Here is a 57,671-nt window from a genome sequence, read left to right as displayed (position 1 = left end):
AATGTTGGGGTCCTGGGTTCGAGCCCCAGGCGGATCACATAAGAACAAAGCCAAACGGCGACAAAAAAGAGACAAGTCCTACAATATCAACGTATTGTAGGACTTTTTTTATTGTTTCAGTCTTGCTTAAAAGACAAAAAAGGGGCACGAAAAGACACGGTTGAGTATCCAAATCGTACCCCCTTCCCCAAAAAACGATTAGGGGGTACGATTGTCGGAAAATGGCTTACTTTTGACGTGATTTGTCCATACTCTATTTATCTCATTTACAGTGATTAAAATTAGTTTTGCAATCTAAAAAAAGTGAGATTATGAAGAATGAAAAAAGTACTTTCAGCGTATTGTTTTACCTGAAAAAAGACAAGATGAAAAAGAATGGTTTAGTACCCATTCATGCCCGTATCACAATCAACGGCAAACAGACCCAATTCAATACCAAGTTAGAGGTCTTAGAAACTAACTGGAAATCCGGCAGAGCCATAGGTAAAGCAATGGAGATACAAAGGCTTAATTCCATGCTGGACGACATCAAAGCAAATATCCGTTCCCACTTTCACAATCAATTAATGCGGGATAGCTATGTTACACCCGAAAGCGTGAAAAATGCACTATTGGGAAAAGAGGAAGAAGCAAATACCATTATTTCTTTTTTCACCCAGCACAACGACCAATACAAGAAAAAGGTCGAAGCAGGAGAAGCCACACCCAAAACGTACAGCCGATACGAACTGACAAAGTTACGCTTAACCCAATACATGAAAGATGAATATCGTGTATCGGATTTGCCGATACGCCAAATCAACAAAGTATTTATTGAGAATTTCTACCTGTATATAATAAAAAACCACGATTGTTCACCCAATACGGCAATGAAGTTTATCCAGCGTTTCCGCACGGTGGTAAACTTTGCAGGATTGATAACAGCCGCCCCGTTTGCCAATTATAAACTGAAATTCGAGTATATAGAAAGAGGGTATCTTGACAAAGACGAGATAAGCAAGATATGCAATAAGGATTTTGCTTCAAAGCGATTGGAGCAGGTACGGGATATTTTCATTTTTAGCTGCTATACTGGACTTTCATACGTGGATATATGCGAATTAACCAGTAACGACATACATTTGGCATTTGATGATAATCTGTGGATTATAAAGAAACGTCACAAGACTAAAGTAACATCAAACATCCGCTTGCTGGATATTCCTAAAGCAATCCTGAACAAATACGAGGGGAAACTGAAAAACGGTCAGTTGTTACCTACAGTCAGCCATGCGGGGCAGGAACAGTATATCGCCCCCGTGCAACGTTTCTTCGCGGAACAGGCTGCTTGTTCTTGGCAGAATACAATATAATTCACACCCTTGTTCTTATTGCTAAATGTTTCACCGATTGAATAACATGCTAATAAAAAGTTGCAATTATTCGGTGTCTCATCACATGGTAGTAATAATTTGTTGTTTTTGCTCATGGTCACTCATTTATTTCTTTTTATTCCCGGTTTCAAATGCGCCCCCAGACTATTAAGGCAGAACCTTAGATAATACTGGATGGCACATATCTGAATGTTTGGTAACCGAAATACACCGAAAGAGGGTTAGTTCTCACTTCCAGAGACATCAGGTTCCAGATGGTGTATGGATATTTTCCTTTCAAATTCAGCTAACAAGTCATTGACTTTTTTTATTAGTTCTGTTTTATCATCATCGACAAGAAAAGCATAAGTAATACTGTTCAGAACAAATGATTTTATTTCTTCATACGAGAATCCATAACGTAAAACTGCCAAGGTATATTGCTCCGTGAGCGAGGTGCGCAGAATGCCGGGGTCGTCCGTGCAGAGAATCACGGGCACTCCCGCCTTATGATAGAGTGCGACGGGATGTTCCGAGTCCTTCACGCCGAGGATGAACTCATTGCTCGTCAGGTTTATTTCTACCGGAACCGGGCTCTCTGCCATCGTCTACAACAACGCGTCGCTGTCCTGCTCGAACGGCAGGTCTACGCCATGACCGATGCGCCGCACCCGGGCCGTGTTCACCGCCTGGCCGATGTGATAGGTCAGGTGTTCGGGGCGTCCCAGCCCCAAGGTCAGCTCTCCGGCATGCAGCGAAGTGTTCACCGTGGGGAACTCCCGGGCAAGCCGGGCAAATATCTCCATGTGCAGCCGATAGTAGAGCATGGACTTCTCTCCGTTTTCCGCCGCCACAATGTTGCAACCGGTCAGCAGCTTGCCCTCGTCTTGCACGCATGCTTTGTGCACCACGTAGAGTTGGGCAAACACCTTGAGGGGCTCGCTGCCGCACGAACTGTATCCCTGATAGCGGCACACTACCTTATTCGTATCCACATCACGGAGGTGGCTCTCCAACTCATTGCTCAGCTCGTCCAGTTTGTGTATAAAGTCGATATAAGTGCCTACAACCGTGTCTGCGTTTTTGTAGAACAAGTCGAGGATTTCGTTAAACACTTTCTGCAAATCCTCGCCATACGTTCCGCTTTTCACACAGTCTTTCAGCCGCTTGTCCAGCTTCGCGTACTCCGCTCCCAGACAACAGTCCGTGGGCACGCTGGGCGAAGTGGCCATCACTTCCAGATATTGCACATTCTCCTTCACTGCCCGCACTTTCAACTCGTGCATCAGATAGGCAAGGTTTTTCACATCCCCCGTCAGTGCCGAGAGCAAACCGAACGTACCGAAGAAGTATTCGTCCGGGCCCAGCGGATATTTGTAGGGCTGGAAGTTGCGGATGCTCCATTTGTCGATAAGCGCCATGCGGTAGTTGTGCAGGTCGTCCATGTCTTTGGAAAGCCGGATGGTTTCAATATCCACTGGCTTTTTGGCATAGAGACGGCCCGTTTCCGGATTGACGAACATTCCTTTGCTTGCCGCCAGCTCGAAATAGGTTTCGGCATAAGCCGATCCGGTCAGGTGGTTGTGAACGTCGCCTCCTTTGGGCATGGCGGTGAAGAACTGGCGGAGTGCCGCATGGTTGCCTTTGATACTTTCAAAGTATTCCTGCACCTCTTTCGGAGCATTAATCCTATTCTATTTTCGTCATAATTGTTTCTTTTTTAAAGTTTATAACCTTTTTCGAGAATTGTTGTTCGTCCTGTAGCTGTGTGTCCTCCTTTCTTTGGCGGGACGGGGGTTAATAAATCGTTTTATCTCGCAGCTTCCGCACGCAGGCCGCTAAAAGGCCAGCACGGCACGGACTTTATAGGTATCGGTTTTGGGCTTCGTGTCATAGTAGGGAGAGGCAAGATTTACAAACCAGACAACAGTACTCGATTCGTAGCTGCTCCAATACTCCCCGGTAAGCTCATCCCCGGCTGCCTTATCAATCTGGGGATTGATTTCTTTGAGCATCTTCAGATCCTTGTAACAGTCAACAAAACCAGTAGGCATACCGAAACACAGCGTGGCAAGCTCATATATGCCCGGTAAGAACCACCCGCTGCTGCCTGCGGGCGCGGGGTGCTCGCCAGCATAAGTGGCTATCGCATTGCGGGCCGGAAAGGTGGTGTCGCTGTGCCGAGAGCCGTACAGTGCCATTAAACGGGATCTGCAATAACCGAAACCTGTATCGGATTTCTGTATTTCTTCCCAATCGGCCTGCTCTCCGGTTGTGAATTCGTTGAATGAATCGGCCCAAGCATAAGTAGACTTAGTCGCCCCCTGTTCGGTGGCCCACACCGCCCTCTGAGAGGCATCGTGCATCGCAACGACCATGCCGTGCACACACTCTGGATGGTCGTGCATCAGCAGGTGGTCGCCTGCTTTGTCGCCGGTCGGCGTCCAGTGTATCCCCTTGTTTTCACCCACCCAGAAGACTACGCCGAGACAACTCTTCCGTAGTTCATCACGGGACAGGTTGCTAACTTCATCCCCGGGCAGGATGCTGCCGTCCTGCATATAGTAGTCACCCGCCTTTAACGACCGGGACTCTTCTGTCACCTTACTGTCGCCAAGCGTGTGAACGGTGTATTTTCCGGGCTGAAGATTTAATTGGGAATAGTAAAAAATGAAAGTCTCCTTAGCTCCGTTGTAGTAATACTTATACGATCCCTGAACCGAGCCCGCGGTTTCTTTAGTGTTCACCAGCAGGCGGGCCGTACAGGGGTTCTCCTGCCAATATGAATTTTCACTGATCACCGCCGTGTAGCGGTAATAACTCTTAGAAATCTCTCGGCCGTCTATCTTTTCGGTATAGTTATATTTCGTAGCAGGCACCTGAAGGATGAGCAGGGACATGCGGTGTTCCATCGCGAAGCTGAGCGTGTGGTTGTTATACACGCCACGGGCCGTCATCAGGTCGGAGGCGGTGTATTGGGCGTAGGTACTCTGGTTGTCTTTAACAGACCAAGCCTCGACTAAAAGCTTAAAGAAGTCTTTGTCGCCGGGCGATACCTTGCCGTTCATATCGCTATCGTTCCGGTAGGGATAATAGGCATGATAACTCTTATCGGGTGAGTAGAAAAGCTGAGAAGCGCCGGCAGGCAGCGTCCACTTGCCTCCCTGTAGGGTAAGGCAGAGGTTTTTCACCTCCAGGGTTCCGTCCTTCACCACGTAGAGGCCGATGCAGTCGCCTTCGGTGAAGACAGTGCTGTAACCGCGTTCCTGGGCGCGGGTTTGCCCGGTGGCGTACATGCCGCCGTCGCTCACGGTGATGGTGAGGGGGCGGGCATCGGGATCAGTGCCGGCAGGGGGCAGTTCGTCCAATGCGTCGGACGTGCATGCCGCCAGCATCAGGATGAGGGCGCAGGCCAGGGATGCTGCCGGGGGAAATATGGAATGATGTTGTTTCATACGGTTTCTTTTTTATTGATGAATTTAGTTGCTACTGTTCTACTCGACCGGCTGCCACGTACCTCCTCCTTCTTCCATGTCGATATTTTCGATACCTTCCGAGGTCACGGTGAGGCGGTACTCGTACATCTTGCCACTGAAGAAGTTCGCTTCGCCTGCGGCGGGGGTGTAGTAGAAGGTCTTTCCTCCGATGACTATTTTCACGAACTTCCGTCCCGACATATTTTGGGGAGGAAGCAGGGCGCGCACGGTGCGTACGTAGTCGGCGGCGGCAGGGGTCACTTCGTTGGGGGTGATGTGGTCGGTGCCGGGGCGCACTTGCCCTGCGGTTCCATTGCTGGTATTGACGCTCCCTCCCGTGCACGTGAGGTTTTCAAAGGTTACAGTGGCGCGCTGCAGTTCATCGTCGGTCACGCCGTTGCCCACTTTGAGGTGTACCACCACTTTAGCCGTGACGTGGCGGAAGACGAGGGTCTTATCGGGGGACGTTACGGTGATGCGGATTTTGGGAGCAACCATGTAGTCGCTATCCTGATATCCTTCATTGCTCTGGTCGGCCAGTACAGAGAATAAAGAAGAAGCTGTCGGCGAACGATATATTCCATAAATCTCCTTTTCTTCATCCGGGCTTTTCCAAGTGCAGCCGACATCATTTGTAATCAGCTTTCCATCGGAATCGACGTCGAGGGATGATGCCAAAGTCATATCCCCGAACTTAATCCGCAGATCCACCACTTCTCCCCCTTCCCACCTATTTTCAGTGGTAACCCGTGTCTGGGCGTTGGCGGAGGAATATCCCTCTACGGCGGCGTAGAGTTCCAGCGGCACGCCGCCTTCGGGCCATGCCGCGTCGTCATCGCCTGTGCAGGCAGCCAAAACCAAGGCTGCCCACAGGTACATTATATATATTGGTATGTTCGTCTTCTTCATTTTTTTCTTTATATTTATTGTTTATGGGTTACTCCTGAAATGCAGAGCCTTCTACGGGTGCGCCTATGGTTTCCCAGTCCTCGATTTCGGTTTCCAGCCTCAGTTCCTTATAGTCCACGGTTATCTTATAGATGTACCGCTTGCCGCTTTGCAGCTCCAAGGCATCTCCGGCGGGGATTTTGTAGACGAAATTCGTGTTGTCTGCCAGCTTCACGCGGATGAAGACGGTGCCTGCGGTTAGTTCCTGGGGCACCACGATGGCTTCGGCGTACTGGAGATTGGTGGCGTTAAAGTCTGTCGTCACCACCGTGGGGATGGTAATCGGAGCGGCGGGGTTGGGGTCGGCAGCAAGGGCTACCATCGCCTGGCGTTCGGCCTCGTTACTCATGTCGGCGGCTTTCTTGGGGGTGAAGGTGGCCTTCAGGGCGGTGTTCTCCAGGGTCACGGTGGCACCGGTGAGGTCGGGGGCGCCGTTGCCGCGCTTCAGCACTACTTCTACTTTAGATAGCAAATGGTAGAAAGTGAGAGCCACCTTAGAGGCGGTGGGGGCCACGTTCCGCTTGGTGGAATAGAGCAGGTCGGAAGCGGCGTAGGCGGTTTTCGTGGTCTGGTCGGCCTTCACTTCGTGGGACACCGATGCGGGGAAGCTGTCTCCCACCGGGGCAGGGTTGGCATGGATGGCATAGATGTTCACGGGGTCGGGCGAGATGTAGTACATATCGGTGGCGTAAGTGAAGCCTCCGGTGCCGTCGGCGGTGAGCACGTTGTTCCGGTAGAGGGGGAGGTTTTTGCTGTCGTCCACCCAGGCAGATACTTCCAGTCCTGCGCCAAGCTGTGTGTCGAGGCCGTAGGAACGGGTCTGGGAGGTGATGCCGCTGGTGAGGCGGATTTCGCCGTTCCAGTTGTCGGTGACTGCTTCGTTGTCGTTGTTGCAGGCGGCAAGCGCAAGGGCTGCTGCGGCAATGATTGATAAGTTTCTAAGTTTCATAATCTTACTTTTTTTAGTGTTATTGATTCAATTGTTCGTCTCCATTCCTGCCGAGCCTTCTTCACTGTTGCCCGGTGTCCAGTCGGTAATGATAGCGGAAAAGTCCGCTTCCGTAGGCGTCTCTACTATTTTCCCGCCCAAAGCAAGTGGCTTATGCTTGTCGGCGTTGAAGGCGGCAAGCTCCGTGGTGAGATCACTGTCGAGGGTGACCGGCCCGGGATTTCCTCCTGCAAAGTAGAGTTTGGCGTTCAGCTTCTGCTGCTCACCTGCTACGCCGAGCAGACGCACCGTGGCCGCCCATTTTCCAGCATTGGCACCTTCTGTCACTTTCGCGAACGCCAGTACCACGTTCAGCGGCGTACCGTGCGTACCGTTGTCCATATCCAGCGTCGAGGCAACCCCCGAAAGGTAGCCTTCGATTCGCTCTATCCTATCCGTGGTGTTGCCCGTCGGCTCAATGAAAAGCGTCAGCCGGCGTATTTGCTGCTGCATCGCAACGGTAAGGGTGTGGTCGGTGTCCGCTTCTATCGTAGTTTCCGTCACGCCCGTAAACAACCAGTCCGGCATCTCCTGCACGAAGGGACCCGCTCCGGCTACGTTGCCCGAAGCCCCGGCGACGGTTGCCACGCTGCCGCTCATGGTGATATGCTTCGGCATGTTGTAAACACACAAGTGGCAAACACCCGGCTCAAAAAGGCGGTCGAGCGTGTTGGTGACATCGCTCACGGTAGCCATGTATTCACCGGATGCCACCGTGTAGTTTGCCGGTATATCCACGCCCGTCGTGCGTCGCATCCAGTCTGTTGTCAGGATGATTTGCCCTTTGTCAGGATGCGGAGTGTTGTAAATCGGGTCTTTCACATCACAACCCGCAAGGAGAAGAACTGCCGTCCAGATACAAAGTAATGTAATCGAATTTTTCATATATCGTATTTTTATAGTTCTACTTATTTGCTGCCAATCGTCCACACGAGGCTGATGCCAGCCTGTGTCGGTCCCCATAGGTTCTTTGTTCTGTTCCGTTTCTTATATACACGTATGCCATCGGTCATGCCGAAACTGTCATATTCGGAACGGGTGTAGCCCAGACCGAGGTTGAAGTCGATGGAGAAGCCGCGGGACAGGTAAAGCTGGTAGCCCACGGTCAATCCCGCATTCCACAGCTTGCCCTGATAGCCGGTATCCTTTGAAACGATACCGCCCAACATATACTTATATAGGTTATACTCCCCATAGCTGCCCGATATCCCTGCATAGAAACGCTTTTTATCCCAAAGATACCGGCGCACTTCGGGGTTGACGAGCCACATTTTCTGCACTTTGCCGCTGCTACCGCCCCACCATGTGAGACCACCGTCGAGTTTAATGCCGACATGCTCATTTATCCGCCATTCCACGCCAAGCGTAGGCAGCAGCAGGGCGTCATACAGCAGGTTTGTGCGCACTGCAAAGCGATAAGGTTTTTCCGTTTCCCGGATGCGTTGCTCCGATACGGGGGCAGGCTGTTGTTCCACTGTGGAGGGTTTGGATGGTTTCTCCACGGCAATTTCCGTTTTTTGTTCTACGGTTACTTGTTTTTGTTGGGGTTCTTCCCATTTTACTTTTTCTTGGGCGGGCATCGTCTCCGATGTAGCCTTAGCCGAAGGGATACGGAGTGTCACTACCACCAAGTCTTTATTATTATGATACGCACGCGCGTAATTGGCGGTGATGAAATCCGCTTCTTTCAGCCCTTTCTGCGTGATAAGTTCCGACTTTACCCGGTTGGCGCGGGCGAATGCCGTGTTCAGGTTCTCTTTTGCGGTGGGCAGTGAGGCGCAATAGCCATCTACATAAACGGGCATTCTACCTGCCGTAATCTCCGCCCTGTGTTTGTCAACCAGCATGTAGAGCCGTTCCAATTCCGCCTCGTTACCTTTGAGGGAAAACATTTCCTCACCCGGAAGAAAGCGGAAAACGACCACTTTATCCGGTGTCTCTTGTTTATCCGGTGCCTCTTGCGCGTAAGCTCCTATTCCGGACAATAAAGCCATCAGAAGCAAAGCCAGTAGTTTTTCTTGTAATTGTTTCATAAAGTTCATTTGTTATATGTATATTAAATGAAATAGGTTATCTCTATCCGCGATATCTGTCTCTTACAGTCAGTCGTACAGCCATCGTTTTTTTCCCCTGCCATGGAAGATTTAACAGCTTCCGACAGTTCTGCTTTAATCACCTTTTCCATCATTTCTTTTTCTATGCGTGTTCGTTCCAATTGTTTAGCTAAACAGTCCTGCTCACGGATGCCTTTCGCTATATAATAATTGCACTTCTCAACTATCTTCCGGCAATGCAAAAAGACCAAAGCCACAATTGCCAGCGAGCAGAAAACAAGCCCCAGTGCGATAAGGAAAATGTAATTGTCCATAGATATTTCTTTTTCTTGGTGCAAAGTATGTGAAATACGGGCTGAAAACTATTGCATTTTGTCCCAAGTTTGTGGCGTTTTGTCCTTTTCTGCCGTTTTTCAAGCTTTCGGACATAAAAAAAGCACGGATTCACCGTGCTTTTAAGTTTTGGAGCAGTATTTTTTATTTTTCTTGGGACGTTGCCATTTTCCGGTATTCTGTCGGGCTAATGCCATATTGTTTGCGAAACAGACGATAAAAAGTGCTCGGTATATTAAAACCACAACTGAAAGCTATCGCTTCAATCGTTAATTCGGGATGGCTGTCGAGCTTTCGGCGTGCCTCTTCCACTTTCAGAGTACGCATATACTCCATGGGAGATTTTCCCGTAACGGCTTTGACGGCATCTGTCAATGCATTCTTATTGGTGCCAAGTGCGGAGATTATATCATCGCGGTTAATGTCAGTATTGGACAGGTTATCATCGGAGAGCAGATACTCCTGCAATCGAATAACCAGATTCTGCTGTTCGCCGGAAGGTGCAAATAGTTCCGTAGCTCTGGCTGTTTTGCCGGAATCCTTAAGCGAGGATTCCGATTGGCGGGCATTCTCTAATCGGAATAATTCGTCCGCTAATCGGTCTTGTTCTTTAATTCGTTCATACAACTTACGATTCTTGAGGGCAATAGTCCGGTTGTAATAGAAAGCACCTGCCAAGAGCAAAGCGAGAACCAGACAAATGGCAAGAGCAAAAAGGAGGTAATGGAAATTACGCTCTTTCTCGGCAATATGTTTTTCCACTTCATATTGGGTACGTAATTCGTCGAACCGGGCATTGACCTCCACGTTTTTTATAGTATCATTGGTAGCTATAAACTGATCCAATAGTGCTAACGCTTCGTCAACACGTCCCATCCGGGCAAGTATCTCCATCTTTATTTTTCTGGTATCATTGAGGCTGAAGTCCGATTCATCAATCCCGACCGTTGCACTGTCTATTACGGCAAGTGCTCTGCGGTAGTCTCCCTGTGACTGAAAAATCAGTGCCTTTGCGCGCGCCAACTCATATTTGGAAATATTGTTATTGACAATACTTTCCAATTTGGAGAGATATTCCCCGGCTTTGTCGTAGTCTTTCGTATCTATATATGTATTCATCAATGCTACATAGAGATTTCCCCGCGCTTCGGGCTGTGTTCTTCCGGATGATTTCTCGAATCGCGCAATCGCTTTTTCATAGTCAGGCACAAGTTGCAATAGTTTATCATATTGTGCCTGTGCCCGGAGAGCAGTGCATAAGAACGCATAGGATTGTGTCAGGATATTGTCGTATCCCGAAACTTCCCATAATAAGCCGGCACACTCTCTGAAACATTCTTCTTCCTCTTTCCACCTATTCTGAACATTATAAGTGATTCCGGTAGCATAGAGCGCCAATGCCATCCCTGCCTTATCCTCCCGCTTCCTGGCACGGTCGAACATGAGTTCCGCCGCTTCGGCTGCCTGTTTATAATCCCCTTTCAGATTATAGGCAGTGATTAGCTGCATATTGATCTGATAATAGAACTTCCACAACTCGTGCCGGATATAAAAGTCAAGATAGCCGGGCGCTTTTTGAATGATTTCGTCATACTCCTTCCGGTTTATATGAGATATGATGGTATTTCCATACACCATTCCCTGCATTTCTACGTTTCCCTGCTTTATGGCTTCGGCTTCAACCCGGCTGAACAGCATCAGCAATGTATCCATCTTTTGGTTGTCGGCAACTTCCGACATATACAAATAGTACAATCTATTGTATGACTTCAGTTTATCAATACCTTCAGAGTGTTCGATCACTTGCCGCAAAGAGTCTTTTTGACGTTGTAGGTTATTTTGTGCTAAAACAGGTAAAGTGAAACATAAAAGGCTTCCCCACAAAATAGCTATCAGACTGGTTTTATATTTCATATTGGTTGTGTGTTTACATAAGTTCTTGATTTATAATTTTTCAAAAATACAAAAAATATCATCAGATGGAACAAACATGAAAGAATTTATAATAAATCACCAAATTATGCCACAAGCAGCCACTTTAGTGCCACTTGGTGCCACGCTATTCAGGTTCCATTGAATTACAAACACTTGCATCTACTTTCGCCCCGCATTACGATAGATGCAAGTCACATAAAGCAAATTACAATGAAAGAAAATCAGAATGAAAAAGAAGTATTACTCGTGGCCGACAAGGACGACGACGGACGTGTTTACCGACATGCTGGGATATCCCGAAAACAACAGGATCTCATCGACCTGTACAAGATCAATCCGAATGATTATCCGATACTGGTGCAGGAGCAGAAATCTCCCACCGCAACGGAATAACAGTCGTTTACCGGTTCCTCCCCCGGACAATCCGAAGCAGGGAAACAAGTCCGCAACCGTTGGGCTTTGAGAACCGCATGGATTGGGAACAACTCGCCCGTCTGGGCTTCACGTCGGATTGTTTAGTGGAATATTCTATTATAACAGTGGCTACAGCCTCGCCTGTTCCGCCTTTGGCGCAGCAGAGCATTTGCTATAGTCTTTACCAACTTCAGGATCAACTGGATTGTGGGCACACAGTCCTGCGAGTTCGGGATGAATCGGAATAGCTTGATTATCTTTTTTTCTGCCACCAGAGTAATTACCGGAACCGGAGCGTAGTGCAGCGATGCAGTCCGTTGAAGGAGGTGGTTTCTTTGATGATGGCATTTATATTGATGGCAGTTCCGGGAAGTGTTGTATTACCGCAGGATCTACGTTATGAAAAAAACTGCTTGAAGGAAGACTACACCGGAATTCAAACCATAAATTTGGTCGGGGTTCCGGTGTTTTGTCTTCTACGGAGAGTTACTATCCTTTCTTATCTTCTGCCCTGTCTTCTGCGGCAGAACCAGGTTCGGAAGCGAATGGAAAATCATCGAAATGGAAACTTTTGTGAGGAGTGAAGTGAAGGATTATATCTTTCATTTATATACCAATTACAAATCATCTTCCAATGCTGTACTTTTTGCATAAGCAGTACTCTTAGCCTCAAAGAAATCAGTCTTTACCATATTGGCATTGGAATATTGTGATACCCAACGCATGCTTTCGGGTTCTTTTAAATTGTCTTCATACAATGGAGTAAATCCAAGACTGGTCCAGCGGAGGTTTCCTAAATAACGAATGTAGTCTTCTATCATTTTCTTATTCAATCCCTGGATCTCGTCACCTATCACATATTGCCCCCATTCTATTTCCTGTTTCACTCCTTCACGCATCATCGCTTCGTATACTTTCACCCTATCAGAAGTAAACAATTCCGGTTCTTCCTTCTTCAATTCCAGAATGATATTACGAAACAGCCAAAGATGGGTATTTTCATCCCGATTGATATAACGGATTTCCTGAGCAGATCCAGACATCTTTCCGTTACGACTCAGGTTATAGAAAAACATGAAGCCACTGTAAAAATAAATACCCTCCAGTATATAATTGGCTATCAATGTTTTCATCAACGTAAAACTGTCCTGGCTTTCCTGAAATTCATTATAGCAATTACCTATAAAAGTGTTTCTTTTTAATAGATGCTCATCTGTTTTCCATTGATACAGAATGTCATTGCGCTCCTCCGGACTACATATAGAGTCCAGCATATAACTGTAACTTTGGCTATGGACGCACTCTTGAAAGGCTTGAATATGCAGGCAGAGATTGACTTCATTTGCTGTAATGTATTCACTGATAGTAGGCAGATTGTTACTTTGCAGGGAGTCAAGGAAAACAAGGAAGCTCAATATTTTGTCATAAGCTGTCCGTTCCGCCTTATCCAGATGTGGATAATCCTTTGTATCCTGAGTAAGATTGATTTCTTCGGGTATCCAGAAATTATTCATGGCCTGACGATACCAGTCACTTACCCATTTGTAGTGCATATTGTTGAAATCATTCAAATTAGTTGTATTCCCGCCAATCATTTTTCTGAGACGGAGTTCGGTATCACCCTCGGGATTGAAGAGGGCATTCTTCTTTAATTTCTTTATTTCCATATTTATTATTTAATGTTAGTCAGGATGCACAACTTTCACATTCTTCCACTTCCAGCGATTTACTGCGTACATAGTACACTGTCTTCACTCCGCATTCCCATGCCAACAGATAAAGGTTTAATACCTGTCTCATGGTAAAATCATTGGTGATATACAAATTCAAGCTTTGTGCCTGATCAATATGCAATTGCCGGATACCCGCAGCACGTATGCTCCATGTCTGGTCTATCCGGTAAGCTCCCTTATACAACCAATACGTCTTATCAGACAATGACGGAGCCACTCGCGGAAGCATGGCACCCTTCTTTTCTTCAAGAAAAAAACGTTTCATGACCGGATCTGTTCCGGCAGTTGTTCCGGCAATGATACTAGTGCTGCTGGTAGGAGCAATAGCCAGAAGATAAGCATTTCTCATGCCATCTGCCGCAACCTTGGCCGCCAAATCTTTCCATTGAAGAGAATCATAACCACGTTTCGCAAAATAAGCTCCGGTTTGCCAGTCACTTCCTTCGAAATAAACATATCTTCCTTTTTCCTTAGCAAGCCCGGCACTTGCTTCGATGGCGGCATAATTGATACACTCAAATACTTTATCAATGAAATTAAGATGCTCCACGCTTTCCCAACGGATACCGCGCAATGCAAGTGCGTGATGGTAACCGCTCACCCCTAAACCGATGCTACGGTACCGATGGTTTGTTATCCGGGCAAAAGGGATAGGATAGAAATTCAAATCAATCACATTGTCAAGCGCACGTACTACAACAGCTATTTTTTCTTTCATCTGCCGTTCATCCTCCAATGGAAGATGTCCAAGCGACAAGCTGGCAAGGTTACAAACGACAAAGTCACCGGGACGGACGGTATTGACTACAACCGTATCACCACCTTCCGTACGGACCTCAGTGGAAACAGTTTCAATGGATGACATATTCTGAGCTATTTCCGTACATAGGTTAGAACAATAAATAATCCCCCGATGCGAATTAGGATTAGCCCTGTTCACTGTATCCCGGTTGAATGTGAAAGGCGTCCCTGTCTCTACGGCAGAGCGTAGTATCAACCGGACAATATCTTTGATGTTCAGAACCCGCTTAGAGAGAAGGGGATCGTTTATACAATCCAAGTATTTTTGCTCCCACTCTTCTCCATAATAATCCTCCAGGCAATACCCTTTGACATTCATAATTTCGTTGGGACAGAACAAGTACCATTGCTGATTCAGGTCTTCCTTTGCCATACGCCAGAACAAATCAGGATAGCATACGGCAGGAAAGATATCATGTGCCTTCATCCGGTCGTCTCCATTATTGGTGCGGAGTTGCAGGAATTCGGGCAAATCTTTGTGCCAGACATCCAGATATACTGCTACAGCTCCCTGACGCATACCCAGTTGGTCGACAGCTACGGCAGTGTCATTTACCAGTTTCATCCAGCGTATCACTCCGCCTGCCACTCCCTTAAACCCTCGTATATTTCCTCCTGCCGCACGCACCTTACCAAAATACATTCCCATTCCTCCGCCAAACTTACTGACCATGGCAAAATTATCGATACTGCGATAAATCCCCTCCAGGCTATCGGGCACTGTATCAATAAAACAACTGGATAACTGGTGATAAGGCTTGCGGGCATTGGACAGTGTAGGGGTTGCCATGGTTACTTCTAACCGACTCAGCATATCATAGAACTTCTTTACCCACTGCAATCTATCACACTTTTCGGACATACCCAAATGAAGCGCAATCCCCAAATACATTTCTTGTACCGATTCCATTGGTTCATGTGAGTGCGTACGGATAAGATAACGTTTCGCGAGAAGATCCAATCCCGAATAATTGAAAAGTTTATCACGTTCGGGACACATAAACCCGGCAGCCACTTCTATTTCTCGTGGAGAATAAGCGCTCAGGATATAGTCACCATACAAACCTTCATCCGTCAAATAGCGCAGCTTGTCATAAAAAGAATAAATACCGGCAATTTCTGCCTGTACCTTTAACTTCTGCGTCAACTGAAAATTAAACAAACGGGCAGCAATAAATTCCCAGTCAGGCGCCTCTTGCGTAGTAAGCTCTACGGCAGCCTTAATAAGAGTCGTCAACCTCTCTTCAGCTGTCATATCGGTTTTGCAGAGGTTTACAAACTTCTCTGCCAGTATCACCAAACTATATTCATTGGCAACAAAATCCTTTTGAATATCTTTCAATGTGTCAGCCAACGCTTCAGAACCTATACTGCTGACAATATGGTTAAAAGCTTTTCTCCGTTCCGTACGTTGCCAACGATAAAGTATATAGTTTTTAGCTTCGGCATAAAAGCCATGTTCCATCAAACCACGTTCTACCTCATCTTGAATCTGTTCCACGCTACGGTGTACTTCATCACACAAAAAGAGTTCTACTTCATCTACAATTGTGTAAACGGTTTCGTCCGGTACTTCTCTTCCGGTACTGGCAAAACTCTTCCGTATCGCAACGGCTATCTTTTCTCTATTATATGGTTCCGTTGCCCCATTCCTCTTGATTATTTGCATGAAATGTTCTTGAAATGAATTATTTTATCGTTTCGCACCGTTTCCCTACCCCCCGAGTAGAAACAGCCTTTGATGAATGGCAGGTCTTCTGACTGACTCCTCCTTTCCGATGCCTTCCCACACTTCTCCTCATCTACTTGGGCAATGCAGTGGCAATAAGTTTAGTATCGGTAAGTCTACCGGAGTTTCACAGCAGCGGGACTGTCCGGGATTTACACCCGATTCCCTTTTAATCACTTATGCAGAAAAGCATAAGTGAACCAATTCGCCACAAAATAACGAAAGACTTCAGTAATATACAAATAATTCCGTAGTTAAAAAAAGTTGCCATAAGATGTATTATGCACAGATTATCCATTCTAACTGAGAAGGCAATTAAAGTTCATCTCAGTAGCCGAGATGTATATCTCAGCAGCCAAGATGCACATCTTAGCACGCAAGATATACATCTTAGTGCGCAAGATGGAAAGAATTACGTATACCGTTAATTTGTTTTAGGCTGATTGTCCCTTTTCTTTGTTACTGACTGACATTTTTTCCACTAACTCTGTTATAAGTTGCCTCCTTATTTAATCTTAAGGGTACAAAAAGCTGTCGGATTACTCTTTTTATTATGAACATTACTTTGTCATACCAACCATAGCAGCCACCATTGCGGCAATAGAGGCGATGGAAGTATTCATCCCTGTAACGTCCGCCGCCACAGTTTTTTTCCTGCCCTTTTTGCTTGGCACTATTATTTCACATCCGGGTTCAATTGCATTGCCCATTCTCCTTTTCAGACGAGAAACCATACCATTCATATATATTACATAAACACGCCGCTTCAGTGCCCGGTTTCCAAATCCACCTGCCTGCTCAATGTAATAACTAAGACTGCTCCCCTTCTGATAAAGTATCGTATTAGGATACATCACAGCTCCATTGATTGTTACCGTGCTGACATATTTAGGAACGAAAAGTACATCTCCTTCGCGCAAAACCATATCTTCGTCAGAGCCTGGATTTACCAATGCTTTCTCAAGTTCTATGCCTACCGGATAAGTGGAAGAGGCTTCCAGAGTAACCGGAGATACAGAAGCCTTTTCACTTCCTCTGACCGACAAACGTAGCACATCCTTTTTCTGACGCATTTCATCCGCCGTCATTCTGCGTATCAGACGCGCTCCTTTTACATAAGCTTCTTTCGATAGTCCGCCGGCTCTTGCTATCAGACTACTCAGCCTCTCATTACTTTGGATTAATGTATAATTACCGGTGAAGGCCACTTCGCCTTTAACTGTTACATTGGCCTGTTTACGATATCCCGGACTTCGGCGAATGAAAACGATATCATAGGGTTCCAGTTCAAATCCTTTATCCTCCCCCATCACCAGCCCGTTTTTAAGTTCAACCGTAAAGCTTTTTCCGATAACAGTGGAAGATGATATACTTTTAGGATCTCTAATCCGCCGCGAGACATCGATCCGGACCATAGAAGCAGATTCCAGCAATCCTCCCGCTTTTACAATCAAATCCTGTATGGACGTATTTTTAACATAAGGGAAATCTCCCGGATTCCTTATATCACCATAGATAGATAAAGTACCTTCTTTCTCAATGTCTTTCACACTCGAGATATAAAGAACATCATTTTTCTGTAAACGTAGGTCGGAGACTGCGCCAGCCATCATTCTTTTCAAATCGACCGGGATCATTTCATGTGTTAGGTCTTCATGCTCACGTCTCAACAAAGCCCTGTTGAGAAAAGCATCTCCCCGAAGTCCTTCTGCTCTGCTGATCAACTGCCTGACAGTTCCCGTGATACTATCGTCCAATTGATATACGCCGGCACGGTACACAGCACCACGAACTTCAACTTTGTTTGAGAAACGTTGCAATACCGCCTCAACAGACAATTCATCACCGTCGGTCAAAACAAAAGATTGGTAATCATCCTGCCCTACATTGTATATCTGTTTCTCTTTCCCATTCAGACGAAACAGACGTATCGCGTCCCGGTAAGCATCTCCCGTGAAACCTCCCGCATAGCTGAGCAGAGTTGTTATGGTTTCTCCTTTTTTCATTTCATACGCCATCGGACGTTTGACTTTTCCGGAAATACTAACCAAATTCTCATAAGGAGGAATCAAAATGACATCGCCTTCCGATAAACGGATGTCGTCCGTCAACTTTCCTTTCATAATGTAATCATATACATCAATGCAAGCGACCTCTTTTCCACCTCTCACAACACGAATATCACGTAAACTTCCAATACCACTGACCCCACCGGCACGATACAAGGCATGGAATACCGATGCAAATGCCGACAAGCGGTAAGTACCCGGTACCTGTACTTCACCCATGACATTGATCATGATGGTACGGATTCCCCCTAATGATAACTTGATATGAACCGATTTTCCGGAAATAGCGGCATAAATCTTACTGAATTCACGTCTTAAGCTCCGTTCGGCATCCTGTATACTCATTCCATCCAGAAAGATGGGACCTATACCTGCCACGTGAATAGTACCTTCAGGAGAAATAATTTCTCTGACTGTATTTTCGGAAGTGCCCCACACATCGATAATCAATTCGTCTCCGGACCCTAACACATAATTTTCAGGGGTAGGGATATCCAGATTAGGTTCAAAAGATAAATTCCGGTCAGTAAATATATTGCGTCCAAAAACTGTAACCTGCTTACCACGGATTATAAAATCCTCTTTTCTATGTTGCCTTGCCCTGCTCCCGCCCGCCAATAGAATGAACAGGGCAAATAACAATGCTCCCTTATCATTCACCCTGCCGGATATCTTATCAATCAGACAGCTTACTTTTTTTGTGACGCAAGAAAGCGACTGACAAGAAAAACCCACAGCAACGGTTTGCAACAATATTTCTATACTCATAAAACACAGTTATTAATTAATCATGTAGATTCTAACACAAATAATGAATCCCATAAATTAACACAATCCACATCCATATTTCACTTCTGATAAGGAAGCAGAAACTTGAAACCTCTCCCCCGCAACATGACTTCAGACTCACGCACTTCTTCTACAAACAACCGATGTATCCCTTCTGTTATTTGCGGTTTTTGGGATTCATAACGAAGAATATTCAGATCAACAGAATCACCCTGTATGGGGTTCACAATGGGAGCTAATTTTATATAAGAACTACTATAAGTCACTCCTCCCCCTCCATAAGGACGGGCGCTGTTTGCAATCCACGTACCTACTCCTTTTCTTTTGACTACCATTTTATTATTCAAAATCAAATAATATGAACTTGCATTGGTACTATACCAACCCGAAGTCTCCAGTTCTCCTTCCGGTCTCACTTTAATATGGATGATTTTCTTCTCTTTTGCATCTTCAGAAATAGCGATAACTTGGGCTTCTCCCTCATATTTGGGATTTATCTCAAGCATCCCGGTAGAGCCGTCCCATTTGATATCCATGATATCCGCCGGGTCGTTCTCTTCCAATTTGGTCAGTTCCCCTCCTCCGAAGATACTTACGTATTTACTTTTAAATCCGGGAAGGAACTGAACCGTTGAATGGCTCACTTCCAAGTCGGGAAAGACCACGCTGATTTTCAGCCTTGCACGCTTGTCATGCGAAATGATAGTGGCAAACGTTTCACCTTCCAACAGACCTTTTACCTTAAGCGTGTCCATACTTATATAGGCAGTAGCTATCTGTGCGTTTTCTACGTTAACTATATATTTCCCGTTTCCGCCTGAGAGAAGGAGTCTTTTTCCCGTTTGTTTATTCAACAACAATTCTTCGACACTCTTCTCTTTTCCTATCCGGATATCGGGAAGTTCTTCTTTTTGTTTTTCACATGCAAAAAAGCAAATAAGGCAAAAAATGATACACAATTGGGTTATTACATTCTTTATCATTGGTTTATTTCCTATTTAATTGTATTTTTATTCTTGAATCTTTTCTACACCCAGTTGGGGATATAAAATCTCCCATTCACGACCTTCTCCCTCATCAATATAGATTTCCAGTCGAAACTGTTTGTAAAATCCTTCAAACTCAGGGAACTCTAAAGTATCATCTTTGGGGTTAACTGTCATTCCGTTCAATTTATAAGAGATTCTCGCATCAGGATTGGCCAGTTCATTATAATAGAGCTTTAGGAAACGCCCCTTGCAACTCCCGTCAGGAGTGATAGTACGCAGGTAAGGAATCCGATCTTCAGAGTTTTCTGCTTTACTCATTCCTTCCGTCACTCCTTTTCGTTCGGCATATGGTGAAAACTCGTTACCCTTTACTGCTCTTACTTTAACGTGGTGCTCACTTCCCGGTTTAAGTTTTGTCTTCATATATGAATTTCCGGATGTGGTTGTTTCGGTTTTGCCATCAAACATAACTTCCCATCGCATTTCTTCATCTATGACTTTATTCCAAGAGATCTCCATTTCGCTCTGATACGCTTTTATACTCAGATTGCGGGGAGCTTTCGGGACGGAAGATATGTCCGGTCCGGTCCCTTTGGGCACCATCGACATATCGTCGAACAGCATATAGCCCTCCTGATAAACCCGAAGTGTTTTTATGCCCATCCCCATACTATAAACATTCTTCGGAATTGTTACGACACCCTCCGCTTTTTTCCATTCATCTTTAACTGTTCTTACCGAAAGTATTTTCTCTCTACTTTTTACCCTTCCATCATCATACCACAATAAAGTTACTGCTATTTCAGTGTTTTTTATATTCGTTTTGTACCAGAAAGAGAATGCATATTGTTTTCCCCCTTCTACCGGTGTAGGTTGAGCCAAATAGATAGATCCTCCGTTGAGCCATATCTTAAGTGCATATGTACCCGGACTCTCGGGACGCCTCTCCTGTACTTGTTCCGGACTAAAGTCGCTTGCTATACGCCAGCCAATGGGCTGTCCCCCATCTCTCCACTCTTCATATCCTCCATTGGGAATGATATTTTCTTTTTGAGCTTTGACTTGGATTGTTGCCGACATGAATATAATTATCGGTAAAAGCAGTTTATGTATCTTTCTCATTTTTCTCCTTATTTTTTAATGTCTTCCAATGAAACTCCAAATATTTTTCCAATGCGAGTTGCCAAATTATATAACGCCCCTTCGGTTTGCTCTCTTCCCAATAAGCGCTCTTTATCCCATAAACCATCATTCTTCTCCAGTTCATGCAATAAGTTTCCGGTTTCTTCGTTTGTAATGAATGGCTTTCCTTGCGTATTACGTGCAAATTGTGCAGCATAGATCAACCCGTAAGCTTGGGAGAGCAGGCGGAATGCACGTCTGGGATTCTCTTTTAGATTGGCAAATGTATTAGGGCCGACAAGCAGATTCATAGCTCTTGCGGCAACCACCCGCGAAAGCTCTTGTCTGATGGTATCGGCCTGTAGCCTCATTTCATCATATCGGGAAGTCTCCATAAAGGTCCGTCCTTTTACAAATGAGCGGAAGATGCGTAAGTGACAGTCTTTTAGGGCAGGTAAGCCATCGGCCTGAGCCAATGTTTTCCAGAAGCTGTAATATCCATAAGCCAGATCCCAATGATGCTCTAACTCTGTATAGTTATGACCGGGTAAGAGTTGTGTCAGGTCGTTTCGGATAAGTATCTCGTTATTTCCCAATATTTCCTCAGCCAGATGTATATTCAATATTTTGTCCAGATATATCGCCCCCATAACAGCATATTTGTAAACCTCGGCCACGGCAATCCCTTTCTCATCTACATAACAGATATCTGAATCGCCTATATTGTTGCCTACATATCCCGTCGAACCTTTCGCAGCTTCCCTGTTCCTATGTTCGTAAGAGGGAATGTTCGCCCCTAAACCCGCAATGCGTGCAGAAGTTTCAAACCAATTGTCGATGTCTCGCAGAATCTTTTCTCTATCGTTCAGATGTACAGGAGAAGTGGAAACTTCTTTCTGGGGTTTCAGTCCGAATGTCCCTTCATGATAGATACGGCGTGCTTCGTCATAATCTCTTTGAGTACTCATACGCGCTTCATTCATATATTCCGAAAAAATTCGGTCAATGGGAGATTTCAGAAATTCACATTCCAGCACATTTACAGAACTCTCCCCGTTTCTTGAGAATTTGTATGAAGGTTCAGGAAATACCGGAAGTTGGTACGCACTTTCCACTGTTTCATTTATCCCTTCGGTACAAGCTGCAACACTCGTCAGCAGACAGAAAGAAAGTATATATTTCAGTAAGTAATTCATCTTTTTGCTATTTTTTCTTAAGGTAAAATCAAATATTCACAATAAGGATACCTCAGTGGGTTGATCCCTTCCTCATTTTGATATTGCTCTGTTTCCAAACCGGGAATTTCAATCAGTCCGTCGATAGAAACGGCCTTGATACTTGCTTTTATGTTGGAAGACCTGGGTCCCTCCCCGGTAACACACAGATATAGAGGAAATCCCGAATGGACATTAAAAGAGATTTCCAATTTCTCTCCATTATACATTACGTTGGGGATTAACCGGCCTGTATCCTCCCGTGCTACTCCCGCATTCTTCTTTCCACAACTGATTGTCACCAACTCTTTCTTCTCATTAATATATTTCACTTTGTACTGGGCAATGACATCATTTGTAAGGTTTCCATCCCAACCTTTTTCCTGAAACGAACATATCAAGGTTATCTTATATTGTTCAGCGTCATCCGGTGTTTCCGTACCGGGGTATTGGTAACTTTCCAATGCCTGATTGGGATCACACAATTGCACGAACAGCTCTCCACGCTTGTTTGCAGGTTTCTCTATCTCTTTAGGTGGAAATAGTTTTTCATAATCTTCATTCACTGCGAAATCTTCTTTTACTGTATTGCAGCTGCATACAACCAGCAGGCAAATTATCCATATATGTTTCATATTCATTCTGGTTTTTAATATTTAAATTTCATCCCGGATTTCAGCTATTACTCCGGTCTTTTCTCCTTCGGGAGCAAGATGTCTGCTTACCCAACGCATTGTTTTACTATAAGGGTCAAACACTTTGACAAGTTCACAGACGAACCGCTCTCCCTCTCTGCGGAAATCATAAAAAGTGTATGTTTCACTATACCGTATACCGGGCCTGAAAGTCAAGCCGTCAGCTGTACCTACATATCCCGATCCCAAGCCTCTCACCTTATTCCCAAGCCATCCCCGAGGAGCAAAGTAATCTATGGCAAGAAACAGACGATAGCGTTGATATACTTCCAGTGGTTGTTTCGTATTTCCATCCGTGCTATAAGTGGCATTCATACGCATGTCGCTTCGAAAATAAACCCGGTCAGCCTTACGGATACTTAGTTGAGGATTTTTCATCTTCTCAAAGAACAGCTTATTGTCATATGACTTTCTAATATCCTCCTGCCAACTTTCATCACTCTTCAGTTTTGTAAATACAATATACTCCCGTGCAGGCTCTGTATATGAAGATGTTTTAAATATCAGATTTCCGTCAATATCTTTTCCTGTATAAAGAAAATCCGAAGAACCGGTGAACCGGTCGTTCACCAAAGAGTGCAGATAGTTATAAGTAGTAAAACTCAGTTGTGTGAATGTATTTTGGCTTACTTCAAACTCACTTTGCCGAACTTCCTGCAAACTCTGCTCGGTATAATCGGCCACAGCCTGTACAACTCCATTGTCAGAGAACCTCATCAGGAAGCAGTGTCCGCCATATCCATATTTATACTTTTCGTCGAATATCCCTTTGGGAAGAGTTATCAATTCGTTCACATTCGTAAACAGCAGAGAGTCTGTTCGGGGGAAGTAGGTGACAGACCATCCGTAAGGGGCGTTTATAAGCTCCTTTCTCAGCTCGCTAATATGTTTCGCGTTCCGTTCAGAAGGAGATAAGTCGAAGATTTCTTCATCCTTACATGAAAAGAAAACCATTATCAGAATCAGTATTCGAAATCCTGTTTTCATGCTTTTTATTTTTGTTTAGTAAATGCTTTTAATTGCTTTATACTTCTCAGTTGAAGATAATTAAGCGAAATCTTAATTTCTTTATTGAAGTAATCTTCTACCAATTTTTGCTTTTCTGTCAACTCTTTGTATGCCTGGACAGCTTGTTCATTATATGCATTTTGGAGGTCCTGATCCGATCCGGCTGTATAAGGAGTTTTTGCTTCAGTCAAGGCTTTAAGTATATCTTTGGGGGTATGTGTCAGCTTTGAACTGATAATTTCCGCAAAGTCCTTTTCGGGCGAGAGAAGAGAATGGTAGGTAAAAAAGCCTTTTCTATTGGCATATCTGGCCAAAACGAACACTCTACGTCCATGCATCTCTCCTTTGAAGACCCATGCAATGGGGGTGGTCGATTCGATATATTTGTTTCTACTTATGGATAGGAAGCTGTTTCTGTCGTAAGGGAAAAGTTCCATAAGATGTCTGGCAAACTGGTGATGTACACTTCGCATTAAGACAAAAACTTTATCTTCATCTTTAGGATCGAACTCGTTGATGTTGTACAGAAACATCTCATTAGTTGTCGCCTCGGGATTATCTAATAATTCCATCCCGTTTCCATCTACATTTCTTCCTCCGTACATATATATTTTAAGAGGATTCTTTCCCAATAAGAACTTTTCTCCTCCCAAATCGGGGCTTGTGTAGAGATCAATCCATAAGGCCTTGATAGCCTTGAGCACACTTTTTACATTAGCGACTTCGGGAGGATAGATATAGCTCCCGTTTTGCACTACATTTTTGTCCCACCGATATTCCACTTCGATGCCGTAAGGGAGGGTGAATGTATCCAATATCCATTTGTCCAACTCTGTTTTTTCACGCTCTACCGCACCCGCTTCCACTACACTCCGATCAGATAAGGGTGCTTCCTTCTCACAGCCTGCCAATAGGAAAGAGGTAACGAGAAAATACAGACTTCCCCGGATAAAATATCTGAATTTCATTTTTTTGATTATTGTTTTCATACGCTCGGTTTTATTGTTTAATTATTTTTTAGAATATTTTATCGGGGATTAGGAACCAATCCCCGGTTAATGGCTTCTGCCGGAATTTGCAGAAGTTTTCTGGAATCTTCTTTTTCCAGTTGCCTGTAAAACTTATACTTCGATGTACGTTTGACCGATATATAAAAACGGCGAATGTCAAACCACCTCAGACCTTCGTGCAGGAATTCCTGTCTTCTAAAACCTAAAAAGATTTTTATCAGCGCCAACTGATTGATACTCATTCCATAGAATGGAGTATAAGTCTGGTAATTGTCGCTACTTGTCTGCGTATAAGCCGAACGGTTGCAAGAAGGGTACACTCCATACTTGGCAGATAAGTAGACCAACAAATCATCTATTGCTTTATCATACTCTCCAAGCATGGCATACGCTTCCATCCGGTTGAGCATAACTTCGTCGGTAGAGAATAAAACATTGGTAACATACAGCCCTCTGGGACGTATACCTGTATAACCGGATAATGACAGTTCATCGAATTTTGCTATATATTGTCCGTCGTCTATACGCCCATCATTATAGTTGAACAGAAAGTACGGCTGCATCTTCATTTTCCGGAAATTAAAACATCCGTCTATTCCGTGTTGATTATACACCTTTTCGGCACTTTGGGTTGTTACTCCATATTTTTCTGAGGGGATATTACGTGCTACTCTTGATTCTGTGGTAGTTAACAATAAATTGGCTGGTTCATCAACACTTGCATACCGAATATAGAGATACTTATTATTGGAGTTAAATTCCTTTTTATACTTCTGCCAGTTTCTTAAGACAGGCTTTGGATCGATACCAAGTACATAATCAGAATATGAGACCACCCGGTCCCATTCTCCCTTAATCAGATAAAAGCGCGAAGCAAAAGCATAGGCCGCTTTCTTATTGAAATGAAATTTAGGCTTGATGTAATAAGCATCATCCACCAACGAAAGACCCAGTTTCATATCTTTTTCAATCTTTTCATACACCTCCTTCACCGTTCCGCGCTCATAGTCTACCAGTGCATTTTTTTCAGGTCGACTTAAATAAGGTATGCCCGGGGCTGTTGCCGATTTGGCGGTTCCGTAAGGCTCGGCCCAGATATTTATCAACATGAAATGCAGATAAGCACGCAAGAGAAACGCTTCTCCATACAACGCTTTTACCCGATCGGTTTTAGGGTATTTACCGAGTAACTCTAATGCCTGATTGGCTTGAGCGATTCCGGCATAACATGCATTCCAATAATTCAGCGGAGTATCTAAATCTTCCTGATCGTAGTCTTCCCAATAATACATCGCTTCGTTCAACCGCGAATGAATGCCGTTTACCCTTTCTTCCACATTATCCGTACGTGCTTCCAGAAAAGCAAAATAACTGGCTTCGGGATAGGCTCCGGTAAGGAGCTCGGCTATTTTGTCCTCGCTGTCTATTTGTACATCAAGGGTAGAATCCGGATTTGTTTCCAGATAGTCCTGACACGCCGTCAGCAGAAGGATCATGATACTTAAAAAGATTGTCTTCTTCATTTTTGTCCAATTAAAATTCAACATTCAATGTCATCGTATATTGTTTGGGAGTAGGTAGTGAAACTCCCCCTGATCTATAAAACTCAGGGTCTTGCCCGTTTAGTTTCTTATCCGAATAGATCAGGAATGGATTCGTCACGTTTACCTTTACATTCATCTGCTTGATTTTGAGAAAGGAAAGGAATCTTTGAGGCAGACGATATCCCAACGAGATGTTTTTCATACGCACGAAACTGCCATCGGCCACCCTATTTTGTGAATAGTTATAGGTGTTATAAGCTTTTTCGATATTTTCTTTTCCGATATTCCGTATCAGATCCTGTGAAGGAATAACGGGAATATTTGTTTTCCACTCATCACCGGGGTTCAACCAACGGTTGTAGTACTCTTTGGAAAATACATTAAGGTCGGCAAATGCCGGATCAAACGACGGGTTCAGCCGAATCTTATTACCTGCTTGCATGGTAACGAAGCACGATAATTCCCAGTTTTTATACTTAAAGGTATTGGCAATACCTCCTATATAACTCGGTTCAATAGGTCCGTGGTAAATAAGGTACGACTTTGAATGCTGGGCATCCAGAAAGTCTGCTCCTGATATTTCACTGTTCACTCCCTTGTTGGAAGGATAAAGTCCGAAATCGAAAGTAGGCAGACCATCACTGTTAAGCCCCTGAAAATTGAAAGAAAACAGAGATCCACGTGGAAAACCGACAATGTTGCCACGTCCGGTTCCGGCCACCATATCGAAGGTGTTAGGAGTATTCAGCAACCGGGTAATCTTCTGTTTCATTCCGCTGATAGTAAATGTGGTAGACCAACTGAATTTCTCACTTAATATATTTTGGGTCTGTACCGCCAACTCCACTCCGCGCGTACGCATATCCCCGAAATTAGCATATTTGTAATACTGTCCTCCCACACCGGAAGTACGGATAAGATCTATCAGATCGAACGAATTGCGTTGGTACACATCAAATGTTGCACTAATGCGATTGTTGAACAGTCCAAGTTCAAGACCGAAGTTCAACTCATACATTTTTTCCCACGTCAGATCACGATTTTCCAAATGTAAAATACGCAACGCATTCTCCCTGTCTTTCAGAAGAGTACGGTTGACTATAAGATGGTTGAAAACCGCAGTAGAGTTAATAGCTTGTTCATTCATTTTGGCAGTTAGTCCATAACTTGCACGCAGGGCGAGTCTTGAAATGGTAGAGTATTTTTTCATATACTCCTCCTGATCCAGATTCCATTTGGCTCCGATATTCCAAGTCGGCAACCAGCGAGAACGACTATATTTACCCGCAGTGTTGGATCCTTCATAATTGAATACCCCATTGAAAATGTATTTTCCGGCATAACCGTAAGTAGCGCTACCCGATAGCGTCACTCCCCTTTCATAACGTTCGGTCAGAGAAAAATAGGTATCTCCTTCATTGGTCAACTTTTCAAAAACCAAGGGGTTGGAAAAGACCTGATTCCCTCTATCATACTGTATCCCATAACCTTGAAAGGGATTGATGCTGCGATCCGCATATCGTATTTCAGTAAATCCGAAAGCGCGTATATTATGCTCGCCCAGTTGCTTATTATAATCCAAAGCCAGACGTCCCAAATAACTTCGCAAAGAAGTTTCCGTTTTATTGAATATACCCCCATGTGTCAATGCCACCCGGGGCAGTTGCATCGGATCATCTTTATTCTTCAACAGATAAATGTTTTCCCGGGCTACATAGGGAGTCTCGTTGGCACGAAAAGCCTGTATCACATTAGATCCTTCAGTTATAAAATGCGAACTTTTGGTAACCGCATGACGTATCGTAGCCAATCCTTTTACTTCAATGTTGTTATTAAGCCTGTATGAGAGTTCGCCCTGCAATTTGAGATCCAACACTTCGGTTTTAAGGTAATTGTTTTCAAATTCATTCAGGATGTTGAACGGAGCCCAGTTGTTCCGATAGTACTCTCGCTCGCCATCCGCACTATGAGGACGTAAAGTGCGGCTCGTACTTAAAGCATAGCTAAAAGGATTAATATCGAAATCACGTTCGAATGTTCCGATAACAGTATTTTTACGTTGCGAAATCGTTCCCGGCGAGTTTTGGTTGCGCAGATTTCCTTGTGCGGATATAGTAACCTTTATCTTGTCTTCGTTCCAGTAGAAAGAGTTCTTGATATTGGCAGTAATCCTTTTAACATTGTCAGCCAGTGTCCATCCCCTGTCATCATAAAAGCCGATAGAAGCATACATAGCAGAATTCTCTCCTCCTCCGGAAAAAGTCACCGTATGTGTATGGATAGGCTTATATGTAAACAACTCTTTAAACCAATCAGTATTAGCATACTCTCTTGCGCGCATAAACGTCCGTTTAGCATCATTCGTATTCTCCAGATAATATCGCCCGGTAGTCGGATCAACTGTGTTGAGTGCTTTATACATTTGATAATACACTCCACTGCGACGCCCATATAGTGTATTTTGCAAAGAGAAATATCCCTTTCTGTCCATCTCCTGATAAATAGACATACTCTCCTGAGAATTGAGCAGATCGAAATTCGTATAGGAAGGAACAGAGCGCATGCTTAGTTCGTATGAATAAGAAAATCTGTTCGGCGAATTCCTTTGACCGGATCGAGTGGTGATTACGATCACTCCATTCAGTGCTCTGGCACCATAGATCGAAGTTGCCGAAGCATCTTTCAATACCTGTATATCTTCAATATCAGATGCATTCAGCCCAGCAACAGCCGAACTGATGAGGGTTACAGCATCACCCGAAGCCAGCTGGTCAAGTGTAAGCGAGACAAGATCTTCGTATACTGCTCCGTCTATAACCCATAGAGGCTGTACATTCCCCATTATGGAAGCACCGCCCCGTATATTGATCCGGGGTGCCGCACCGAAACTTCCTGTTACATTCTGTATGGAAAGTCCCGCGATACGTCCTTCGAGCATGCGCGATACATCCGATATACCGTTTAGCTTGATTTCATCCAGTTTTACCGAAGCTGCCGCCCCTGTAAAAACCCTGTTTTTAATCTGTTGATAGCCGGTGACCACCACTCCCTCTATCTCTTGTACATCGTCTTGAAGTATTATATTCATTATATCGGACGTGATTTTGACTACCCGGGTTTTCATTCCCACGAAACTCACTTTCAGCATCTGCCCTTTCCGAGCTTTAAGGGAGAACTTCCCTTCCACGTTTGTAATAACCCCTCGTGCTGTTCCTTCCACTACCACCGTAGCTCCCGGCAGAAATTCTCCAGTTGTAGAACGTACTGTACCTTTTATCTCTGCCGGCTCCTGTGCCAGACAAATCTGAGAAAAGATTGCCAGCAGCAAACTACTAATTACAATTTTTATAATCGATGTTGCATTCATTGTTATTTATTCTTTTTGTTGTTTATCACAATTGAATTTTAATATCAGAACTGTACATTAGCTCCTGCATAGATTCCAAAAGGATGTCCTGCTCTCAGACCCGCAGGATGGCGGGATGTAAGGTAAACCCTATTGGTCAGGTTGATCGCGTTTAACCTGAGCGTCAGATATTTATTTACAAGTACATTGACCGAAGCGTCGAGTATAAGGTTCGCCGGAACTTTCTCTCTCTCCGCAATTGTTCCCTGCCCGGGTGAGGTGCGCATGTCACTGTTATAGCGTGCACCTATATTTGCGTAGAACCATTTATATTCTATCCCCAATTGCATGTTCAGAGCGTGTTTGAAAATATAAGGTATTTCATCACCTCTAACTACATTACCCCATGAGTGGCTTTCGAACGAGTTCCTCATTTCCGTATCCGTATAAGTATATGATAACTGCAAAGGCAATCTTAGGCTACAAGTATGAGGCAGAGGCTGATATTGCACCAGAAACTCCGCACCTTTTACCCGGGCCTCTCCCACATTGAACTGCTCAAGCGTTCCGGATCCGCCCGAAGCGGCCAGATCGCTTCCCAGCATATTACTGTAATTGTTGTAGAAGCCTATTAGCTCTGCTTTGAATTTCCCGATAGAAACACGTGTGCCCAATTCCATATTCACACTGCTTTCAGGCTTTTGATATAATTCCGCGCTTGGAGGAGCAAACCCTTTGTGGACCCCGAAGAAAACAGAAGCGGCCGGAAGCAATTGATAGTGTACGCCTATTCCCGGAATCAGTACACGTGCATGGTTCGGGGTCTCAATACGTACTTTACCCGAACGCGCCAAATCTTCTTTCGTATAGTCTTTTTTCAATAAGTCTATGTCCTCGTATCGTAACCCGGCAGTAATAGTCCACACGTTATATCTTAATTTGGCAAGCAGGTAACTGGCTAAAGCGTTGGCAGAAGTAACACGGTTGGCATTTGTACCGTGAATACCTTCCATGAATAGTACCATCTTCTTATTTTTCATTGAGTAAGAGTCATCCCATTGAAAACGATCTTCCTCATCGGCATGATAACGAAGCCCGAACTCCAGGTCGAAGAAGAACTCTTTCACGTTGAAACGGTATTCAACTCTGGTTTGTATACCTCTGGAACGATAAGTTCTGTTATTGGCTCTTACCAATAAGGCCTCACCCTCCCGGTCTGTTTTTCCTGTTAGAATATCAAAATAGCGGATATTAGTTTCCGGGTCTATAAGTACATCGGCGACGGATATTTTCTCTTTCGAGGTGATTCCTGCACGCACATCATTTAGTTTGTACCAATTCCGGTGAAAATAGTTATAGTATGCGTTGGTAGTTACTTTCAATTTGTTGGAAAAAGTCAGAAGATAAGTAGCAACCCACTGCTGATGATCAGTTTTAAGTTTATCCATTTGCGAACCTGCATACCGGAGAAAAGGGGTTTTCTTAAAATCATCTGCGGAAAGCCCCACATAAGTTTCATCCGAATTTTCGCCTGCATATCCGAATTTCAGTTCCAAAGCATGATTCACTCCCCTTACTTTATCCGTTTTTACCACCATTTTGGCTATAATGTCATTTCTTTTAAATCCTTCGGCTGCATAATCTTCGTATCTCTTGAAACCATCCGATTGATAACGCAGATATTCCACCATATATCCAAAATGTTTCCAGTTACTCCCGATAGCTGCATGAGATTTAAACGTATTCTTACTTCCGTAAGAAATGTTTGCTTTACCGGAAAAGTTGTTCGGAATAGGAGTCGATACCAGATTAACGGCTCCTCCCGTAGTGAACGGGCCGTATTGTACCTGACTACTACCTTTCAGTACCTCAATAGCTTCCATTCGGGCAACATTGGGAAAATAATAAGCCGCCGGAGCAGAATAAGGAGCCGGTGCCGCCAGTACACCGTCCTCCATAATAGAGATACGCTCACTTCGCTCGGCCTTCGTTCCTCTCAAACTAATGTTCGGACGAAGCCCGAAACCGTCCTCTTCATACATATTAACTCCCGGGACGGCTTTCAGCATGCGGTTGATATCCGTATATCCAAGCTTGCGAATTTCCTCGGGCGAGATATAATATGCCGAGCCTGTACGGTTTCTTGCTTTAAACTTGCTTCCAAGTATTTGTTGGGATGATACTACTACCTCTTGTAACTGGTAGATGGAGTCACTCTTCACCTGCTGTTCCTGTGAGTATATAGCTGAATATCCCAAAGAAAAGAGGATGATAAATAAAGGTTTTCTATTTGTCATATTAATAAAATTGTAACACTGTCAGGGGGCTTCTATTTGATTTACCTCCACAAGAGATGCGCTTTGCAGAAATCAAGCTACGAATAGCGGTATAACCTGCTTACTTAACACCCATATCGACTCTTTTAGAAAAGCTGTAGTGCCTGCATGGATAGGAAAAAAAGGAAAGCAAAACTCTAATGTTTGTTAGGGTATAGAAACTGTATTCCTTAATATAGTTTAGTTGTTTGTTTAATTACAGCGGCAAAGATAAAGACACTAAATTTAACCCACAATCACTATATTTAGGTATTTGCACCAAATCGAAATTTTTCCTAACATTACATAAAACAGATTGCTTACACACAGAGTATGAGCATGATATGGCATTAAACTTATAAAGTTACCAAAGGAGTAAGATAACAGTCCATTAAGTAATATTTATGTGTTCCACCGGATCCCGGCAAATTAAACTTGCAGTTAAAGCCGGCTTTTATCAGTCATCCCTCAAACAGGATGTCAGGAGTATGTCATGAGAACAAGTTTTGTATCATTTCTCACAGTATAGTTCTTAACTGCATTCTTATTTTCCAGTGACACTTTTCGACTTCAGAATTAATATATCCGAATGGAGCAAAGCACTAAAAAAGCCCAAAGACTTAAAGTGATCAAAAGTATTTAAATGAAACAGGAAATTGAAACCGAAGCCATCAAGAAACCCAAGCAAAGAAAGAGTTTACCCCCCCAACTAACTGTATTACAAAATATCACTAAAATAAAAAGACCGGAATAGAATAAGCATCTAATCCAGCCTTTATATGATTTTCCGGTATATATATCAGTAACCCAAATCGGAAGCATCGATCCGTTTACTTTCTGTTCTCAATTTACTGGGAGTCATTCCAAATAATCTCTTACAGTAAGAAGTGAAATGAGCTTGTGAATTGAAATCAAAATCCATTGCGATCTCTTGAAAAGGAATATCAGACTCACTTATTTTTTCTCTGATCAACTCCGCTTTCTTTTTTTGCATCCATTGGTAAGGACTTTCTTTAAAACAATCCCGGAACTTACGATTAAAAGAGCGCTCAGAAGTACAGTACAAACCTGCAAATTCCTTCACACTCTTTACTTTCCTATAATTATCCATTACAAAATCTTCAAAATGTCCTGCATGACCTAAGATAGAAGAAAAAAAAGTAAATAATTCTTTCTTCGTATAATACCCTCTCAAAACCAACAAGACCTCTTGCTGTTTGATAAGATGCATATGTTTACATTGCATTTTGGCATATAAATATGCAACGATGGAATCCAAAACAGCCAGTAAAGGAGCTCTTATAGGAAGTACACACATCTCTTCTTTCTTTTTCTCATAAGAAGAGAGAGAATTTATATAAACTTTATCACACACTCTAATGTCTTTATTCCAAAACAACAAGAGACATTTTGCATCATATATGACTTCGATTTTATTATCCACATGCTGTGGGATAAGAAGCATTTCATCTTTCTCAACATGTACATTCTGATATTCACCACTATCGATAGACACCTCTCCATCAAGGAGGAAAAAAATACAAGGAGAAGCACTATTATCTATTTGACTTACATTATCTTTTTCTAAATTATAACAAACAAAACCTGTATTAACATCTACTTGATAGTTCATGCATGACAGATGTTCTTTAAAATAAAGTAATTTCATAATATTATTTTATTAAACATACAAAATTAAACTATTAGCGGCTATTTATCACAAAATAAAATTTTACACAAATCCACCAACTATCTCTACATTTATTCATAAGATAATCTTTTTAAGCATTTCTTTTTATGAAGTTTAAAGAGTTACCTACTCTTAAGCCAGATGATGATTAATTCTTTAACATTCTATTATTTCTTCGAATCTTTTCATTCTACATCAAAACAACGGAACAAAAAAGGCAACAAAAACAAAATTGTTCTTGCCGCCTTTATGTTTTATGAAAAATTAATATAGCTCATTATTCTTCATTTGTTAACCAACCCCAGTAATCTGAATTCGTCACTCTCTCAATAGACACTTTTCTATCACCCATTCTGACTTTATCCGGACCTGAAGCCGGCACCGAACTGGCATGATACCCGACTCCACGCCATTTCAACATATGCTGAGGCACTTGTCGTTTCAACAACGCTCGATACACAGCTTTTGCACGACGTTTTGACAAATCCATATTATAATTATCACCTCCTCTTGCGTCTGTATATCCGGTTATCAAGAAATTGTTATCCGGATAGCTTTTCAACAGATCTGCAATTTTATCCAAAGTGAGTTCAGACTCGGAAGTAACCACATCCTTATCAAACGCAAAATGAATGTTATCGAACAGATCGCAGATATGACTTTCTACCACAGTCGGTACTTCAACTCTCTTTTCAACAATCCGTTCTACAATCCTATCAACCGGACGATCTATGTACTGTACAACCGGTATGGGACGTTTTGTACTTCCACCCCAACGGAACATAACACGCATCGAAGCCTGAACAAAGCGCGTTTGATTTTTATCGACAGGCATTATGTATTCTCCCTGTAATCCTATTCCCCAATGATCGTTAAACCAAGCTTGTACCCCGGCTCCAAAGGATAAGGGGAAATAGGATTGTTTAGATCCTATTGTCTCTTTATTCCAAGGATTTGATGACGTCCATTCTGCTTCTCCTATAGGATCATTCCCAAACTTACCCGCATTAATTGCATGAAAATCATGATGAAGGTAGTTAACACCTATACGTAAATAAGGTTCTACATATTTTGATTTAAACAATGGAGTAAATCGAAATTGAAGTCCCGGACCGGCCATATACATGAAATCGTATTTACGCCCGCCTGTTTCAACTTGATTTCTTGCTAAACCCAATGTTCCCTGCAAATCAATGTAAAACCAGGGGTTCAGTTCACGAGCAGCATACAGTTGGATACCACCAAAAAGATGATCGATATTCATCCGATACAAATAGTCACCATCTATTTGGCGGAAATCGGAGAAGGTCACTCTATCCCAGTTGATAAGAGCCCCACCAGCCCCCACCTCCCAAGCTTTGGTTCTATATTCCGGTCTCTCCACTTTATCGTTTTGAGCATAAGTATAGAAGGGAAAGACAGTAAAAGCCAATGCTCCTATAAAAAGTCTATTTATTATTACACTGAAATTCATCTTGCTTATATTTTATTTATCTTTATAAGTTACACTAATTGCAGGCATATTTTTATATGTATTTTCAACATAATATGTACCATCATCTACTTTCTTCTTGAGAATTCCTAAAGATACAGAGTTAGAGTAGATAAAAGCACTATTCGCCCCCACTGAATAGATTGTAGCTCCCAGATACGGACTAAGGGCAGCATATTCAGGTTTATTATAACTTGACTTATTATGCTCGCTTGTAGCTGTTTGCACTCCCAACGGAGAGGTATATGTAAACTTAACATAACAAAGTAGAAGTCCCTTCGCTTCTTCCGGGGTATAATATTCAGGTTCAATGTAATCTATGCCGTTCGGTTTCACTGTTTTTACCAATTTACTCTTAGATATGATATTGAAATCAATAGTCGAAAAGTCAAACTCCCCCTGAGCTCGATTTAAGAATACATCATCTCCACTTTCAGCAGATGCCTTAGTCAAAACTAATGTTTTAAGTGTAGGAGGTATCTGGTAAGGTGCCATTTTACATACTCCATTCCAATAAATCTTTTCTCCATAATAAGGGGTATCTTTTACTATTGAGAAATAGTTATCTTTTCCATCCCAAAAGTCAGCTATTCCATTTTTTATATCAGCAAGGTTCTCTTTAACATATCTATTAGGATTAATAGACATTGATGTACTGCTCATATTAGGTGTAGAACTTTCTATTTTTTTCGTTTTATCAAGAGATGTCGGATCTTCCGGATTTGTAACCTGGTATGCCGTAAACCCGGCATTTACATTAGGTAAATAGCTGGGAAGAGTTTTCCATTCCGCACCAGGATCTGTCTTTCTTTCTACTCTAAACTGCAGGTTATGTTCAAAATCAAGATATGGAGAGGTGGCAATATAAATCATTCTAATCTGCATTCTGTTAGGGACATAAGTGTTTTCTGCAGATTCCTTTGTCACATTATTAATAGTTACCTCCTTAACTTTTCCCCATCGAGCATCCACATCATCAATCTGAGGAAGATCTTCTTTCGGAATAATAAACTCCCCCTCCTCATTGGCTGTGTAGGTTTTAGTCGGATCCAAGCCGGGGATTCCCTTAACTACAGCCTTTGGGGCCTTATTACCAGATTCATCATACACACGATAAGCTACTCCTCCATCGGTTGTACGGACATACTCGCCAAATTCTTGCTGCGAATAAAGCGCAATTACGTTAGGTACTCCTTTAATAATAGTAACTTCAGCACCCGGTTTGCCTGGAATACCGGGTTTTCCATCCTTACCGTCCGCACCATCTTTGCCATCCGCACCTCTCAAAAACTCCCAAAAATCACTCAAAGAGGTTTTACCACAATCCCAATCCAAAGACGGATTATGGGGATCTTTCACTTTAGGCCCAGTATTATTACAACCGGCCTCAACACTCTCTACCCACAATTCATAAGCGCTCTTTCCGTTAGCACCATCCTTTCCATTGCTACCATCCTTTCCATCGGCACCATCTTTTCCATTAGTACCATCTTTTCCATCAGCACCATCTTTTCCATTAGTACCGTCCTTTCCATTAGTACCGTCTTTGCCATCAACACCATCTTTACCATATGCACGAATACCGGTATCTTTCCCATTAATATACCAGTTTCCATTAGTACCGATCATTACCTCTGGCGATCTTCCATCTTTACCTATCGCAGCCTTTCCGGTATCTTTCCCATTGATTACCCAGTTTCCATTTTCTCCAATTGTAATAGTAGGTGTTGCTCCCGCAACTCCTTCTTCACCTCTGGAGGGTCTTCCTGTATCTACCCCATCAATCAGCCAGTTACCATTATCCCCAATCGTAACAATCGGTGGAACAGCATCTTCACCATTTCGTCCGTCCCTGCCCTGTGCGCGTATTCCAGTGTCCTTATTACCAATCCACCAATTCATATTATCTCCGATATGAGGTGTCTGGCCATTCTCACCACTCGCTCCTGTCAGATAATACCAAAAATCTCTAAGATTATTTTGAGATACGGGCCATTTACTTCCCGGACGGTGAGGATTATCTAAAGTACCTGTAGCTACATCCTCTCTCCAAAGTTCAAAAGCATTTTTTCCATCCAGACCGTCTTTACCTTTTAAGTACTTAAAAAAATCAGTTATCTCAGTCTCTTGTTTAGGCCAGGATATCACTCCATTCTCTACATTCTCTTTCCAGAATTCGTAAGCCGACATTCCTCTATCACCTTTAGGACCTTTGGGCATCGTAATATCCACTTCTGTGCAAGCCCACCCTAAAATAATGGTTAAGATATAAACCATTAAATGTAATAATTTAGCATTGTTCATTTTGTTTATCAATAAAATGTATAAAATAATTATATAAACGACAGTTGACAATACAGATATGGGGATAAAAAGTCATATTATCAGAACCGCGTTTAATAAGTACGTACTTTCTGATGCAAAAGTAATATCTTATAAACTCTTATATTTATATAAAAAAGAACACTATTTATATGTATCAGACAATTTCAGAATACCGGCACTATAATTGGCTAACTATTAAATAGCCGCAATGCATCCTGAGGAAAACAGAAGTAACATAAATCTCTATACAACAAATAAATACAATCTATAGGCAAACTATTACTTCCTATAAACCGACGAAAACAACATATGATTTCCATCCCCGGAAGTTATATCATAAAGCCCTTTTAGGGAAAATATAAAGGAGCTGTCGTCGCTAACAGAAATCAGTCAAATGAAGCAATACCCCCTATTTATACTATTCTGATAGAATTGGGTGGTTTGTTATATACCAGAAGAAAACATGAAAAAGGCACACGACCAATAATGTCAGAATAAAAGATAAAAACGATTAATGCAAGGCAAACTGAAACTGGTAGATAAAATCCTAAGAAATGAGGATTGCCCGCTCTGGAAACATGGTCTACCTTTGCCGCAAATTCTAAAAATATGATAAGAAAACTATTTTTCCTCCTACCCTTTTCCACAATGGTTTCAGCTAATGAACCCGATACGGTATTGGTTAAGCCTATCAATCTGGATGAAGTAACGATAGTAGGTTTTAAACAGAACAGTCCCAATCGTGAACCACTTTCTATTTCTACCTTGGATAATCGCTTCCTTAAAGAAAATGAAATATCGGGAGCTAAAGACTTAAGCTCCTTACTGCCTAATTTCTATATGCCCGATTATGGATCTAAACAAAACTCTCCGGTTTATATCCGAGGCATAGGAGCAAAAAAAGATGCTCCATCGGTGGGGTTTTATGTCGATGGAATTCCCCATTTTGAAACCTCAGCTTTCGATGTTGACTTGTCGGACATAAGTAGTATAGAGGTGCTTCGCGGCCCACAAGGCACTCTCTACGGACGTAACTCCATCGGTGGAATTATCAATATATACACCCATTCACCCCTTGATTATCAAGGTACACGTTTTCGGTTAGGATATGGCAGTTACAATGATATTCGATTGATGGCTTCAAACCATACAAAGGTAAACGAACAACTGGGCTTATCCATTAGCGGCAATTACCACCACAATGATGGCTTTTTTACAAACCTGTATACCCATAAGAAAGCGGACAAGCTTGATAATGGAGCAGGACGAATCGGACTGATATGGAAACCTGCAGCCCATTGGACCACCCGTTTCATAACTTCCTACGAGTATTCGAATCAGGGAGGATATCCATACGGATTGTACAATGCCGATAACGGAACAACAGAAGCCGTAAACTACAATGATGAAGGACTGTATCGACGAAATCTGTTGACTTCCGGGGTTAATGTACGCTACGATGGTTCCCGCATTAGTTTCAACAGCCAAACCTCCTATCAGTATATACAAGATAAAATGGGGATTGATCAAGATTTCTCGCCCCGCAATATATTCTACGGGCAAAACCGGATACGACAGCATATGTATTGCCAGGAATTTACAGCAAAATCTGTCAATAACAGTCGTTATCACTGGATAACGGGGCTTTTTGCTTTCCGGCAAACGGTAGATAGGAAAGTTGACCTCAGTCGTTTTACAGATACCACCCGGCATCTTACTAATAGTGAGATCCCCACTCAAGGGATTGCTTTTTATCATCAATCCACACTCGATCTGTTCCAAGGTTTGTCCTGCTCTGTGGGTTTACGTTACGATTATGAACAGGCCCGATGCGATTTTTCCAAAGTGCAACAGCCGTTGGATGGTAAGGGAGAAACAAAATCTCTCGGACAATTCGACAGATCCCTTCACTTCAGCCAGTTTACTCCCAAGTTCAGCTTGCAATATCTCTCATCCCACAATCAATTGCTTTACGCTTCCGTATCCAGAGGATATAAAACCGGAGGATTTAATGTTTCTTTCCTCAACGATGACGAGTATATCTATTCACCCGAATATAACTGGAACTACGAAATAGGCGCCAAGCTATCTTTCCTGAATGGTCGACTGACAACCGACTTAGGATTGTTCTATATAGATTGGCGCAACCAGCAGATAACCAATACTATTCCGGCTGTAGGTAATATAATCCGAAACGCCGGTCGCTCTCGCAATAAAGGCGTCGAAATAAGTTTGCAGGCTCGTCCGGTAAATTCATTGGTCGTACATATGAATTATGGATATACAGATGCCCGATTTGTTCACTATAAGAAAGAAGAACGTGGCACCCTAAAAGATTATGGGGGTAATTACCTGCCTATGGTCCCCTGTCACACCTTCTCTTTAACAGCCGGATATACATTCTACAACATCTGCTCCTGGATCGACCGCCTTACACTCAATGGTGGCGTATCGGCAACAGGCCCAATCTATTGGTACGAAGACAACCAAGCCAAACAAAACCTGTATGCACTGGTCAATCTGAAAATTGGTGCGAGTAAAGGAAACTTTACGTGGGAAGTCTGGAGCAAAAACCTCACCAATACCGACTATCTGAGCTACTACTTCGTGACAAGCAAAGCCTATGCGCAAAAAGGAAAACCCATCACCCTGGGGACATCTGTCAGCGTCCGTCTTTAATCAAGCAACATCAAAAAATGGAAATAAACAGATTTTTCCCACTATCCCAGAAGACACTGAACCTTGGTACGTTTTTCTGTCTATATATCGCACAGGCCATCCCGATGAGTTTCTTCTCTACTGCCATACAAGTATTGATGAGACAGGCTGATTACTCTCTTTCGTCCATCGCCTTATTACAGCTTATCAAACTTCCATGGATATTGAAGTTTCTTTGGGCACCACTCATCGACCGGCATTGCATCACCATGAAAGACTATAAACGCTGTATCATTTCATCCGAAATAGTATATGCTTTACTGATCCTTTTAGTAGGGCTACTCGACATCCAGACAGACCTTTACCTCATTATCGGATTGGTGTTTCTATCACTTGTAGCTTCAGCTACACAAGATATAGCCACAGACACACTTGCTGTACTTTCTTTTGACAAGCGGGATAAAAGTTTGGTCAACAGTATGCAATCAATGGGTAGCTTCGGAGGTACATTAATAGGAACGGGCGTGCTGCTTCTTGTTCTCCAACACTATGGCTGGCATGCAGTGATACCGTGCTTATGCATTTTCGTACTATTGGCAGTTATCCCGTTACTGAAGAATAAGCGCATGAAAATGACTGTCAAGGAATCTGCAAAGCGAGCACGACTTACCGATTTTATATGGTTCTTTGCCCGCCGCAGTATCTGGAAACAAATAGGATTCCTACTACTTTACTACGCCAGCATTATCGGCATTTTATCGGTACTGCGTTCTTACCTGGTTGATCTGGACTATTCAATGAAAGAGATAGGCATTATGATAGGCATCGTAGGTACCGGAGCCGCTTTCGCATCATCTTTTCTGGCCGGATTACTGGTTCGCAAAATCGGACGATATTATTCCAGAATACTATTCGCGATATTCATTCTGTTTACCACACTCTATTTTATGTGTATTTCGTGGACGCCTCCCTCACTCCCAATGCTCTGTTTGGGCATCGTACTATTGTGGAGTGCCTACGGTATGGCAACCATTGTGGTATATACCACTGCCATGGATTGTGTACGCAAAGGATGCGAAGGAACTGATTTTACCATTCAAACTGTACTCACACACCTAAGTGGTCTGCTTATGGCCTTTCTTAGCGGAGTGGTGGCCGACAGGGTTGGTTATCACGGTCTATTTATCTTCGAAGTCGTATTGGCTTCCATATCGCTGATCTATATCTTTTGTTTCTTCAGAAAAGAATCTCAAACTATTCATTCTTAACACATATGTATACTGAAATAATCAATAAATACAATGTACCGGTACCCCGATACACCAGTTATCCACCGGCCAATTATTTTGAACCGTTTACCAACAGCCGCTACCTGGAGGCTGTGCAGCAATCGAACAAGGTTTCAGAACGTGCGTTATCGTTTTATCTGCATATCCCGTTCTGTCGACACTTGTGTCACTATTGCGGATGCAACTCATATCCTATGGCACGTCCCGAAGTCATTGAATCCTATGTAAAGGCCTTGCATCAGGAGATGGATCAAATTCTTCCTTTGTTGGACAAGAGCCGCCCGATCGCACAAATACATTATGGAGGCGGAAGCCCCACAGCCATTCCTATAGCCTTGATCAAAGAGCTGAATGCTCACCTATTATCATCATTCCGGATGATCGATCGTCCGGAAATAGCCATTGAATGCCATCCCGGATATCTTTCTGAGAAAGATTGGCTACAGTTAACCGAATGTGGTTTCAACCGTGTCAGTATTGGCGTGCAAGACTTTAACATCGAAGTCCTGAAAACAGTGAATCGCCGCCCTTCCTTAGTAGCGATGGAAGATATCTTTGCTCTGCTACGCGAAAGGGGGGTAAGCATCAACCTTGACTTTCTTTATGGCTTGCCCAAGCAAACAGTAGAAAGCTTTGCCCGTAGTATAGAGCAAGCCATTTCCTTATCACCCGACAGACTGGTCACATTCAGTTACGCCCACGTGCCTTGGATCAATAAACGACAGTTGATTCTGGAGAAATCAGGTCTACCCGATAATCGTGAAAAACGGAATATGTTTGACACTGCTGCCAAGCTATTGCTTGAATCCGGTTATCAATCTATCGGAATGGATCACTTTGTACGCCCAAACGATGAACTGAGTATCGCCATGCAAACCAAAAAATTACACCGCAACTTTCAGGGTTATTGTACCCGACGCACTACTGCACAGGTATATGGCTTGGGCGTAACTGCTATCAGCCAACTCGAATCGGCCTATGCTCAAAACACGAAAGATATTCTCCACTACATCGAGACTATCGGCAAAGGCGAACTATGTATTACCAAAGGCTACGCCCTTTCTCCAACCGAGCAATTAACCAGAGAAGTGATTGAAACCTTAATGTGCAATGGATGCATCGATTGGAAAGCTCTGTCAAACCGTTTGCACGTATCAGTACCGACTCTAAAAGCCGCTACAGCCTATGATGAACAGAAACTGTCGGTCTTTGCCAATGACGGGCTGATTTACTATACTGATGACTATCTTGAGATGACAACCGAAGGTTCGGCATTTGTACGCAACGTAGCCGCTTCACTTGACAAGCTTATGCTCCATACCCCACACTCATATTCAAAACCTTTGTAAAAATGAACCAACCAGAAACAAAAAATTATCGTTTGCGAGACACGATTATCATTGGTGCAGGTCTCACCGGACTGACTATCGCCTATTACCTCACTCGCAAGGGATGTGATGTCGAAGTAATCGAACAACAATCCCGCACGGGCGGTCAGATATGTACCTACCACGAAAGTGGCTTCACCTTCGAAAGCGGACCGAATACCGGTATAATCTCTCACCCTGAAGTAGCCGAACTTCTCGAGGCACTCTCTCCAATCTGCCGTTTAGAAACAGCCCGCGAAGCTTCCAAACAACGTCTTATATGGAAAGGTAATCGTTTTCACCCTCTCCCCTCGGGACTGTTCAATGCAATTACCACACCGTTGTTCAGTACAAAAGATAAATTAAATATCCTATGCGAACCTTTCCGCTCAAGAGGAAACAATCCTGACGAAACCATTGGCGAACTGGTACAACGTCGCTTGGGCACGTCTTATCTGCATTATGCGGTAGACCCGTTCATTTCGGGTGTCTATGCCGGTGACCCCATGCGGTTGGTCACCCGTCACGCCCTCCCTAAGCTTTATCAGCTTGAACAGACCTATGGCAGCTTCATTCGCGGTGGCATTGCAAAATCGTTTTCACCCCGAAACCAACGCGATCGACTGGCCACACGAAAAGTTTTCTCTACCCATGGAGGCCTCAGTAATCTGACAGGAGCATTGGAACAGGCCATTGGAAATAAACGATTCTCATTGGGAGCCACCTCAACATCCCTGATACCTTGTGAGCGTGGTTGGTTGGTTTGCTTTACAGATGCCAACGGAAAGGTCGATCAAATTCGTTGTCGGAAGGTGATAACCACCATACCTGCCTATGCCCTGCCTCCACTTCTTCCTTTTATCCCCACCGAACAAATAAACCGGATTAGCAATCTTGCCTATGCTCCCGTTATGCAAGTCTGTGTGGGTCTGCGTAATACTTATGGAAAAGAGTTCCCTGCCTTTGGGGGATTGGTTCCTTCCTGTGAACAAAAATCTGTTTTAGGTATTTTGTTTCCATCGGCTTGCTTCAGCAACCGTTCTCCAAAGGATGGCGCCTTGTATTCATATTTCCTGGGCGGAACAAGGCATCCCGAACTCCTGACAAAAAGCAATGACGAAATTACCACGTTAATTGGCACTACCATGCACGAGATGCTGAATTATCCTGTTGGAATAGTACCCGATCTGATACGCATCTTCCGGCATGAAAAAGCCATTCCCCAATACGAAAGCAGCAGCGCCGACAGGTTTACCACAATTAACGAACTACAAAAGCAATATCCCGGATTGGTATTGGCAGGAAATCTCAAAGGAGGAATCGGTATGGCCGACCGCATCAAACAAGCTGTCGAGATTGCCCGCGAAAAATAAACCTTTCTTATCGCCTACCTATATTTACAAACAGTCTGAAAAAACACCTATCAATCCTTACGACACTACTTAAAAGAAAGGATTGGGAAAGATGAAATTCATTTTCCCAATCCTTTTAAAGGTATTTATCAATACCATAATAATAACCTTTAGAGCCTCTTTAACTTTTTGACAGGAACATCAGATTTTCTTTCCTATGTAGAACACATACCCATAATATTCCTTATACTTATAGTAAAGTTGGGTCTCATGACGCTGGTTGGCAATAAAATCCACAGCAGCTTTATTACCGGCATATTTTTTCAGAAAATTCTCCTGGGCTTCTACTTGTGGAGTATAAAAATGTTCTATCCAACAGTTTTCAGGTAAAATAAAACAGGCAACAGGGATATACCCGGCCCTTTGCATTTGGGCAACCTTATTGGGAATAGTATCTATCTCAGGATAAGCATCCATCCAGAAATCATTAATCTCGGCAGGCCGTTTATCAGTAAACCAGGAAACTTCTGAGACAGCGATATAGCCCCCTATTTTCAAATATTGCCACCACTCTTTCAGCCCATGCTGAAAACCTATATTATAAATTGCTCCTTCGGACCAGATCAAGTCCAACTCTTCTCTACTGAATGGAAGATTGTCCATTGAACCTACAATTCCCTTTACCCGATCTTGTAAGCTCAACTGACTGGCATGGTAGTTGAAAATGTCTATAAAAGCAGGAAACAAATCTAAACCTATGATTTGTCCGGATGTATGCCCGGCTAATGTCATTGTCTGAGTGCCTGTACCACAACCAAGATCAGCTATACGAGAATTTTCGTTCAGATCCTCAATAAAACTAAGAGCTTTAATGGTCACTTCAGGACTGCCAGGCCCCTGTCGTTTTATACTTGAGAAATATTCGCAGATTAAATCGAAATCGAATTCGTGAATTGATTTATTATCGTTATTCATGATGCTTTAATTTATTAATGTATATATATGAAAATATCTCAGACAAAAAATATGCCTGAGCCAGAATTGCAGCATAACCTCAAACTTACGTTTAAAAGGTTATTTACTTCACGGAATCCTTCTTAAGTTTAAACATCCAAACTTTTTTAGTAGAACGCAAAGATAACCACAATTTTTATTATGACAACAGTTGGAACAAGTTTATCTTATAAGTGTTTTCAAACCATCTGGTAAACATAATGCAATAATACTTTTTAATCCGTAATAAAGGTAATAAAAGCTGTAATCCATATCCTATATCAACGAACAAAACCGACTATTTTTGCATTTGAATCAAAAAGGCAAAAACAACTGAATGATCAGTCTAATGCCGGTAAATGTGTAATCTAATAATATATGATTATGGAATATGTAAAACTGAACAATGGCATTGAAATGCCGATTTTAGGGTACGGAGTATATCAAGTAACTCCCGAAGAGTGTGAAAGATGCGTATCAGATGCTATCAGTGTAGGGTATCGGCTGATCGATACAGCCCAAGCCTATGGAAACGAAGAAGGCGTGGGAAATGCCATCCGAAAATCAAACATTCCCCGCAAAGATCTATTTATCACTACGAAAGTTTGGATATCGAATGCAGGCTACGAAAAAGCAAAGGCATCTATTGAGGAATCTCTGCAAAAATTGCAAACCGACTATATCGATTTGCTTTTGATTCACCAACCTTTCAATGATTATTATGGCACTTATCGCGCCATGGAGGAAGCAAACAAAACAGGTAAAGTGCGAGCTATCGGAGTCAGCAATTTCTATCCTGACCGCTTTGTCGATCTGGCAGAATTCTGCGAGATAAAGCCAGCGGTGAATCAAATGGAAACCCATGTATTCAATCAACAAAGAAAACTACAGGAAGTCATGCAGGAATACGGCACAGAACTAATGGCTTGGGGACCGTTTGCCGAAGGTCGAAATGATTTTTTCACCAACGGGACTTTGGCCGCCATTGGTGTCAAATATGGAAAGTCGGTTGCACAAGTTGCTCTACGTTTCTTAATTCAGCGTGGCATAGTAGTAATACCCAAGTCTACACATAAAGAACGTATGATTGAGAATTTCAATGTCTTTGACTTCAGTTTGACAGAAAGAGAAATGACGGTTATAGCCGCACTTGACAATGAAAAAAGTCTATTCTTCTCACATTATGATCCGGAAATGGTAAAATGGCTGATTAACTATGTGAAATAGCTGCAAAGTATATATCTGTATCTACACTTGACGATTGACATTATACAAGCAATATCCTCAGATCCTGATCAGAAAATCGTAGAAAGTCCATTTTGACTAACTATTCATTTTTCAAAAAACAGCGAAACAGGAATGAATCGGCAAGTAAGATGCAAATATTCCGCATATTTATAGGATGAAAGCCGGAAGTCGTTAACAAGAAGTTAACATCGTAAAAATAAAGAACGAACTTCTTATCAAGAGAAAATTAATATCCTGAAAACAGAAAGTTAACTTTCTGTTTTCAGGATATTAATTTCAGAAAGCAAAACAAGGTCAAGTCGTGAGAAAAATGATAAACCGAACCAAAAAAAGGCAATTTTCTTCCAGAATTCAACTATAGATGAACATCTGGAGAATAGCATTTTGGAACCATTCCGCTATTTCAGCATTCAATTTTATTACAACATTCGTCAATTTCCCTTCATCGTGGGCACAATATTTCCCAAATGCAAAACGCATGAATTATGCTATTGCAAAATCCACGCGTTTTTATTCTATTTGTCATCGTCAGTCCGTAAAGAAACGTCTCTCCGCATTTCTAAAATACAAAATGACAGATTACTTTTCCGATATTCCCAAAGTCAATCCGCGGCGAGGATGGAATTTCATAAGTCTCTTCGTTACAACCATACGTGTTGTTCCCTCTCCTCCTCCGTTTTCCGATACACCACTCATTGTTTTCAATGCTACACTCAGCAATGTCTCATTCGTATTACCAAAAGGCAGATAAGTGCTTAAATAAGAATCCTCGTTATATTCATATGCAGGTTTGAAACCGTTGACATAATCCGATTTTTCTTGTACGTTGAATACATTACATACAGCTAAATTCAGGATGAACCGATCCGTAGGATGAACAAAAGGCTCTGTAGCAACATATTCTCCCGCAGTTTGAGTTCCTATCAATATCACCTTCATATAAGGGTTAAGGCAATTGATAACCATCTCCGCAGCCCCTCTCGTAGCATTGGTAGTCAATACATAAACAGTAGATAAGTTGAGATTTGCACCCGACTGGATAAGTTCCGGATTGAACGTCAGATCCTGATTCGATTCTACACGTTTATCATTATACCTCAATAAAGCAAGCAATTGATTCATTTTATCAGCCGGTGCAAGCATAGTGCAGAGCAGCTGTACACAATCTAAACTGCCACCGGTGTTATATCGGAGATCTAACACAAACTCATTTACACCATCTGTCTGGAATTTCCGGAAAACTTTCCGTAAATCGTCATTATAGGCCTGGCTATCCGCTGTTGATCCCGCTTTAAACTCATTGTACATCAGGTACCCAACCGTTTTTCCATCCCAAGGGATAACATCGAAATAATGGACAGGCTTATCGGTCAAAGAACGTGAAGCAGATATCGTTGTGTCCCCTATCGGTACGACACTACCAGTTGTTTTGCCATCTTCCCCAACTACCTCTTTATATACACCTATTTGAAGCGTCCGGACACCTCCTTGTTGCAATTCCGGCTCTACCTTTTTGGTGATATAATCTCCATCCAGCATCATAATCCAATGCCCACGCTTCAATCCGGCCTCTTCGGCCGGTGACCCTGGAACAACATAAGAAATCAGAGCATTATAAGCCGTATCGTTATCAAGCACTTTGTATAAGCTATAGTCGAAGCCATAGCTTGGGATAGGCTCGTCAAGCAGAGAGTCAATATTACTGAAGCCCTTATCCATGGAAGCAACAGCCTTTTTTAGAAATTCTGCCGGCTCCTGAAAGTAATCCGGAGCGGCAGGTGAAGGCATGTCTTTATACCATAAATACTCCTGACGCATCACACTATCTATCCAAATGTCACGTCCCGTCTCCGGATAATATTCCGGCCAGCGGTCTACACCACAGGAAAAAAGACTTGTCAGTATAAGGGTTCCCAATAAGGGAAGTATCAATAGTTTTCCTCTTTTCATAATCTATCGGCAATCATAATCTGCGCAAATGTAGTGAATACTTAGCTTTCATACCACTATTACGATATAAAAAAGATATAAAGGAGTTTCGAAAAAAGTACCCTTCTTATCACACCAGATATAGAAGGGTACTACACACAAACAAAACAAATAGTAATCCCTATCTTCACAGACGGGAATTATTGAGACTCCTCTTTAAGTTTCCGTTATACAAATTTTATTGGTAAGACTGAACTCCCTTCTTTTTATTGATATAATATTCTTCTAAAGAATAAAACCAATCAGCCTCTTTTAGAAATACCTCTTATATCAATCATTGATATAAGAGGTATGAAAGAAACGAAATATTACTACTATCTTCACAGACCATAGTCAACATAGTAAAGTTTAGTGTGTCCGGTACTAATCCATATCCTTGATACAACGCACATGTACTCCATAACGTGTAGAATGTGTAGTACGAACACGTATACCAGAATTGTCAGCCTTTAGTTCTAACAAGTAAGGGTTAGTTTCTCCTTCATCTTTTTTTATCGTACTCCAATATGTTGTGTAAGATTCTACTTGAGCAAGACTTGTTGAGTTCAGATTTCTATATCCACCTTTAGATGGCATAAATAAGTAATCATCTTGTTTTTCTGTAGCAGGCAATGTTGCTGTTCCAAACCAATAGCCTGCTACACCATTCTTTAATCCATATACATATCCAGCACTAACCAAATTATCAAAATCCGCTTTTGACGGTGTTTTCCAACCTACCGGACATGGATCATTCAAAGGATTCCATCCGGTATAAATCTCGTCCGTATTAATATCCAAAGGATCCTTACAATTCCAATTATAATAGTCTCCTCCATTCCAAACTTTACTTATGTACTCCTGCGCAGTAGCAAATTTACCAGAACGTAAATTTCCAGGAGCCCAGATTGAATTACCGACCCAATACCCCTTTACCCAAACAGCTTTAGCCACCAAATCTGAAGTTATGTTACTAACCAATCCTCCTAAGGCATACTCTTTACCATTAATGCTCCAGCCGACATGAACCCGTCCAGAAGCTTCCAATCTGATACCAGAAAGTTGGATAGAACCATTCTGCTCCACATGCTGCCTTAGTAATTTAGCTCCTTCCGGAATGACAATATCCTCTCCTTCTTGCTTATTCACATCATACGAAAGCGTATATATCGGAGTTACAGGTTCAGGCGAATCATCGACAACACACCGCACTGTCCTAAACCAATATCTCCCCGAATTACCGAAGACAAGAAAATCTCCTTGTCCCCCTACTATAGCAACACAGGCATTAGTTGACGTTGCAGAAGAAGAACTATAATGTGCATTAGAAGATAAATAGGTTAATCTACCATTACTATTATCTCTCAAACCGGATACAGGAAAATAAATATTTAATAAAGTCGTACCTGCTGATACTTCGTATTGTCCCCATTGATGGGACTTGGAATTATCCTCACCATAGGGACCTATCGTTGTAAGTAAATCGTCATTGTTCTCTAAAGTTTTCAATTCATATCCCGATGGAGTCTTCCATTTCTTTCCAGGAGGTGCCCATCCTCTTGCGGTCATATATCTACAAATATCTCCAATTCCTTTCGAATAGTCATCAATATTCAATCCGAATAAATTATCCTCTCTATTGCTTTGATCCAATGGCGGGACTATTTCATTAATAGCATAAGGGATATTTCTAATATCATATATTTCACCAGTCGGATTAAAAATAACCTCCGGAGTGGAGGCACCTCCTCCTAACGCAAATAAAGATCCATATCTAAAATAAAGCCCCTGATAACGTTCATGAGGTGCTCTCTGCCCCTCACCCGGGGTATCATCAAAAGTTAGTTTTGTTCCGTCCCAATAAATATTCGACCCGGCAAATTGAGGCAATGATGTTTTTAATTCGATCAAGCGGGTATTCCCCATACTATTATACGCACAAATTTTTAGGTCCTGATTTCCAATGCGTCTTCGATAAAACAAATATAAATCAGTACCTCCTTCTAAAGATGTCTCTATCTCAGTCCGTCTATCCAAAGAATTGATCATAGTGGCTAAGCCTACGTTTCCATTGCCGGATTGGGTATCAGATTGAATATATGCACTAACAATATGTTCTCCAATTAGTACTCCATTATTACCGGATTCATAGTTGGAAAGAAAAACATTCTGTTTAGTCACAGATATATCTTTCACCAAATTACCAATTGTAACTCTAACAGTTCCTTCAGCCGAAACAGGATTAGTAAAGTTAACCTTAATATCTGTTGAGTTAGAGTTTATTGTTTGTCCAGCTACCAGTTCCATCCCTCTTGCGTTAAGCAATTCGATGGACGACGAAGGTGCCACATTCCCTCTATCATAAGCATTTGTAGTGACTGTAGTTACTATAATATCATTTTGTTCTCCGTCCGCATAAAAACAAAACTCTGAATTCGACAGGCCTAAATAATATTGTCCGTTAGCCACTAATTCATGAAAATCATCCAGCAAAGTAACCCGGCATACAACCCCTGTACCCGGTTGATAATTCACTAAAGCCTCCTCAATAGTAGCATATCCCCTATTCTCCACTGACTCTACATTGATTTTATAGCTGACATTGGGCTTATTTAATTGTGCACTACTTTTAGGACCACCAAGCTTCACGTAAAAATATCTATCAACATTACTACCAAAATGTCCTGACAAAATGATCCCATACTCTCCACCTCTATTATCTCCGGTCAAGAATGGATATACATAAACCGGACGGTCAGAAACATCCGACTTAGTAGTATTTCCCACAATATCACTAATTATCAGTCCTGAAAGACGAGTAGCAGTATCATCTTTCGTTCCATAATCAACAACCTCCTGAGGCGTCACCCTATCAATTGGAAGCATATTATCAAAATATCCCACTGACGGGACATCGACAACTGTGAATCCTGTCAATATAAAACTATTTTTCTGATTCGCTTTTGTCGCATCAATGTATAGTTTAGAAACTATTCTGCTCAAATTCACCACTTGTCCCAATGACATATTTTTCTCTATTTTATCGACCCGAATCATTGAAGTCATTGGAATCTTCTCATTAACAAAAGGAATTCTTCCCTGCGGATTGGAAAGTGGAGTCAATCCTGCACCTCCCGATGAAACCGGATCACCAAATGTCAGCAGACCGGATATCTCATCATATGTTTTCCCACTGAAAGACTCCTTTTTACTCATAATCATTGCATCCGCATTCGCAACAAAATACAACACATGCGGTTCATTACTTACTGATAGCTGCACAATCATCTGACCGGCTATTTGTTTAGTCGGTACAGCCTCCACAAAAACAGCATCCGAAGTTGTTGCTCCTCCGGCCGGCAGTTTAAATGATAATACCCATGGATTATCAAAATCACCATCATTGTGAATTGTTGCTTTGGTAACCGGTTTATTGAAAGAACCCGATTGAAACTTTACAACAATATTAGCTTTCCCTTCAGGTGCTTCAGGTATACATCCTGAAGCATCATTAATAATATTTTCGTCCGTACATGCATATAAAAACATAAACAGAACGAACAGTATACCTATATATTTCATAGATTTCTTTTTATACATAAAACAAGGACGTAATTCAATTTATACTACGGGGGCCCCATTTGGGTCTGACAACCAGATCTTTATTCACATTAGAAATAACAGCCCCTAACGTATACTCTTTTCCATCCACAACCCAACCGGTATGGAGTCTACCGTCTGAAGAAGTTAAAACCTGATCAGAAAGTGTTATGCTACTGCCAGCATCAGCATATTGTTTTTTGATAAATATATTTCCCGAACTCACAGTTGTACTGGCATGTGCTTCATCTATATCATAAGTCAACATATATAAAGGCTTGATCGATTCGGGACTGTCATCTACCACACAACGAACAGGTATCAAATTCGCATTTCTAAATACTCCATCATGAATGAATGGGCTACCATCCTGATCTTGCTGGAACGTATACATCCGTTCTCCACTTTTAGGGGAACTACACATATATCGGATATAACAACCTTTCTGAAAATATCCACCGCTCACACTTGCAGAGCCACTGGCGGGAAAAAAATATCGATCGTCAATTCTGACACCTTGTTCCAAGGAAGTATTTCCACTCCAATCTGAGTTTTCACCGATATCAGTCCAAATTCCTTCTGTTTTCTTAACTTTGGCAGAGATAACAGCTCGCCAATCGTCCCTGGTAGGCGTTTTCCATTTCATTCCTTTCTCTGATCCGGGTGCAATACCCCTTCTTGATAAAAATACACAGATATCCCCTATATCATTATTCGGAGAGAAAGGCATATTTGACATAGACTCCGGATAATCCGTATCAGTAAGATACGGAATATCACTGCTTGCCGTATATATGGAACCTGAAGCGTTCCATATAATCTCTGATGATTGGTTATTACTTCCTCCCGAACGGGCAACCATTCCACCATACTTGAAATATACACCTTGATAATGTTCATGAGGTGCTTTTTTCCCTTTCTGAGGTACATTATCAAATGTCAATTGCTGTTTTAATTCATCCCAATAAACATTGGAACCTGCTATTCCAAGCCCATTCACTATAATCGTTCTGCGAAGTCCGGCTGCATAAATCAGCAAAGTATCCGAAGTCACAGCTGCTGTCTTACGTTTTATTGTCAGAATCCCACTTCCCCTTCCGGTTGTCTTATCATAAGAATATGTCAGTTTTGTCTTACGCATATCAAACTTAGAACTCACATTTACTACTGTACCATCCGATGAATACAAACCATCTGATAAACGAATGTTTTCTTCCGCAATATTTTTTGTCACAAAATGAACATTACTCTCTGTTTCATAAGAATAAGGAACCTCTACCTTGGAAAATTGAATTTCAACGCCGGAAACATCAATGTTGTCAGTAGCATCTCCCCAAGGCAAAGCAACAATATTATCAATCACGACCCCACTCGTCGTGATGGTGCCCATTAATTGATAATATTTATTCCTTTGAGATTGACCGATTGATAATTTATGAGTTTCCGGTACGCCATCACGAAGAAAAGTCACCTTAACATAACAAGGTGTCCCCATCCCCAGTAATTCTCCTATCAGATAATTGGAACGTATGACAGTGTAATTCTCCGTACCATCATCAACAGATGATATCTCTATATCCCTATCTATCATGTGGTCATATCCTAAAAATAGCCCGTCGTAATTTAATGGATATAAATAAGAAAAAGACGGATAAGAATAAAAGGTAGCCGCTCTCAAAAGAATTTTGTTCTTCGCATTACTTCTTCTCAACTTCAATTGAAGTTTGGCAGCAAGACGCTCCAACTCGATATTAATCACATTTTTCCACAATACACCATTATCAAAAGATACAGTTCCATATGAGCTATTATCTTCTCTTGCCTTTACTATTACTCCTTCTCTGATCCAGGCTAATGGTAACCATCTCTCCGATTTCTGGTAAACATCAGGTATTTGAACCCGGTTAACTTCGTCTTTCGTGGAAGCATCATTCAATTGTTGTGTCATCTCTACTGTTTCATTGGCAACAGCATACAAAGTATAATTACCAGGAGCAATGGAAAAAGTAAAATTCTTATCTGCCGGGTTATCAATCATCTGATTTATGACAACCCGACCTAAAGCAGACACTGCGATAAAACGGAATTTAGAAATAGTAACTCCACCCTCTACAAAAGAACGTGTGGAAAGCTCTATTTGAACAGGATTACTATTCTGAATCTGATCCATAAACTCATCTTTATCCGCAATACAACTATATATTAGTTGCAGCAGAAATAATAATGGGAGAATTTTCTTTATAGCTTTTCTCATACTTTTCTTACAAATTATTTTATAATGGTTAGGCCTCTGGGTTGATAGAAATAATCTCCCAACCATTGATCTTCATCGAGACCAAAGTCAACCCGTCAAACTTGAGTTCAATTTCATAATAATCTTCTCTATCAAGATCCATCTGTTGATTATATTTAGGAGATTTCATTATCTCCTCAATAATATTCAACCCTTTGAATTCTGGTATAATATTATTTCCCCGGTTATCCCAAAAATGCAAAGAAACCTGGCGATCCTTCATTAAACGCAATATATTATATACAAATATTTTTCCCTCACTTCTGGTATTAGAAAATAACGGAACATATATTCTTTCCAAAGCATCATTGGGTATGGTATTTCTATAATTATATCTTCCGTTATCCGCTGAGAGAACTGGAGTATACTCCATATGCTCCAAGCCCAATACACGAAGTTCCACACGATTTGTATTCTTTGTAAAATCAATCATGTAATTAAACTCTTTTCCCGACCTCACCTCTACATTTTCTACCATTCCCACAAACAAGTCTTTTAAAGAGTCCGGAAACAAAGTGCCTTGCCTGACAGATACAACTTTCAGCCGAAAATCATTTAAGGATGTTATGAAAGGCTCAAGTCCGGATTTAAAGAACTCTTCAGCCGTACTATCGAATGTTCCGATATGATAATCAGCCAAATCCCCACCGATAGCTACAATATCATATCTGCCATCAGGCAGATTAAGTTTCATAATATTTCCGCCCGAAAGATTATATCCGGAATCAACTTTCATCGTAACAAATTTCTTTTCGGAATCGAAAACATATACTGTTACAACATCCACAGAAGAAGAAAATAAATCTTCGTTGGCAGGATTCAACACATATCTGAACTTCAAGAAAGTTCCCTGTGAACAATCATCGGTATTCTCCGAAATACACCCTGATAATAAAAAGAAAAAGAGAAAACAGATAATCTGAAACTTTATTTTCTTATCTTCCATCGCTACTAATATCTTGATGAATTAATTTTAGAAGAAGGGGCATTTTAAGATACCCCTTCAATTTAGAAATGGTTTATACTTCCGGTTTGATAAACACAAGTTCCCAACCTTTCACTGTAACTGTTACATCAACATTAACTGCATCCGGATCCGGATCAACAGTAACAGGAGGTACAGGAACATCCATAATTTTTTTAATATCAGCTAAATCCAGTTGGTATACTTTTCCATTAGTAAATTCTCCAATGTATGATGAGGAAGTATTATCTTTTAAAGCTACTACGTTCAACCAACCTGTTTTCGAAAGAGCTCCAACTCCATTCATTTTATATTCAACTTCCATAATCACATGAGGATGATATTTAGCAGCCTCTTCTTTAGTTGTCGCAGCGGCAGATAAAGAGGCAATATGGAAATCCTGTGGAAAAAAATTATAGCCATCAGCTTTGCCAGAATCAAACTTAGTAATAGGAGTCCCGATAAATGTATTGTATAAATTTGATTTAGTACCACCAGCAGTATACGCAGTCGTCCAATCAGGAGCCGAAGCTTTGGTTGTTTTTACAACGGCAGCATCTGCTCTTTTCTGTTTTACATTATTCAAATAGATTCCTTTAACCTTAAGTTCTGCCAGATTTGTGAATGAACTTCCTAAATCTCCTTTAACTTCAACACGAGCCATCTCCGGTGCTACTTCTATAGAACAGGTAGAAGTAGACCCCCCAGTAACAATTGCAGCACCTCCAACCACACGTACTGCATCAGATGTCACACCTCCCTGACGAGAATTGACATCATCAGTCTTTGTGGCAGAACCATCAATATTACCCTCTACTTCGATATAAGTAGCTGCACCGGAAATCTCAACCGTTTTACTTCCTGTTCCTGTATCCAATCCTGTAAAATCAGAAACTTGAAGTGTCAAAGTATTGACAACTCCACCATCTTGAGCAGTCTTCGCATACAACTTTACAGTTCCACTCATAGTCACCATATCTCCAGAATTAGCAATATTATCAATTGCCCTGGTATGAGCCATAGCCGGTAAATTAAGTACCACAGAAACCTTCTTAGACATTGAAACGGGAACTATTTCCTCGTTAGAACACGATGTAATCACCAGAGCAGTACATGCTACTGCCAGCATAGAATTCACTTTCATCATAAAAATAAAATTAAAAATTACTATTGTTTATTTAGTTCGTAATACACTTTTATATATCCCGCATAACGGAGTTTAGGAAAAAAGTACTCTTTGATATAGCGATACAGTTTACCGCATTTCAAATCCATCAGTTTACGTTCTCTACCATCTTTTATACTTATATGATCGATGATATCCAACACCTCTCTTTTATAACTTATATCAGACTTCAAAATCATCGTTCTCAATTCACTCCAATTTTCTCCTCCATTATAAAGTTCTAACTGTTCATCTTGGATAGCTGTATTCTCTTTTAAAAAATCACAAAGACTCTGGATACGGTTAGCAGCTAGCTGCTTATTATAATCGTATTTCCCCTCAATAGAAGCAAATCCTCCAATAAGTACTTTTACAACTTTCGAATCATCAGCAGCATTAAGCTTATTAATAATATCTATTATTTTAGCACAAGCCTCTCTGTTATTCATGTAACCGCTATCCACTTTTGCACTGTTCCAAGGGAAATAAATCAAGAGACTATTAGCCACTTCTCCATTAGCAAGTTTTTCCTTATCTCGGATAATATCCGATTTAGAGAAAGGTTGTACAAATTTCTCCTTCTGGGAAATTTCCTGCGCAACTGTCATCGCAGCTCTCTCTGAAATAATATCATTTTCTCTGATATTCTCGGCTATTAAAGGCAAAGTATTATCAACGATATCCAATGCCAGTTCTCCTCTTTTCAAGGCCAATACCTTTCCACAACCACAATCATCTCCACGTAACTCCAGTCTTGCATTTCGCATCCATTCCTGAGCAGGTAAAACGGCTGAATATTGTACTGTTCTTTGTTTTTCCGGGCCATAACCTTTCAATACGAGAAAATATTGTTCTTTTTGCTCTTTCAAAGCTACCTTGCGATACTCTTTCGAAGAAACGTACCTTTGATAAGCTTTGTATTCCATCCGTCCTTTTAAAAGTATTTTGGGTAACTTTGCAACACTATCTTCACCATGCTCATAAGATATAAGTACCGGAGTATATTCAACTGAGTGATTAGTACTTACTTTGACATTTTCAATATCTATTGTCATAGTTAAGCGTACCGAATCACCATCCAATTCCATTTGGCAATCAGGTACAGATATTCGATTGTACTCTGCTTCCATAGCTCCAATATCAAAAGAGCCACATATGATAAGTCCTAAAACAAAATACCTTTTCATATATTTTTCCATATTACACTCTACTTAATTACATAAATCAAAGACAGTCCTACCTTTGTCGGTCCGACAAAATGTTTATTACCTGAATTTATTTTCTTACTACAACGGTGACAAGGATACTTGTCATATTTTGCATAAGCATATCCCAAGCCGACCGTCGCCTCCAGATTCCACCGGTTAGATAAAATCCACTGATATCCATAAGAAACTCCAGTC

Annotated in this window: 40 protein-coding genes, 1 tRNA gene and 1 riboswitch (2 of these 42 running past the window's edge); of the genes, 9 read left to right on the top strand and 32 right to left on the bottom strand. The window is 42.2% G+C overall.

Annotated elements, in window-relative coordinates:
• Nucleotides 1–37, top strand: a tRNA-Lys gene (locus R3O62_RS13680) (it extends 36 nt beyond the left edge of the window).
• A 274-nt stretch (nucleotides 38–311) separates the two neighbouring features.
• Nucleotides 312–1,352 (top strand): site-specific integrase, encoded by a 1,041-nt coding sequence (locus R3O62_RS13675; protein ID WP_317473670.1) that lies wholly within the window; start codon nucleotides 312–314, stop codon nucleotides 1,350–1,352.
• Nucleotides 1,353–1,594: 242 nt separating this feature from the next.
• Here R3O62_RS13675 and R3O62_RS13670 read toward each other — a convergent pair whose 3' ends face one another.
• The 9 genes from R3O62_RS13670 to R3O62_RS13630 form a co-directional block, all read right to left on the bottom strand.
• Nucleotides 1,595–1,957: a hypothetical protein gene (locus R3O62_RS13670; protein WP_050503200.1), complete on the bottom strand. Its 363-nt coding sequence runs from the start codon at nucleotides 1,955–1,957 to the stop codon at nucleotides 1,595–1,597.
• Nucleotides 1,958–1,960: 3 nt separating this feature from the next.
• Nucleotides 1,961–3,022 carry a hypothetical protein gene (locus R3O62_RS13665; RefSeq protein ID WP_050550888.1) on the bottom strand — a complete coding sequence of 354 codons (1,062 nt, stop codon included), beginning with the start codon at nucleotides 3,020–3,022 and terminating at the stop codon, nucleotides 1,961–1,963.
• 168 nt (nucleotides 3,023–3,190) lie between these two features.
• Nucleotides 3,191–4,807: a fimbrillin family protein gene (locus R3O62_RS13660; RefSeq protein ID WP_317472869.1), complete on the bottom strand. Its 1,617-nt coding sequence runs from the start codon at nucleotides 4,805–4,807 to the stop codon at nucleotides 3,191–3,193.
• Between the two features lie 39 nt (nucleotides 4,808–4,846).
• The gene (locus R3O62_RS13655) at nucleotides 4,847–5,737 is read right to left on the bottom strand and encodes a fimbrillin family protein (protein WP_186993248.1); all 891 of its coding nucleotides are present in this window, start codon (nucleotides 5,735–5,737) and stop codon (nucleotides 4,847–4,849) included.
• A 28-nt stretch (nucleotides 5,738–5,765) separates the two neighbouring features.
• Entirely contained in the window at nucleotides 5,766–6,725 is a 960-nt protein-coding gene (locus R3O62_RS13650) for a fimbrillin family protein (RefSeq protein WP_269109685.1), read from the bottom strand.
• A gap of 27 nt (nucleotides 6,726–6,752) precedes the next feature.
• The gene (locus tag R3O62_RS13645; RefSeq protein ID WP_269109684.1) at nucleotides 6,753–7,649 is read right to left on the bottom strand and encodes a FimB/Mfa2 family fimbrial subunit; all 897 of its coding nucleotides are present in this window, start codon (nucleotides 7,647–7,649) and stop codon (nucleotides 6,753–6,755) included.
• A 23-nt stretch (nucleotides 7,650–7,672) separates the two neighbouring features.
• Nucleotides 7,673–8,797: a DUF3575 domain-containing protein gene (locus R3O62_RS13640; RefSeq protein ID WP_188520449.1), complete on the bottom strand. Its 1,125-nt coding sequence runs from the start codon at nucleotides 8,795–8,797 to the stop codon at nucleotides 7,673–7,675.
• A gap of 23 nt (nucleotides 8,798–8,820) precedes the next feature.
• Nucleotides 8,821–9,132, bottom strand: coding sequence for a hypothetical protein (locus R3O62_RS13635; RefSeq protein ID WP_032536399.1), 312 nt, complete (start codon nucleotides 9,130–9,132; stop codon nucleotides 8,821–8,823).
• A gap of 163 nt (nucleotides 9,133–9,295) precedes the next feature.
• Entirely contained in the window at nucleotides 9,296–11,065 is a 1,770-nt protein-coding gene (locus R3O62_RS13630; protein ID WP_032543886.1) for a helix-turn-helix domain-containing protein, read from the bottom strand.
• Between the two features lie 231 nt (nucleotides 11,066–11,296).
• Here R3O62_RS13630 and R3O62_RS13625 point away from each other — a divergent pair, with 231 nt between their 5' ends.
• Both R3O62_RS13625 and R3O62_RS13620 read left to right on the top strand, forming a co-directional pair.
• On the top strand, nucleotides 11,297–11,479 hold the full coding sequence (locus R3O62_RS13625; protein WP_032536402.1) for a hypothetical protein: 183 nt from the start codon (nucleotides 11,297–11,299) through the stop codon (nucleotides 11,477–11,479).
• 77 nt (nucleotides 11,480–11,556) lie between these two features.
• Nucleotides 11,557–11,748 (top strand): hypothetical protein, encoded by a 192-nt coding sequence (locus tag R3O62_RS13620; protein ID WP_227559618.1) that lies wholly within the window; start codon nucleotides 11,557–11,559, stop codon nucleotides 11,746–11,748.
• Between the two features lie 369 nt (nucleotides 11,749–12,117).
• On the opposite strand, the gene R3O62_RS13615 is transcribed toward R3O62_RS13620, so the two are convergent.
• The 15 genes from R3O62_RS13615 to R3O62_RS13545 all read right to left on the bottom strand — a co-directional run bounded on the left by R3O62_RS13615 (nucleotide 12,118) and on the right by R3O62_RS13545 (nucleotide 37,350).
• The gene (locus tag R3O62_RS13615; RefSeq protein ID WP_005808712.1) at nucleotides 12,118–13,167 is read right to left on the bottom strand and encodes a ribonucleotide-diphosphate reductase subunit beta; all 1,050 of its coding nucleotides are present in this window, start codon (nucleotides 13,165–13,167) and stop codon (nucleotides 12,118–12,120) included.
• A gap of 19 nt (nucleotides 13,168–13,186) precedes the next feature.
• The gene (locus R3O62_RS13610; protein WP_032530262.1) at nucleotides 13,187–15,703 is read right to left on the bottom strand and encodes a ribonucleoside-diphosphate reductase subunit alpha; all 2,517 of its coding nucleotides are present in this window, start codon (nucleotides 15,701–15,703) and stop codon (nucleotides 13,187–13,189) included.
• A gap of 60 nt (nucleotides 15,704–15,763) precedes the next feature.
• Nucleotides 15,764–15,983: riboswitch (cobalamin riboswitch) on the bottom strand.
• A 340-nt stretch (nucleotides 15,984–16,323) separates the two neighbouring features.
• A complete protein-coding gene (locus R3O62_RS13605) occupies nucleotides 16,324–18,600 on the bottom strand; it encodes an SLBB domain-containing protein (protein WP_188520451.1) in 2,277 nt (758 codons plus the stop codon).
• Nucleotides 18,601–18,680: 80 nt separating this feature from the next.
• Entirely contained in the window at nucleotides 18,681–19,604 is a 924-nt protein-coding gene (locus R3O62_RS13600; RefSeq protein WP_188520452.1) for a hypothetical protein, read from the bottom strand.
• A gap of 27 nt (nucleotides 19,605–19,631) precedes the next feature.
• Nucleotides 19,632–20,732, bottom strand: coding sequence for a fibronectin type III domain-containing protein (locus tag R3O62_RS13595; RefSeq protein WP_317472868.1), 1,101 nt, complete (start codon nucleotides 20,730–20,732; stop codon nucleotides 19,632–19,634).
• An 8-nt stretch (nucleotides 20,733–20,740) separates the two neighbouring features.
• The gene (locus tag R3O62_RS13590; protein ID WP_022012191.1) at nucleotides 20,741–21,928 is read right to left on the bottom strand and encodes a DUF4856 domain-containing protein; all 1,188 of its coding nucleotides are present in this window, start codon (nucleotides 21,926–21,928) and stop codon (nucleotides 20,741–20,743) included.
• A gap of 17 nt (nucleotides 21,929–21,945) precedes the next feature.
• A complete protein-coding gene (locus R3O62_RS13585) occupies nucleotides 21,946–22,581 on the bottom strand; it encodes a hypothetical protein (RefSeq protein WP_317472867.1) in 636 nt (211 codons plus the stop codon).
• 21 nt (nucleotides 22,582–22,602) lie between these two features.
• Nucleotides 22,603–23,628: a DUF4302 domain-containing protein gene (locus R3O62_RS13580; RefSeq protein ID WP_032540591.1), complete on the bottom strand. Its 1,026-nt coding sequence runs from the start codon at nucleotides 23,626–23,628 to the stop codon at nucleotides 22,603–22,605.
• A 5-nt stretch (nucleotides 23,629–23,633) separates the two neighbouring features.
• The gene (locus R3O62_RS13575) at nucleotides 23,634–24,638 is read right to left on the bottom strand and encodes a putative zinc-binding metallopeptidase (RefSeq protein ID WP_032540590.1); all 1,005 of its coding nucleotides are present in this window, start codon (nucleotides 24,636–24,638) and stop codon (nucleotides 23,634–23,636) included.
• Between the two features lie 38 nt (nucleotides 24,639–24,676).
• On the bottom strand, nucleotides 24,677–26,182 hold the full coding sequence (locus R3O62_RS13570; RefSeq protein ID WP_022012194.1) for a RagB/SusD family nutrient uptake outer membrane protein: 1,506 nt from the start codon (nucleotides 26,180–26,182) through the stop codon (nucleotides 24,677–24,679).
• A gap of 10 nt (nucleotides 26,183–26,192) precedes the next feature.
• A complete protein-coding gene (locus R3O62_RS13565) occupies nucleotides 26,193–29,570 on the bottom strand; it encodes a SusC/RagA family TonB-linked outer membrane protein (protein ID WP_022012195.1) in 3,378 nt (1,125 codons plus the stop codon).
• Between the two features lie 44 nt (nucleotides 29,571–29,614).
• Complete coding sequence (locus tag R3O62_RS13560; RefSeq protein WP_317472866.1) at nucleotides 29,615–31,846, bottom strand: TonB-dependent receptor family protein; 2,232 nt, start codon at nucleotides 31,844–31,846, stop codon at nucleotides 29,615–29,617.
• Nucleotides 31,847–32,663: 817 nt separating this feature from the next.
• Nucleotides 32,664–33,533, bottom strand: a complete 870-nt coding sequence (locus R3O62_RS13555) for a helix-turn-helix domain-containing protein (protein WP_005808729.1) — start codon at nucleotides 33,531–33,533, stop codon at nucleotides 32,664–32,666.
• Between the two features lie 298 nt (nucleotides 33,534–33,831).
• Entirely contained in the window at nucleotides 33,832–35,028 is a 1,197-nt protein-coding gene (locus R3O62_RS13550; protein WP_250709820.1) for an OmpA family protein, read from the bottom strand.
• A 12-nt stretch (nucleotides 35,029–35,040) separates the two neighbouring features.
• On the bottom strand, nucleotides 35,041–37,350 hold the full coding sequence (locus R3O62_RS13545) for a hypothetical protein (protein ID WP_412717784.1): 2,310 nt from the start codon (nucleotides 37,348–37,350) through the stop codon (nucleotides 35,041–35,043).
• A 630-nt stretch (nucleotides 37,351–37,980) separates the two neighbouring features.
• Between R3O62_RS13545 and R3O62_RS13540 the strand changes: the two genes are divergently transcribed.
• The 4 genes from R3O62_RS13540 to hemG are packed head-to-tail and all read left to right on the top strand — an operon-like array spanning nucleotide 37,981 to nucleotide 44,058.
• Nucleotides 37,981–40,050, top strand: a complete 2,070-nt coding sequence (locus R3O62_RS13540) for a TonB-dependent receptor (RefSeq protein ID WP_032530253.1) — start codon at nucleotides 37,981–37,983, stop codon at nucleotides 40,048–40,050.
• 17 nt (nucleotides 40,051–40,067) lie between these two features.
• Entirely contained in the window at nucleotides 40,068–41,297 is a 1,230-nt protein-coding gene (locus R3O62_RS13535) for an MFS transporter (RefSeq protein ID WP_022012200.1), read from the top strand.
• A gap of 5 nt (nucleotides 41,298–41,302) precedes the next feature.
• Nucleotides 41,303–42,667 carry an oxygen-independent coproporphyrinogen III oxidase gene (gene hemN, locus R3O62_RS13530; protein WP_032530252.1) on the top strand — a complete coding sequence of 455 codons (1,365 nt, stop codon included), beginning with the start codon at nucleotides 41,303–41,305 and terminating at the stop codon, nucleotides 42,665–42,667.
• 2 nt (nucleotides 42,668–42,669) lie between these two features.
• Nucleotides 42,670–44,058, top strand: coding sequence for a protoporphyrinogen oxidase (hemG, locus tag R3O62_RS13525; RefSeq protein ID WP_234190788.1), 1,389 nt, complete (start codon nucleotides 42,670–42,672; stop codon nucleotides 44,056–44,058).
• A gap of 180 nt (nucleotides 44,059–44,238) precedes the next feature.
• Here the strand turns inward: hemG and R3O62_RS13520 are convergent, their stop codons facing one another.
• Nucleotides 44,239–45,012, bottom strand: coding sequence for a class I SAM-dependent methyltransferase (locus R3O62_RS13520; protein ID WP_005776720.1), 774 nt, complete (start codon nucleotides 45,010–45,012; stop codon nucleotides 44,239–44,241).
• A 402-nt stretch (nucleotides 45,013–45,414) separates the two neighbouring features.
• Here R3O62_RS13520 and R3O62_RS13515 point away from each other — a divergent pair, with 402 nt between their 5' ends.
• Nucleotides 45,415–46,257: an aldo/keto reductase gene (locus R3O62_RS13515; protein ID WP_005776719.1), complete on the top strand. Its 843-nt coding sequence runs from the start codon at nucleotides 45,415–45,417 to the stop codon at nucleotides 46,255–46,257.
• Between the two features lie 600 nt (nucleotides 46,258–46,857).
• On the opposite strand, the gene R3O62_RS13510 is transcribed toward R3O62_RS13515, so the two are convergent.
• From R3O62_RS13510 to R3O62_RS13480, 7 genes are all read right to left on the bottom strand, one after another.
• Complete coding sequence (locus tag R3O62_RS13510) at nucleotides 46,858–48,228, bottom strand: S41 family peptidase (RefSeq protein ID WP_005808750.1); 1,371 nt, start codon at nucleotides 48,226–48,228, stop codon at nucleotides 46,858–46,860.
• Nucleotides 48,229–48,630: 402 nt separating this feature from the next.
• Nucleotides 48,631–51,828, bottom strand: coding sequence for an FISUMP domain-containing protein (locus R3O62_RS13505; RefSeq protein WP_193684117.1), 3,198 nt, complete (start codon nucleotides 51,826–51,828; stop codon nucleotides 48,631–48,633).
• 34 nt (nucleotides 51,829–51,862) lie between these two features.
• Nucleotides 51,863–54,100, bottom strand: coding sequence for a hypothetical protein (locus tag R3O62_RS13500; protein ID WP_269109674.1), 2,238 nt, complete (start codon nucleotides 54,098–54,100; stop codon nucleotides 51,863–51,865).
• Nucleotides 54,101–54,128: 28 nt separating this feature from the next.
• Nucleotides 54,129–55,085 (bottom strand): FimB/Mfa2 family fimbrial subunit, encoded by a 957-nt coding sequence (locus R3O62_RS13495; RefSeq protein ID WP_193684115.1) that lies wholly within the window; start codon nucleotides 55,083–55,085, stop codon nucleotides 54,129–54,131.
• A 73-nt stretch (nucleotides 55,086–55,158) separates the two neighbouring features.
• The gene (locus R3O62_RS13490; RefSeq protein ID WP_250711503.1) at nucleotides 55,159–56,250 is read right to left on the bottom strand and encodes a hypothetical protein; all 1,092 of its coding nucleotides are present in this window, start codon (nucleotides 56,248–56,250) and stop codon (nucleotides 55,159–55,161) included.
• A 20-nt stretch (nucleotides 56,251–56,270) separates the two neighbouring features.
• Nucleotides 56,271–57,467 (bottom strand): DUF3868 domain-containing protein, encoded by a 1,197-nt coding sequence (locus R3O62_RS13485; RefSeq protein ID WP_193684114.1) that lies wholly within the window; start codon nucleotides 57,465–57,467, stop codon nucleotides 56,271–56,273.
• Nucleotides 57,468–57,475: 8 nt separating this feature from the next.
• Nucleotides 57,476–57,671: the end of a DUF3575 domain-containing protein gene (locus R3O62_RS13480; RefSeq protein WP_269109835.1), read on the bottom strand. Its footprint extends 383 nt past the window's final position; only the last 196 of its 579 coding nucleotides appear in the window; its start codon lies beyond the right edge, outside the window; it ends in the stop codon at nucleotides 57,476–57,478.

The sequence above is a fragment of the Bacteroides hominis genome, from assembly GCF_033042785.2.
GTDB lineage: Bacteria > Bacteroidota > Bacteroidia > Bacteroidales > Bacteroidaceae > Bacteroides > Bacteroides hominis.
This window is presented reverse-complemented; position numbering and strand designations above follow the sequence as displayed.

Coding starts and splice junctions, on each gene's coding strand:
- R3O62_RS13545 (WP_412717784.1), bottom strand. CDS start 37,350: ATGAACAATGCTAAATTATTACATTTAATGGTTTATATCTTAACCATT.
- R3O62_RS13500 (WP_269109674.1), bottom strand. CDS start 54,100: ATGAGAAAAGCTATAAAGAAAATTCTCCCATTATTATTTCTGCTGCAA.
- R3O62_RS13625 (WP_032536402.1), top strand. CDS start 11,297: ATGAAAGAAAATCAGAATGAAAAAGAAGTATTACTCGTGGCCGACAAG.
- R3O62_RS13520 (WP_005776720.1), bottom strand. CDS start 45,012: ATGAATAACGATAATAAATCAATTCACGAATTCGATTTCGATTTAATC.
- R3O62_RS13555 (WP_005808729.1), bottom strand. CDS start 33,533: ATGAAATTACTTTATTTTAAAGAACATCTGTCATGCATGAACTATCAA.
- hemN (WP_032530252.1), top strand. CDS start 41,303: ATGTATACTGAAATAATCAATAAATACAATGTACCGGTACCCCGATAC.
- R3O62_RS13585 (WP_317472867.1), bottom strand. CDS start 22,581: ATGAAACATATATGGATAATTTGCCTGCTGGTTGTATGCAGCTGCAAT.
- R3O62_RS13650 (WP_269109685.1), bottom strand. CDS start 6,725: ATGAAACTTAGAAACTTATCAATCATTGCCGCAGCAGCCCTTGCGCTT.
- R3O62_RS13635 (WP_032536399.1), bottom strand. CDS start 9,132: ATGGACAATTACATTTTCCTTATCGCACTGGGGCTTGTTTTCTGCTCG.
- R3O62_RS13515 (WP_005776719.1), top strand. CDS start 45,415: ATGGAATATGTAAAACTGAACAATGGCATTGAAATGCCGATTTTAGGG.
- R3O62_RS13550 (WP_250709820.1), bottom strand. CDS start 35,028: ATGAATTTCAGTGTAATAATAAATAGACTTTTTATAGGAGCATTGGCT.
- R3O62_RS13485 (WP_193684114.1), bottom strand. CDS start 57,467: ATGGAAAAATATATGAAAAGGTATTTTGTTTTAGGACTTATCATATGT.
- R3O62_RS13570 (WP_022012194.1), bottom strand. CDS start 26,182: ATGAAGAAGACAATCTTTTTAAGTATCATGATCCTTCTGCTGACGGCG.
- R3O62_RS13575 (WP_032540590.1), bottom strand. CDS start 24,638: ATGAAAACAATAATCAAAAAAATGAAATTCAGATATTTTATCCGGGGA.
- R3O62_RS13590 (WP_022012191.1), bottom strand. CDS start 21,928: ATGAATTACTTACTGAAATATATACTTTCTTTCTGTCTGCTGACGAGT.
- R3O62_RS13645 (WP_269109684.1), bottom strand. CDS start 7,649: ATGAAAAATTCGATTACATTACTTTGTATCTGGACGGCAGTTCTTCTC.
- R3O62_RS13580 (WP_032540591.1), bottom strand. CDS start 23,628: ATGAAAACAGGATTTCGAATACTGATTCTGATAATGGTTTTCTTTTCA.
- R3O62_RS13640 (WP_188520449.1), bottom strand. CDS start 8,797: ATGAAACAATTACAAGAAAAACTACTGGCTTTGCTTCTGATGGCTTTA.
- hemG (WP_234190788.1), top strand. CDS start 42,670: ATGAACCAACCAGAAACAAAAAATTATCGTTTGCGAGACACGATTATC.
- R3O62_RS13560 (WP_317472866.1), bottom strand. CDS start 31,846: ATGACAAATAGAAAACCTTTATTTATCATCCTCTTTTCTTTGGGATAT.
- R3O62_RS13565 (WP_022012195.1), bottom strand. CDS start 29,570: ATGAATGCAACATCGATTATAAAAATTGTAATTAGTAGTTTGCTGCTG.
- R3O62_RS13660 (WP_317472869.1), bottom strand. CDS start 4,807: ATGAAACAACATCATTCCATATTTCCCCCGGCAGCATCCCTGGCCTGC.
- R3O62_RS13495 (WP_193684115.1), bottom strand. CDS start 55,085: ATGGAAGATAAGAAAATAAAGTTTCAGATTATCTGTTTTCTCTTTTTC.
- R3O62_RS13675 (WP_317473670.1), top strand. CDS start 312: ATGAAGAATGAAAAAAGTACTTTCAGCGTATTGTTTTACCTGAAAAAA.
- R3O62_RS13600 (WP_188520452.1), bottom strand. CDS start 19,604: ATGATAAAGAATGTAATAACCCAATTGTGTATCATTTTTTGCCTTATT.
- R3O62_RS13620 (WP_227559618.1), top strand. CDS start 11,557: ATGGATTGGGAACAACTCGCCCGTCTGGGCTTCACGTCGGATTGTTTA.
- R3O62_RS13610 (WP_032530262.1), bottom strand. CDS start 15,703: ATGCAAATAATCAAGAGGAATGGGGCAACGGAACCATATAATAGAGAA.
- R3O62_RS13490 (WP_250711503.1), bottom strand. CDS start 56,250: ATGATGAAAGTGAATTCTATGCTGGCAGTAGCATGTACTGCTCTGGTG.
- R3O62_RS13535 (WP_022012200.1), top strand. CDS start 40,068: ATGGAAATAAACAGATTTTTCCCACTATCCCAGAAGACACTGAACCTT.
- R3O62_RS13655 (WP_186993248.1), bottom strand. CDS start 5,737: ATGAAGAAGACGAACATACCAATATATATAATGTACCTGTGGGCAGCC.
- R3O62_RS13505 (WP_193684117.1), bottom strand. CDS start 51,828: ATGAAATATATAGGTATACTGTTCGTTCTGTTTATGTTTTTATATGCA.
- R3O62_RS13595 (WP_317472868.1), bottom strand. CDS start 20,732: ATGAGAAAGATACATAAACTGCTTTTACCGATAATTATATTCATGTCG.
- R3O62_RS13510 (WP_005808750.1), bottom strand. CDS start 48,228: ATGAAAAGAGGAAAACTATTGATACTTCCCTTATTGGGAACCCTTATA.
- R3O62_RS13630 (WP_032543886.1), bottom strand. CDS start 11,065: ATGAAATATAAAACCAGTCTGATAGCTATTTTGTGGGGAAGCCTTTTA.
- R3O62_RS13670 (WP_050503200.1), bottom strand. CDS start 1,957: ATGGCAGAGAGCCCGGTTCCGGTAGAAATAAACCTGACGAGCAATGAG.
- R3O62_RS13540 (WP_032530253.1), top strand. CDS start 37,981: ATGATAAGAAAACTATTTTTCCTCCTACCCTTTTCCACAATGGTTTCA.
- R3O62_RS13605 (WP_188520451.1), bottom strand. CDS start 18,600: ATGAGTATAGAAATATTGTTGCAAACCGTTGCTGTGGGTTTTTCTTGT.
- R3O62_RS13615 (WP_005808712.1), bottom strand. CDS start 13,167: ATGGAAATAAAGAAATTAAAGAAGAATGCCCTCTTCAATCCCGAGGGT.